Source organism: Exiguobacterium sp. PvP048 (assembly GCF_040549175.1).
GTDB lineage: Bacteria > Bacillota > Bacilli > Exiguobacteriales > Exiguobacteriaceae > Exiguobacterium_A > Exiguobacterium_A artemiae.
Genome location: NZ_JBEPSU010000001.1, coordinates 57,672 through 115,342 on the forward strand (window position 1 = coordinate 57,672; position 57,671 = coordinate 115,342).

The 57,671-nt window shown below is 47.2% G+C and carries 54 protein-coding genes (2 of these 54 cut by a window edge); 2 read left to right on the plus strand and 52 right to left on the minus strand.

The genetic code is table 11. From position 1 onward, the window contains the following. The 17 genes from aroB to prsW form a co-directional block, all read right to left on the minus strand. Nucleotides 1–613, minus strand: partial view of a 3-dehydroquinate synthase gene (gene aroB, locus ABIC15_RS00305; RefSeq protein WP_354019495.1) — the 5' portion only. 446 nt of this gene lie to the left of the window's left edge; only the first 613 of its 1,059 coding nucleotides appear in the window; its start codon is at nucleotides 611–613; the stop codon falls past the left edge of the window. Further along, the gene (gene aroC / locus ABIC15_RS00310; protein WP_012370665.1) at nucleotides 610–1,764 is read right to left on the minus strand and encodes a chorismate synthase; all 1,155 of its coding nucleotides are present in this window, start codon (nucleotides 1,762–1,764) and stop codon (nucleotides 610–612) included. The genes aroB and aroC overlap by 4 nt, the downstream gene beginning before the upstream one ends. 23 nt (nucleotides 1,765–1,787) lie before the next feature. After that, nucleotides 1,788–2,561 (minus strand): CheR family methyltransferase, encoded by a 774-nt coding sequence (locus ABIC15_RS00315; protein ID WP_012370666.1) that lies wholly within the window; start codon nucleotides 2,559–2,561, stop codon nucleotides 1,788–1,790. 139 nt (nucleotides 2,562–2,700) lie between these two features. Continuing rightward, nucleotides 2,701–3,117, minus strand: a complete 417-nt coding sequence (ndk, locus tag ABIC15_RS00320) for a nucleoside-diphosphate kinase (RefSeq protein ID WP_354019496.1) — start codon at nucleotides 3,115–3,117, stop codon at nucleotides 2,701–2,703. 94 nt (nucleotides 3,118–3,211) lie between these two features. Then, the gene (locus ABIC15_RS00325; RefSeq protein ID WP_214764266.1) at nucleotides 3,212–4,174 is read right to left on the minus strand and encodes a polyprenyl synthetase family protein; all 963 of its coding nucleotides are present in this window, start codon (nucleotides 4,172–4,174) and stop codon (nucleotides 3,212–3,214) included. Nucleotide 4,175: 1 nt separating this feature from the next. After that, nucleotides 4,176–4,883: a demethylmenaquinone methyltransferase gene (locus ABIC15_RS00330; RefSeq protein WP_012370669.1), complete on the minus strand. Its 708-nt coding sequence runs from the start codon at nucleotides 4,881–4,883 to the stop codon at nucleotides 4,176–4,178. 22 nt (nucleotides 4,884–4,905) lie between these two features. Further along, nucleotides 4,906–5,484 (minus strand): heptaprenyl diphosphate synthase component 1, encoded by a 579-nt coding sequence (locus tag ABIC15_RS00335; RefSeq protein ID WP_012370670.1) that lies wholly within the window; start codon nucleotides 5,482–5,484, stop codon nucleotides 4,906–4,908. 142 nt (nucleotides 5,485–5,626) lie between these two features. Then, a complete protein-coding gene (locus ABIC15_RS00340; RefSeq protein ID WP_012370671.1) occupies nucleotides 5,627–5,899 on the minus strand; it encodes an HU family DNA-binding protein in 273 nt (90 codons plus the stop codon). 85 nt (nucleotides 5,900–5,984) lie between these two features. After that, entirely contained in the window at nucleotides 5,985–6,719 is a 735-nt protein-coding gene (locus ABIC15_RS00345; protein WP_012370672.1) for a hypothetical protein, read from the minus strand. Beyond that, nucleotides 6,716–6,913 (minus strand): DUF2768 domain-containing protein, encoded by a 198-nt coding sequence (locus ABIC15_RS00350; RefSeq protein WP_251135900.1) that lies wholly within the window; start codon nucleotides 6,911–6,913, stop codon nucleotides 6,716–6,718. Before ABIC15_RS00350 ends, ABIC15_RS00345 begins: the two co-directional genes overlap by 4 nt. 18 nt (nucleotides 6,914–6,931) lie before the next feature. Then, nucleotides 6,932–7,957, minus strand: coding sequence for an NAD(P)H-dependent glycerol-3-phosphate dehydrogenase (locus tag ABIC15_RS00355; protein ID WP_041261645.1), 1,026 nt, complete (start codon nucleotides 7,955–7,957; stop codon nucleotides 6,932–6,934). Nucleotides 7,958–7,974: 17 nt separating this feature from the next. Further along, nucleotides 7,975–9,285, minus strand: a complete 1,311-nt coding sequence (der, locus tag ABIC15_RS00360) for a ribosome biogenesis GTPase Der (protein ID WP_012370675.1) — start codon at nucleotides 9,283–9,285, stop codon at nucleotides 7,975–7,977. Nucleotides 9,286–9,408: 123 nt separating this feature from the next. Further along, nucleotides 9,409–10,542 carry a 30S ribosomal protein S1 gene (gene rpsA / locus ABIC15_RS00365; RefSeq protein WP_354019497.1) on the minus strand — a complete coding sequence of 378 codons (1,134 nt, stop codon included), beginning with the start codon at nucleotides 10,540–10,542 and terminating at the stop codon, nucleotides 9,409–9,411. Between the two features lie 93 nt (nucleotides 10,543–10,635). Beyond that, nucleotides 10,636–11,235 (minus strand): lysophospholipid acyltransferase family protein, encoded by a 600-nt coding sequence (locus ABIC15_RS00370; protein WP_012370677.1) that lies wholly within the window; start codon nucleotides 11,233–11,235, stop codon nucleotides 10,636–10,638. Beyond that, the gene (cmk, locus tag ABIC15_RS00375) at nucleotides 11,232–11,903 is read right to left on the minus strand and encodes a (d)CMP kinase (protein WP_012370678.1); all 672 of its coding nucleotides are present in this window, start codon (nucleotides 11,901–11,903) and stop codon (nucleotides 11,232–11,234) included. Before cmk ends, ABIC15_RS00370 begins: the two co-directional genes overlap by 4 nt. 77 nt (nucleotides 11,904–11,980) lie before the next feature. After that, on the minus strand, nucleotides 11,981–12,637 hold the full coding sequence (locus tag ABIC15_RS00380; protein WP_214764230.1) for a flagellar brake protein: 657 nt from the start codon (nucleotides 12,635–12,637) through the stop codon (nucleotides 11,981–11,983). A 25-nt stretch (nucleotides 12,638–12,662) separates the two neighbouring features. Beyond that, nucleotides 12,663–13,322: a glutamic-type intramembrane protease PrsW gene (gene prsW, locus ABIC15_RS00385; RefSeq protein ID WP_012370680.1), complete on the minus strand. Its 660-nt coding sequence runs from the start codon at nucleotides 13,320–13,322 to the stop codon at nucleotides 12,663–12,665. Nucleotides 13,323–13,473: 151 nt separating this feature from the next. Between prsW and ABIC15_RS00390 the strand changes: the two genes are divergently transcribed. Beyond that, on the plus strand, nucleotides 13,474–14,442 hold the full coding sequence (locus ABIC15_RS00390; protein WP_041261650.1) for an asparaginase: 969 nt from the start codon (nucleotides 13,474–13,476) through the stop codon (nucleotides 14,440–14,442). A gap of 60 nt (nucleotides 14,443–14,502) precedes the next feature. On the opposite strand, the gene ABIC15_RS00395 is transcribed toward ABIC15_RS00390, so the two are convergent. The 8 genes from ABIC15_RS00395 to ABIC15_RS00430 all read right to left on the minus strand — a co-directional run bounded on the left by ABIC15_RS00395 (nucleotide 14,503) and on the right by ABIC15_RS00430 (nucleotide 22,414). Further along, entirely contained in the window at nucleotides 14,503–15,492 is a 990-nt protein-coding gene (locus tag ABIC15_RS00395) for a YpdA family putative bacillithiol disulfide reductase (protein WP_214764217.1), read from the minus strand. 113 nt (nucleotides 15,493–15,605) lie between these two features. Then, nucleotides 15,606–16,871: a Glu/Leu/Phe/Val family dehydrogenase gene (locus tag ABIC15_RS00400; RefSeq protein ID WP_012370683.1), complete on the minus strand. Its 1,266-nt coding sequence runs from the start codon at nucleotides 16,869–16,871 to the stop codon at nucleotides 15,606–15,608. Nucleotides 16,872–17,002: 131 nt separating this feature from the next. Beyond that, nucleotides 17,003–17,950 carry a D-alanine--D-alanine ligase gene (locus ABIC15_RS00405; RefSeq protein WP_012370684.1) on the minus strand — a complete coding sequence of 316 codons (948 nt, stop codon included), beginning with the start codon at nucleotides 17,948–17,950 and terminating at the stop codon, nucleotides 17,003–17,005. Between the two features lie 177 nt (nucleotides 17,951–18,127). Then, on the minus strand, nucleotides 18,128–18,718 hold the full coding sequence (locus ABIC15_RS00410) for an adaptor protein MecA (protein ID WP_012370685.1): 591 nt from the start codon (nucleotides 18,716–18,718) through the stop codon (nucleotides 18,128–18,130). Nucleotides 18,719–18,777: 59 nt separating this feature from the next. After that, the gene (locus tag ABIC15_RS00415; protein ID WP_012370686.1) at nucleotides 18,778–19,662 is read right to left on the minus strand and encodes a MerR family transcriptional regulator; all 885 of its coding nucleotides are present in this window, start codon (nucleotides 19,660–19,662) and stop codon (nucleotides 18,778–18,780) included. A gap of 71 nt (nucleotides 19,663–19,733) precedes the next feature. Further along, entirely contained in the window at nucleotides 19,734–19,931 is a 198-nt protein-coding gene (locus tag ABIC15_RS00420; protein ID WP_041261653.1) for a hypothetical protein, read from the minus strand. A gap of 39 nt (nucleotides 19,932–19,970) precedes the next feature. Next, nucleotides 19,971–21,404 (minus strand): RecQ family ATP-dependent DNA helicase, encoded by a 1,434-nt coding sequence (locus ABIC15_RS00425; RefSeq protein ID WP_012370687.1) that lies wholly within the window; start codon nucleotides 21,402–21,404, stop codon nucleotides 19,971–19,973. Next, nucleotides 21,401–22,414 carry a YpbB family protein gene (locus ABIC15_RS00430; RefSeq protein ID WP_012370688.1) on the minus strand — a complete coding sequence of 338 codons (1,014 nt, stop codon included), beginning with the start codon at nucleotides 22,412–22,414 and terminating at the stop codon, nucleotides 21,401–21,403. Before ABIC15_RS00430 ends, ABIC15_RS00425 begins: the two co-directional genes overlap by 4 nt. Nucleotides 22,415–22,699: 285 nt before the next feature. Between ABIC15_RS00430 and ABIC15_RS00435 the strand changes: the two genes are divergently transcribed. After that, the gene (locus tag ABIC15_RS00435) at nucleotides 22,700–22,948 is read left to right on the plus strand and encodes a ferredoxin (RefSeq protein WP_012370689.1); all 249 of its coding nucleotides are present in this window, start codon (nucleotides 22,700–22,702) and stop codon (nucleotides 22,946–22,948) included. 100 nt (nucleotides 22,949–23,048) lie between these two features. Here the strand turns inward: ABIC15_RS00435 and ABIC15_RS00440 are convergent, their stop codons facing one another. The 27 genes from ABIC15_RS00440 to ABIC15_RS00570 all read right to left on the minus strand — a co-directional run. Then, nucleotides 23,049–24,008, minus strand: a complete 960-nt coding sequence (locus ABIC15_RS00440) for an ABC transporter permease (RefSeq protein ID WP_012370690.1) — start codon at nucleotides 24,006–24,008, stop codon at nucleotides 23,049–23,051. After that, entirely contained in the window at nucleotides 24,008–25,081 is a 1,074-nt protein-coding gene (locus ABIC15_RS00445) for an ABC transporter permease (protein ID WP_012370691.1), read from the minus strand. Before ABIC15_RS00445 ends, ABIC15_RS00440 begins: the two co-directional genes overlap by 1 nt. Next, nucleotides 25,078–26,607, minus strand: a complete 1,530-nt coding sequence (locus ABIC15_RS00450) for an ABC transporter ATP-binding protein (protein ID WP_012370692.1) — start codon at nucleotides 26,605–26,607, stop codon at nucleotides 25,078–25,080. The genes ABIC15_RS00445 and ABIC15_RS00450 overlap by 4 nt, the downstream gene beginning before the upstream one ends. Nucleotides 26,608–26,672: 65 nt before the next feature. Continuing rightward, entirely contained in the window at nucleotides 26,673–27,746 is a 1,074-nt protein-coding gene (locus ABIC15_RS00455) for a BMP family lipoprotein (RefSeq protein WP_012370693.1), read from the minus strand. A 128-nt stretch (nucleotides 27,747–27,874) separates the two neighbouring features. Continuing rightward, complete coding sequence (locus ABIC15_RS00460) at nucleotides 27,875–28,594, minus strand: GntR family transcriptional regulator (protein WP_012370694.1); 720 nt, start codon at nucleotides 28,592–28,594, stop codon at nucleotides 27,875–27,877. A 222-nt stretch (nucleotides 28,595–28,816) separates the two neighbouring features. Beyond that, nucleotides 28,817–29,836, minus strand: coding sequence for a BMP family lipoprotein (locus ABIC15_RS00465; RefSeq protein WP_354019499.1), 1,020 nt, complete (start codon nucleotides 29,834–29,836; stop codon nucleotides 28,817–28,819). Nucleotides 29,837–30,067: 231 nt separating this feature from the next. Next, entirely contained in the window at nucleotides 30,068–32,233 is a 2,166-nt protein-coding gene (locus ABIC15_RS00470) for a DNA translocase FtsK (RefSeq protein WP_354019500.1), read from the minus strand. Between the two features lie 72 nt (nucleotides 32,234–32,305). Beyond that, nucleotides 32,306–33,970, minus strand: a complete 1,665-nt coding sequence (locus ABIC15_RS00475) for a ribonuclease J (RefSeq protein ID WP_026828051.1) — start codon at nucleotides 33,968–33,970, stop codon at nucleotides 32,306–32,308. Between the two features lie 153 nt (nucleotides 33,971–34,123). Then, a complete protein-coding gene (locus ABIC15_RS00480) occupies nucleotides 34,124–34,786 on the minus strand; it encodes a M15 family metallopeptidase (protein ID WP_354019501.1) in 663 nt (220 codons plus the stop codon). Then, the gene (locus ABIC15_RS00485) at nucleotides 34,786–36,045 is read right to left on the minus strand and encodes a lipid II:glycine glycyltransferase FemX (RefSeq protein ID WP_012370699.1); all 1,260 of its coding nucleotides are present in this window, start codon (nucleotides 36,043–36,045) and stop codon (nucleotides 34,786–34,788) included. The genes ABIC15_RS00480 and ABIC15_RS00485 overlap by 1 nt, the downstream gene beginning before the upstream one ends. Continuing rightward, the gene (locus tag ABIC15_RS00490; RefSeq protein ID WP_012370700.1) at nucleotides 36,042–37,505 is read right to left on the minus strand and encodes a UDP-N-acetylmuramoyl-L-alanyl-D-glutamate--2,6-diaminopimelate ligase; all 1,464 of its coding nucleotides are present in this window, start codon (nucleotides 37,503–37,505) and stop codon (nucleotides 36,042–36,044) included. The genes ABIC15_RS00485 and ABIC15_RS00490 overlap by 4 nt, the downstream gene beginning before the upstream one ends. 64 nt (nucleotides 37,506–37,569) lie before the next feature. Further along, on the minus strand, nucleotides 37,570–38,811 hold the full coding sequence (locus ABIC15_RS00495) for a M16 family metallopeptidase (protein WP_012370701.1): 1,242 nt from the start codon (nucleotides 38,809–38,811) through the stop codon (nucleotides 37,570–37,572). A 78-nt stretch (nucleotides 38,812–38,889) separates the two neighbouring features. After that, complete coding sequence (gene pnp, locus ABIC15_RS00500; RefSeq protein WP_214764152.1) at nucleotides 38,890–41,109, minus strand: polyribonucleotide nucleotidyltransferase; 2,220 nt, start codon at nucleotides 41,107–41,109, stop codon at nucleotides 38,890–38,892. A 135-nt stretch (nucleotides 41,110–41,244) separates the two neighbouring features. Beyond that, on the minus strand, nucleotides 41,245–41,514 hold the full coding sequence (rpsO, locus tag ABIC15_RS00505) for a 30S ribosomal protein S15 (RefSeq protein ID WP_012370703.1): 270 nt from the start codon (nucleotides 41,512–41,514) through the stop codon (nucleotides 41,245–41,247). A gap of 123 nt (nucleotides 41,515–41,637) precedes the next feature. Then, nucleotides 41,638–42,567: a bifunctional riboflavin kinase/FAD synthetase gene (locus ABIC15_RS00510; RefSeq protein WP_012370704.1), complete on the minus strand. Its 930-nt coding sequence runs from the start codon at nucleotides 42,565–42,567 to the stop codon at nucleotides 41,638–41,640. 17 nt (nucleotides 42,568–42,584) lie between these two features. Beyond that, nucleotides 42,585–43,493: a tRNA pseudouridine(55) synthase TruB gene (gene truB, locus ABIC15_RS00515; protein WP_012370705.1), complete on the minus strand. Its 909-nt coding sequence runs from the start codon at nucleotides 43,491–43,493 to the stop codon at nucleotides 42,585–42,587. Between the two features lie 51 nt (nucleotides 43,494–43,544). After that, complete coding sequence (gene rbfA, locus ABIC15_RS00520) at nucleotides 43,545–43,886, minus strand: 30S ribosome-binding factor RbfA (RefSeq protein ID WP_012370706.1); 342 nt, start codon at nucleotides 43,884–43,886, stop codon at nucleotides 43,545–43,547. 36 nt (nucleotides 43,887–43,922) lie between these two features. Continuing rightward, nucleotides 43,923–46,091 carry a translation initiation factor IF-2 gene (infB, locus tag ABIC15_RS00525; RefSeq protein ID WP_012370707.1) on the minus strand — a complete coding sequence of 723 codons (2,169 nt, stop codon included), beginning with the start codon at nucleotides 46,089–46,091 and terminating at the stop codon, nucleotides 43,923–43,925. A 15-nt stretch (nucleotides 46,092–46,106) separates the two neighbouring features. After that, on the minus strand, nucleotides 46,107–46,409 hold the full coding sequence (locus ABIC15_RS00530; protein ID WP_012370708.1) for a YlxQ family RNA-binding protein: 303 nt from the start codon (nucleotides 46,407–46,409) through the stop codon (nucleotides 46,107–46,109). Then, entirely contained in the window at nucleotides 46,402–46,671 is a 270-nt protein-coding gene (rnpM, locus tag ABIC15_RS00535) for an RNase P modulator RnpM (RefSeq protein ID WP_214764127.1), read from the minus strand. Before rnpM ends, ABIC15_RS00530 begins: the two co-directional genes overlap by 8 nt. Before the next feature lie 3 nt (nucleotides 46,672–46,674). Next, the gene (gene nusA / locus ABIC15_RS00540) at nucleotides 46,675–47,802 is read right to left on the minus strand and encodes a transcription termination factor NusA (RefSeq protein ID WP_354019502.1); all 1,128 of its coding nucleotides are present in this window, start codon (nucleotides 47,800–47,802) and stop codon (nucleotides 46,675–46,677) included. Nucleotides 47,803–47,818: 16 nt separating this feature from the next. Beyond that, complete coding sequence (gene rimP, locus ABIC15_RS00545) at nucleotides 47,819–48,286, minus strand: ribosome maturation factor RimP (protein WP_012370711.1); 468 nt, start codon at nucleotides 48,284–48,286, stop codon at nucleotides 47,819–47,821. A gap of 129 nt (nucleotides 48,287–48,415) precedes the next feature. Beyond that, nucleotides 48,416–52,711 carry a PolC-type DNA polymerase III gene (locus tag ABIC15_RS00550; protein ID WP_483298746.1) on the minus strand — a complete coding sequence of 1,432 codons (4,296 nt, stop codon included), beginning with the start codon at nucleotides 52,709–52,711 and terminating at the stop codon, nucleotides 48,416–48,418. A 124-nt stretch (nucleotides 52,712–52,835) separates the two neighbouring features. Next, nucleotides 52,836–54,536: a proline--tRNA ligase gene (locus ABIC15_RS00555; protein ID WP_012370713.1), complete on the minus strand. Its 1,701-nt coding sequence runs from the start codon at nucleotides 54,534–54,536 to the stop codon at nucleotides 52,836–52,838. 29 nt (nucleotides 54,537–54,565) lie between these two features. Continuing rightward, a complete protein-coding gene (rseP, locus tag ABIC15_RS00560) occupies nucleotides 54,566–55,807 on the minus strand; it encodes an RIP metalloprotease RseP (protein ID WP_214764098.1) in 1,242 nt (413 codons plus the stop codon). A gap of 13 nt (nucleotides 55,808–55,820) precedes the next feature. Continuing rightward, entirely contained in the window at nucleotides 55,821–56,975 is a 1,155-nt protein-coding gene (locus ABIC15_RS00565; RefSeq protein WP_354019503.1) for a 1-deoxy-D-xylulose-5-phosphate reductoisomerase, read from the minus strand. A 12-nt stretch (nucleotides 56,976–56,987) separates the two neighbouring features. Continuing rightward, on the minus strand, nucleotides 56,988–57,671 hold the 3' portion of the coding sequence (locus ABIC15_RS00570) for a phosphatidate cytidylyltransferase (RefSeq protein ID WP_012370716.1). The gene runs 117 nt beyond the window's last position; 684 of the gene's 801 nt are visible here — the last part of the coding sequence; its start codon lies off the right edge, out of view; it ends in the stop codon at nucleotides 56,988–56,990.

The following is a 57,671-nucleotide window of genomic DNA, read 5'->3' on the forward strand; positions in this document are numbered from 1 at the left end:
GTCCCAGTCCGATCAGCTCTTCCGCAAAAGTCGGACGCGCCAATAATCCATGCTTCAGTAATTCAAAAAAACCGCTTCTCCATTCGCGGTCGGACAACGTTTGTAAAAAGGCTGGATCGTATAAAACGGCAGACGGCTGATAAAAAGCACCTACTAAGTTCTTACCCCAACGTAAGTTTAATCCAACCTTTCCGCCGACACTCGAATCATGTGCGAGCAATGTCGTCGGGATTTGAAGGAAAGGAACACCACGTAGGAAAGTCGCTGCAACGAATCCCGCTAAATCACCGATCATACCGCCTCCGACGGCAAGAATCATCGTCTTTCGTGTTGCACCCTGCTCAATTCCTTCTTCCAGCAACCGTTGATAGACGGATAAGGATTTACTTCCTTCCCCCGGCTCGACGGTACTGACATGCTGAGCCGTCACCGGAAAAACATTCTCAAGTTGACGGCGGATTGACGCCATATGCAGATCCGCCACGGTCTGATCCGTAATGATCCAGAACCGATCCGCTTCCTGCGCTTGTTTCACTTCATGAATCCGTCGGATGGCATCCGGTTCAACATAGACGGAATAAGGACGGCTCGCCCGGATAGTCAGATGCGTCAAAAGAGACGCACCTCCTCCCGGTAAGCTGTGACAGCCTGTTTCAGGCGGTCAAGCGTCGATGTACCGAACATCTCAAGAACAGCTGCCGCAATCTCGACGGCTACGACGGCTTCCAGTACGACCGCTGCCGCCGGAACGGCACAGGCGTCACTGCGTTCGACCTGAGCGACGAATGGCTCCTTTGTTTCGATATCGACGGACTGGAGAGGACGATATAACGTCGGAATCGGCTTCATCGCCACTTGGACCCGAATAGGCATTCCGGTCGACATTCCGCCTTCAATCCCGCCCAGATGATTCGTCTTACGGAAATACCCGGTTTCGTCATGCAGGATTTCATCCTGGACCGTACTACCTTTTCTGCGCGCCAAATCAAATCCGTCGCCAAACCCGACTGCTTTCATCGCATTGACACTGATGACGGCACGGGCGATCCGGCTGTCAAGTTTCGTCTCATTTTGTGTAAAGGAGCCGATTCCCGGCATCATATCTGTCACGACGACTTCGACTTCTCCGCCTAATGTGTCCCCGTCTTTTTTAGCTTGGTCAATCGCTGCCATCATCCGCTCTGCTGCCGCTTCGTCGGCACAGCGAACAGGCGACGCCTCAATCACTTCCCGGTACTCCATCGGGTTGACGAAATCCGCATCGATGCCTCCGATGGAGCGGACATGAGAAAACACATCAATCCCCAGTTGACCGAGCAGTTGTTTGGCAATGGCACCGACCGCGACACGCGCTGCCGTTTCCCGGGCGGACGAACGCTCCAGGACATCGCGTAAATCCCGGTGTCCGTATTTTAATCCGCCGACCAAATCAGCATGACCCGGGCGTGGACGTGTCAGTGTCCGCGGACGTTCCAGTTCCTCCTGCAACGGTTCGGCCTGCATGACTTTCGTCCAGTGCGTATGGTCTTTATTCTCAATGAACAGACTGATCGGTGCGCCCGTCGTATAGCCGTGCCGGATCCCCCCGCGGACATCCACCGCGTCCTGTTCGATTTGCATTCTCCGTCCACGACCGTAACCACCTTGACGTCGTGTCATCTCACGTTGCACTTGATCAAAATCAATGATGAGACCAGAAGGGATTCCTTCGATGATGACCGATAATCCTTTACCGTGTGATTCACCTGCTGTCATGTAACGCATGTTGCCTCATCCCCTTCTATCCGTTAGATTTTTTCATAAAAAAAGCTTTGTTTCATTTTTAAGCCAAATCGTTCCGGTTGGAAAATCTGTTCTGTTCCGCCGACAAACAAAATGCCTCCCGGTTTTAAAGCGTCGACGAATGACCGATAGACATGTGCCTTGGCTTCCTCAGTAAAATAAATCAAGACATTCCGGCAGATGATCAAATCAAATCCTGTATCATACCGGTCACCGAGTAAATTATGTTTACTGAATCGAACGAGACGTCTGATTTCAGGAACGACTTCAAACTGTTGTTCTTGTTCGATGAAATAACGTTTTTTCCGTCCTGCTTCCACTTCATTCAGAGCGGACGCTCCGTAGCGGCCTTGTTTTGCCTTCTCAAGGACTAACTCATCTAAGTCCGTTGCTTGAATCGTAAATTGTGCCGGATCGAGCTTTTCGTTTAGGATCATCGCCAACGAATACGGCTCTTCACCTGTCGAACAGGCGGCACTCCACGTCCGAATCCGTCCGTGGGCACGGGCTTGCAACACCGGCAAGATATCTTGCTCCAGTTGCTGCCATCGAATCGGGTTCCGGAAAAACTCACTGACGTTAATCGTCATCCGATCCAAAAATTCTTCATACAAAGTTGAACTTTTTTCCATCGCCTGCATATAAGAAGCAAATGTACTGTATCCTTTTTTATCACGTAATGCTGTTAATCGCCGCTTCATCTGGGCTTCTTTATATTGTCCTAAATCAATTCCTGATTTTTTCAAGAAACGTTGGATGAAAAGCTCATAGTCCTGCATAGTCCACCTCACAAATCCTCTCTCTGGTGGGATTGCTTTTCAGGCACTCCCTGTCTTATTTTCTATCTTAGCATAAAGCCATTTCCTTTCCAAAAAACAAAAAAGACGATTGAGCAGTTGCCCAATCGTCTTGCTGACCTCAAACGTTTAACGGTTGTCCTTGAAACCAAAGACCGAGTTCACGCTCGGCACTTTCAACACTGTCTGAACCGTGAATGACATTCTCGCTCATCGTGTTTGCAAAATCGCCCCGAATCGTTCCCGGTAGTGCTTCCGTCGGTTTCGTTTTACCAATCATTATCCGCGAAACCGTGACTACACCTTCGCCTTCAACACGAAGTGCGACGACAGGACCAGATGTCAAGAAAGTGACCAACTCTCCGAAAAATGGTTTTTCTGCGTGTTCCGCGTAATGAGCCTGTGCTAATTCTTCAGTCACCTGCATCATTTTCATTTCACGAATTACGAATCCCTTACGTTCGATACGAGCGATGATTTCTCCAATCAAACCTCGTTCAACGCCATCCGGTTTTACCATTAAAAACGTTTGCTCCATTACTAGTTCCCCCTATGAAATACAGATAAAAAAGCGCTTACATAGTAAGTTTACTGCGTAAATGGACAAGCGGCAAGAAATTTTTTACATTTTTTCAACCTTTACGTTTCCCGACATACCGGGCGACTTCTTCCAAGGACCGTTTCGCTGATGATTTCGGGAGATGATTCAAGCGGAGAATCGCCCGCCGAATGTATAAATCAACGGTTTGTTGCGTTCGTTCCAACGCATCTGATCGTTGCAACCGGTCCAGTAAAGGAGCCACCTCTTCATGACTCGGCATTGAACGAATCTTTTGTAATTCCCGGAAAAATTCTCGATCTTCCGACGCATAAAATACAGGCAATGTTTTATGACCATGACGCAAATCTTCTGCGACAGGTTTTCCAAGTTCAGTCCGTTTCGCTGTAAAATCAAGCAAATCATCTGCAATTTGGAAAGCTAGACCAATGTCACGCCCAAATTGTCGTAACGCCTTCGTATCTTCCGGTGAACAGTTCGCGACAATCGCCCCGAGATGACAGCTGGCTTCAATCAGGATGGCCGTTTTCCGCTCGATCCGTTTAATATACCGTTTGATCGATTGTTCCCAGTCATACTGATCGTAAATCTGCTCGATTTCGCCTTCACAGATTTCACGCATCGCATGGACCATCACCTGAACCAGTTCCGGTTTGCCAACTTCCCCAATCAGTTTAACTGCCTCACCAAATAAAAAGTTACCGGAATAGAGTGCCACTTCTTCATCAAAGTGTTGCATGACGGTTGGTTTGCCGCGCCGCAGTTCAGCGTCATCAATCACATCATCATGGACAAGTGAAGCCATATGGACCAGTTCAAGACTGGCTGCAACACGCACAAGCTCGTCACGATCGGCCTGACCGAACTTTGATGCGAGCAACACAAAGGCCGGCCGAATGCGTTTACCGCCTGCTTGAAGCAATTGTTGTCCGGCAGCATCGATGGTCGGATCGCTCGATGCGATATGACGGATCAAAAATTGATCCACTAAATTTACTTCTTTGGTTACGTCTCGATAAATAGAATGCAGTGACATCTCACCACTTCTTTCCGAGGTGCATTGCAGCCGCCCCACCTGCAAATGCTTTGACTTCCACTTGCATGAATCCGGCTTGTTCAAACAGTTGTTTCAGTTCGACACGATCAAGGAAAACTTCAGTTGACTCTTGCAACCAGTTGTATTGATCGTAGGATTTGGCAAACAAACGACCAACCTGCGGCATGATTTTTCCGAAATACAGGGAGTAAGCTTCCTTAAACAGCGGTGCTGTCGGTTGACTTGTCTCAAGGCAGACGACCGTCCCGCCCGGTTTTAGGACACGGTGCATTTCTTTGATGACCTGCAAATAATCCGGTACATTCCGCAGTCCAAATCCGATTGTCACGAAATCAAACGAATGATCGCCAAACGGAAGCTCCATCGCGTTCCCGTGAATCAACTCGACATTTTTCATCTCAAGCGCTTCAACTTTTTCGACACCAACTTTCAGCATGTTCTCGGAAAAATCAAGTCCTTTGATGACACCGGTCGGACCGGCTGCTTTCGCAAGCTGAATCGTCCAATCAGCGGTTCCACAACATAAGTCGAGACACTTTGCACCTGGAAATACGTTCATCCGGCGCATCGTTTCTTTTCTCCACAATTTATGAAGGCGGAAGCTGATGATGGAGTTCATTTGATCATAATTGCTTGAAATCGATTGAAACACTTCATATACTTTTTTCTCTTTTTCTTGTGTCTGCACGCAGTTCACCCTTTCGAAGATATTACGCTACTGCCATCTGTTCCAGATGAGATAATAACAGTTGTTGAGCACTTGATTGTAAGCTTTGTGCCCGTTGACGAATCAAACGTTGTCCGTCCTCCGTCAACCAGTCTCTTCCGCTAATCGCTGCTAGTCCTTGAACCAATCCGAATTCTGCCTTTAACCATAATAAGACATACTCTTCAGTTGAATCGTAGTTTTCCTCATGAAGGGCACATTTCGCTTCGTTCACATGCTGAACGGTCCGCCCGAGTGTTACGAGTGCCGTTTGGGGAAGCGACGCCAATTCTTCAAAGAAGTAGCTCGAAAATAAATCTCCCGCCAGAACCAGCAGTTGTCGTTCTTTCGAACCTCTTTTGGTCTCTCCGACACGTTCATGTAACAGTAAGGCCACCTGTGCATAATGCACACCTTTGACAAGTGATTGCCAAGCCAACGTTTCATTTTGGGCGACATCGATCAACCAACTGATTTGTTCACGATTGATGGAAGGGAAATCCACATGCCGAGCCAATTGTGTCGTTTGTTTTGTAGTGAGTGCGGTGATCATTTCTTCCACGAGCAGCTCTTGATGATTCATGCTTTTACCCCCCGATCTCCAGTGCCATCTCGTTGATGGATTTTCTTCTTTTTTAATATACCATAATCAGTTCGTTTTCTCGTCTCTCAATGTCCACAAAAAAAGCCGTCCGAGGAATTCCTCGAACGACTATGTAGCCGAATTACTTAACAGCATCTTTCAATGCTTTACCTGGTTTGAAAGCCGGTACTTTGCTTGCTGGGATTTCGATATCTTCTTTTGTACGTGGGTTGCGACCTTTACGAGCTGCGCGTTCACGGACTTCGAAGTTACCAAAGCCAATCAATTGGACTTTCTCTCCAGACTGAAGTGTCTCAGTGATCGATTCGAATGTTGATTCGACAACTTTCGTCACGTCTTTTTTAGTCAGACCTGATTTTTCGACAACTGCTTGAATGAGTTCAGTTTTGTTCATTACGTTCACCCCCTCCCAATCACTTCTTCGAGGCTAATCATACCTTATAAACGTTGATATTACAACATTTTCGTTAGAATCCCCATTAATTTTCTGATTCTTCGATCGATTTCTCAGAAAACACAGGTTCGCCTTTTTTGTTGATTGTGTAACTTTGGGAGTATGCAGGAACAAATGGTTGCTCATCGTAGAGCAAATGCCGAATATCTTGGCCGACTTTCGGCTTTTTCTTCGCTGTTTCGACCGCTTTTTTAAGTTCAGGCAAATAGTTGATAAACAACTGCCCCTGACCGTCTACATAGATCGACAGTTTTTCATCGGAATACGGACTCGGTACTTTCGGTTCCTCTTTGATAAACAGCTTCTTATAATCAAGCGTAAATTGATTTTTCCCGATCGAACCTTTGAAAGGATATTTGTCATTTTTCTTACGGTACGTATCAATGCGGACTTGAAGCTTTTGAAGTTCTTCTGCTACAAGCAAGTCCATCAATTTAACCGTCGGCTTTTTCTCGACATCCACGAGTAAATAAATGAAGGTCCCGCCCCCTTCAAAACTGTTGGGAGGAGGGTCGCTCATATAGCGTGGAATCAGACGTCCGAGTTCGATTTGATACCGTTCCATTAATGGTGTATCCGCTTCTCTTGTTTTAATCGGCAAAACGCCGGTATCTTTTTGATAGGCGTCTACTGCATTTTGAACCGTTCGAATTTGTTCCGGATACGGAACCCGATTCGACGGTTTTTGACTGTCCGGAAATAAACAGCCCGACAACAACATGACCGGAATCAGCATAAAGACTATTAAAAGTTTTTTCATGCACTCGGACCTGCCATGACAATAAAGACCATGATGATCGATGCCACGATAAAACAAAGAAAAGCAATGGTCGACATCAAGAATTGCCAAGCACCGGATAATTTCGTCCGACTGATTGTGACCAATAAGACACTGATCGCAAACAAACCGATCCCGGCAAACGAAATCCACATTTTTAGTAATCCAGGACTCAAGGTTTCCACCCCACTCCGTTAATCTTTCATCGTAAACAGATGTTCAATCTCATTTTTCTGCGGACGGCGCATCAATTTCTGTACTTCTTCTGCCGGAGTATGTCCGTCGAATAAGACATGATAGAGCGCTGTCGTGATGGGTAACTCACATTGTTTCGTTTCTGCTAAATCGTAAGCGGCTTGTGTCGCCCGGACGCCCTCGACGACCATTCCCATGTTCTCAAGAACGGTTTCAAGTTTTTCGCCCCGGCCGATCGCATTTCCGGCGCGCCAGTTCCGACTGTGGACCGATGTACAGGTCACGATTAAGTCGCCCATTCCCGTTAAACCGGTGAACGTCATCGGATTTGCACCGAACAATGTGCCTAGTCGGGCAATTTCGACCATCCCGCGGGTGATCAAGGCTGCTTTGGCATTATCACCGTACCCTAATCCATCAGCCATTCCGGCTGCTAAGGCAATGATGTTTTTGAACGCTCCGCCCAGTTCTGCTCCGATAATATCGGCGTTTAAATAGACACGGAAGTTATCATTCGTAAACAATTCCTGTACTCGTCCTGCCTCTTCCATGTCAGTGGAAGCAACCGTTACGGTCGTCGGCTTACGTAATGCGACTTCTTCCGCATGGGATGGACCGGTCAACACACAAATCGCCGAACGTTTGGAGGCATCGATTTCCTGCTCCATCAATTCTGACAACCGTAAGTGTGTTTTCGGTTCAATCCCTTTTGAGGCATGAATCAGCACGACCGGTTCCGTCAACAATTCGTTTAATTGACGCGATACAGAACGAATCGCAGAAGAAGGCGTCACAATCAAGATATGGGATACCCCTTCGACAGCTTCGCTTAAAACAGTAGTTGCCCGAAGTGATTCCGGCAACGTCACACCTGGTAAGAACTGCGTATTTTCATGATTTTGATTAATGGCATCAACATTTTTTTGATCCCGACCATAAAGAATGACCTCATGACCGTTATCGGCTAAAACGAGCGAGAGTGCGGTTCCCCAACTCCCGGCTCCAATGACTGCAATTTTTTTCATCATGATTCACCTTGTCCTTATTGTTTTTGACGTGCCAGAATCCGAATCGGTGTTCCTGTAAAATCAAAGGCTTCACGAATCCGGTTATCCAGATAACGTTTGTATGAGAAGTGTAACAATTCCGGATCATTGACGAATAAAACGAATGTCGGCGGACGGGAAGCGACCTGTGTTGCATAGTTGATCCGCAGACGAACCCCTTTATCCGTTGGTGCAGGATTCATCGCTACAGCGTCTACGATGACATCATTCAAGACACTTGTCTGAATACGTTGGGCATGGCTCTTCGCTGCTTGTTTGATGACAGGAAGTAACGTTTGTAAACGACGTTTTGTTTTCGCAGAGACGAAAACGATTGGGGCATAATCAAGGAACCGGAATTCTTCGCGAATTTCCTCTTCCATTTTTTTCATTGTTTTATCGTCTTTTTCAACGGCATCCCATTTGTTGACGACGATGACGATGGCACGGCCTGCTTCATGGGCATAACCGGCGACTTTCTTATCTTGTTCGATGATTCCTTCTTCACCATCTAATACGACACAGACGACATCTGCCCGTTCGATGGCTTTTTGTGCACGCATAACACTGAATCGTTCTGTTGATTCATAGACTTTTCCGCGTTTACGCATACCGGCTGTATCGATGATGACATATTCCTGCTCATCCCGTGAGAACGGTGTATCAATCGCATCGCGTGTCGTACCAGCAATACTCGAAACGATGACACGTTCTTCACCGAGAATCGAATTCGTCATGCTTGATTTTCCGACGTTCGGACGTCCGACTAAAGCAAATTTAATCGTATCCTCATCGTACTCGATATCTTCTTTATCCGGTGCCAGTTCAAGCACGCGGTCGAGCATATCTCCGAGTCCTAAACCGTGTGTACCGGAAATCGGATATAAATCACCGAATCCGAGCGAATAAAATTCATACATTAAATCGCGCATTTCAAAATTGTCCACTTTGTTAACAGCGACGACAACCGGTTTATTTGAACGGAATAACATGTTCGCCACTTCTTCATCCGCTGCCGTAATCCCTTCACGGCCGTTGACCATAAAGATAATGACGTCCGCTTCATCAATGGCGAGCTCCGCCTGATGACGCATCATTTGAAGTAAGGGCTCATCCCCGACTTCGATTCCACCTGTATCAATCAAATGAAAATGACGATTCAGCCATTCTCCAGTTCCGTATATACGGTCGCGGGTAACACCTGGCTTGTCTTCTACGATCGAAACCCGATCTCCAATCACCCGGTTAAAAATCGTCGACTTTCCGATATTTGGGCGACCTACGATCGCCACTACTGGAATTGCCATCCCAACACCTTCTTTCTCTTCTCTCGCTTCATAGCCGTTCTATTGTACCAAATGAAGCGGTTTTATACCATATCTATCGGAACATAAAAAAAGTGAACACGTTTCGTGTTCACTTTTACTGCCTTATTCTTTTGTATCCGATTCCTTCTCAGAAAGATCGGCTACCGAAAATCCTTCGTTTTGATCCGTGTACTGAGAGTAGTCATCATTCGACGAATCTTCCTGTTCAAGCACACGTGTCGATAAGGAAATCTTATGTTCCGCGAGATGAACCTCGAGAACTTTTGCTTCAATTTCCTGACCTTCTTCAAGCACTTCGGACGGCGAGCCGATATGGCGGTTGGCAATTTGCGAAATATGAAGTAATCCTTCGACCTGAGGTGCCAGCTCAACGAAAGCACCAAATTGAACGATCCGGCGGACACGTCCTTTGACGATGTCTCCCGCTTCAATTTTGCCTTCCATCTGTTGCCATGGACCCGGTTGCGTTTCTTTGATCGAGAGTTTGACTTTTTCCGTGTCCCGATCAACACCAAGGACCTTCACTTCAACTTTTTGTCCTTCCGTCACGATATCCGACGGACGTTCCACGCGGTGATGTGCCATTTCTGAAATGTGAACCAACCCGTCAACACCGCCGATGTCAACGAATGCTCCGAAGTCCGTCAGACGTTGGACGGTTCCTTCTAGCACCTGTCCGACTTCAAGATGTTCCAGTGTCTCTTTTTTCTTTGCATTCAGTTCGCCTTCGACAACGGCTTTATGCGAAAGAATGACACGATTTTTTTCTCGATCCAGTTCGACGACTTTAACGGCAATCGTCCGACCGATATAATCCGAAAAGTCTTCCACGTAGTGGCGTTCGACAAGCGAAGCAGGAATGAATCCGCGGACACCAATATCGACGACCAGTCCGCCTTTGACAATATCTTTCACAACGACTTCAAAAATTTCACCCGATGCGTATTTCGCCTCAACTTTTTCCCATGCCTGTAAGGCATCGACTTCACGTTTGGAAACGACTACTTCTTCATCTGTAATTTTCTTGACCTTTACTTGTAGTTCATCACCGACTTTGAGTGCACCTTGAATGTCATCCAGATGGAGACTCGATACTTCGCTAATCGGCAGGATTGCTTCTGTCTTATATCCGATATCAATGAGTGCTTGCTTGTCTTCAATCTTCACGACCGTTCCGGTTACTACCTGGTCCCGATGAATTTCAAAATCAGGCATATCTTTCATTTCTTCGACCATTCCAACACAACCTCCTCACGATGAGTACAAGAAACGTATGAATACGTTTAACCTTCTTCTAACTTCTTACAATTCTGACTATTTGTCAAGGCATTACGCGTGATTGAAGTAGACGGTTTTAACTTCTTCCAAAATCCGTTCGGAAATTGCCTTTGCCGCTCCCCGTTGATCTCTTAAATCCGAAATATCAACCGGTTTTCCAATGGCAACACGCATCCGGCGGAACGGACGGTAATCGCCGATGATGGCGATCGGTAAGATTTGGGCCGGCGAACGTAAAGCAAAGAATCCGACGCCGGGTTGAGCAGATGTAAACTCGCCGGGAGCCGACCGCGTTCCTTCCGGGAAAATCCCGACCGTTTCATCCGAATTCAGCAATTCAATCGTCCGCTTCAACGCTTGGCGATCGCCTTGTCCGCGACCGACCGGATACGTTCCGGCTGAAATCATGATTTGTTTGAGAACCGGAATGTTGAACAATTCCTCTTTCGCCATGTAGCGGACAGAGCGACTTGTCGGAATGGCACTGACCAAGAACACCGGATCCCAGTTGGAACTGTGATTGGCACAGACTAAAAGCGATCCGTCCGACGGAATATTTTCCTTACCTGTCACCTTTAAACGAAACACCGTTTTGGCAATGATCAGAACGATGAATCGTGCAAGCCGATAGACAAATTCGTTTCGTTTCATTTTAAGGCACCCTCTGCCAGTTCAGTCAGTCGCGCAACGACTTGATCAATGTTCAGTTCTGTCGTATCGAGATAAATCGCATCATCTGCCTGTTTGAGCGGTGAGACCGTTCGTTCACTGTCCCGCTTGTCGCGCAACGCGATTTCATCCTGTAATCCCTTTAAATCGCTGTCCATTCCACGGGCAATGTTCTCCCGGTGACGGCGGCTGGCCCGTTCTTCGACCGATGCCGTCAAAAAGACCTTCAGCTCGGCTTCCGGCAAGACGACCGTCCCAATGTCACGTCCATCCATGACGATGCCTCCCCGTTCCGCCAGTTTACGTTGTGCGATGACCAGTGCTGACCGGACTTCTGCTTGGCGGGCGACAAATGAAACATTGTTCGTGACTTCATTTGTCCGAATCGCATCCGTCACTTCCCGTTCTCCGATGAACACACGTTGTCCCTGTTCGCCCGGCGTCAGTCGGATATCAAGTGATTTCATCAATTCTCCAAGAACCGGTCCGTTCTCTAAATCAAGTCCTTGTTCCAATGCAGCCAGTGTGACCGCACGATACATGGCTCCCGTATCGATATAAACATAATCAAGATGTGATGCTAACTGTTTGGCAATCGTACTTTTCCCGGCACCTGCAGGTCCGTCTAAGGCAATTTGAATCTTCTTCATGAGTGACTTCGTTCCTTCCATCTTCACCAACTTAAGTGGTGTATAGTATCGACCGTTATCATAGCAAAAAAATACGCTTACGTGAATGGGTTCGTTCCACGCCGTGAGTTTTTCATTTGCGCTTGGTAACAGTGCCGTAAGACTAGTTCCCGACTCCGGTCATTGATCCGGGTAAATTGAAAGGCCAGTTCATACCGCGTCTCTCGCGGGTCAACACGAACAAGTTCTGCCAATACATCAACCGTATGTGTCACACCGTCTCCCGTCGGCAGTATGAAGGTTAATTCGAGCTCATCCTTTACTTCGATCGGAATTTGATTTGCCAATACTAAAATACCGCCTGCCGATAAATCGAGCGTGACGGAAGTGAACGGTTCAAACGCTGTTTTGTGCGGGTGAACTGCTACATCCAACAATTGAGGCACCCGGACGAACTGCCGGCGCTGAACACGCTGGATCATTTCTTCCTTCGGCCGGCGTAACGCATACCGCTGACCTCTTAACGGATCATTTTGACGTTCGACGACTTCGGTCTCAAATCCATACAGCTTTCCTTTTTCCTTAAAAAAATAAAATCCAACTTGTTCCTGATCCGATAAAATAAAGGTTTTTAACGTCGAAACTTCACTCGGTGCCTCGATCCAGATTAACCGGTTGGTCACGGCCGTCACTTTCGTCCGTCCTTGACGGTCCTCTTGGTTAGTCAACATGACTAAATCTCCAGTTTCTATCATCTTACTCTCTCCCAGCCCATTCTATTCAGTTACTTTTTCTGTTGTGTCGTTGGTTCAAGCGATTGGCGCTTCGAATTTGATACAGGCCGACAATCCATAATCCGATCATAAATAAAATCGGCACAACCGATATACCACCATTTTCCAATATTAACAAATTAAAGATAGTGTGTACAATCATCGGAACGAAAATTGATAAGGCGAGCCAACGATACGGATGCGTCGAGAACTTGGCTTTCCCCATAAAAAATCCCATGATGACTGCAAATAAAGCATGCCCTGAGACCGGTAACAAGGCACGGAAAACCATATGTTCAACCGTCCCGTTGACCATTAAATATAAAATATTTTCCAGTGTCGCAAATCCTAAGGAACAAGCGACGGCATAAATGATTCCGTCATAATAATCATTAAACCGTTGGTGAATATACACGGTATAAAAGACAACAAACCATTTTGCAAACTCTTCCGTCACGGCCGAACGAACCAATTGAATCGATTCGAGTCCACCAAATTCACTTTGGATGATGTATTCAACGAACATTAAAGGAAAAACAAGAAGTATCCCGAAAATAAAACTACGTAGGATATAGCCTACGGGTTCTGACTCGTGTTCGTGGCGTAAATAAAAATATGTCAGCAATGCAATTCCTGGGGCAATTCCTGAGAAAACGATTGGTAACACGTCTCCTCCCCCTTCCTATTCTCTTAGAATAAAGGTTTCTCACGGAAAAGAAAACCGCACCCATTGTTTCTCTTGAAAAAAAGGGTACAATGTTAATGAAAATGACCGGAAAGAAGGTGAAGGTTGTTCGTTATCCGACGACAACTGTTTAATGAAAAAATTACTTTTGATTCATACGGGAGGCACCATCGCGATGGCGCAAAATCATTCCGGTCACGTTTTACCGAATGAGATCAATCCTCTGGACGCCTCGTTGCCACGTGCGACCGATATCGCCGACATTACGACGCGTCACTTCTCGAACCTGCCGTCTCCACACATCACACCGGAAATCATGTTGCGGCTGGCTCATTTCATTAAAGAGGAGTTACAGACCGGTGGATATGACGGAGTCGTCATCACGCACGGCACAGATACATTGGAAGAAACCGCTTATTTTCTCCAGCTCACAATCGGAGCTCCTATCCCAATCGTCTTGACCGGTGCCATGCGTTCGTCTAACGAAGTCGGATCAGACGGTGAATTTAATTTGATTACCGCCTTACGGGTTGCCGTCAGTGCGGCTGCTCAAGACAAAGGCGTCCTCGTCGTCTTTAACGGAGAAATCCACTCGGCGTTTAATGTCACGAAAACCCATACTTCTTCAGTCGATACGTTCAAATCCGTCCATTTTGGAAATTTAGGGATGGTCACAAAAGATCACGTGTACTTATTTAATACTCCGCTTCTTAAACCGACTCATATGGTGACACAATTGAGTAAACGTGTCGCTGTCTTGAAAGTCTATGCCGGGATGGAACCGGACTTACTGCTTGCGATCAGCGAACTCGGATACGACGGTCTAGTGCTCGAAGTTCTCGGTCAAGGAAACGTGCCGCCTAGCCTGGTCGATGCGATCCAGTCGTTAACTGAACAGATGCCTGTCGTCATCGTCAGCCGTTGTTTTAACGGGATTGTCCAGGACGTATACGGCTATACGGGAGGCGGTCAACAGTTAAAAGAACTGGGCGTGATCTTCTCGAATGGATTGAATTCTCAAAAAGCACGGTTGAAGTTAATGATTGAACTTGAAATCGGTGCCAATCATCATGCTTTGGAAGAATCTTTCCGCGTCGAATAAAATTATGCAGGCAAAAGGGAGAGGCTTCCGTAGAGGCCTCTCCCTTTTATTGCTTATGAATCACGGTCGAGCTGTTTCCGGTTTCAGGCGGTGTTTGAGACTGTCTGCAATCAACCCGCCGTGGAATCGTCCGTTTTCAATAAAGATTTTATTGGCATCATAACCAGCGGCCACGACACCGGCAATGTAGATTCCCGGAACGTTCGACTCCATCGTCGTTTCGTCAAATGCGGGAATCCCTGTTTCCGGATCGATTTCGATGCCCGCATCGGCGAAAAGACCGATGTCCGGTGTATATCCTGTCATCGCAAATACAAAATCTGCTTTTACAGCCGATTGTTCACTATGAACGGAATATCGCACTTCCGTATTTGTAATTTCATCAATCGTCGCGTCAAACACCATCGTTACTTTTTCTGCCCGTACCAACGATTCGAAATTCGGCAGGACCCACGGTTTGATGGACGGACTATAGGATTCCCCGCGATACAGCATCGTCACACGGGCGCCTGCCTTTTCGAGCTCGATGGCCGCATCGACACTCGAATTTTTTCCGCCGATGACGACGACATCCTGACCGTAAAACGGATGGCCTTCTTTAAAGTAATGGAAAACATGCGGTAAGTCTTCGCCCGGAATGTTCATCAGGTTCGGCAATCCGTAGTAACCGGTCGCCAGCACCACTGATTTGGCCGTCCGCGTCACAACTTGCCCGTTCCGGAGCGATGTCACGTTAAACCCACCTTCAATACGTGCGACGTCTTGAACCGTCTCAAACGGTCGCACAGTGACCTCTTTTCGCCGCACGACTTCCCGGTAATAGACAAGGGCATCTTGCCGTTTCGGTTTTAATTCTTTATTGATGAAAGGCACACCGCCGATTTCTAATTTTTCACTGCTTGAAAAAAATGTCTGGTGTGTCGGATACTGATAAATCGCTTCCACGATGTTTCCTTTTTCAATGACTTCGACAGTCAGTCCAAGGTCCTGCATTTCAATTGCCGCGGATAATCCGCAAGGTCCTGCGCCGATGACGATACAATCCAACATATCTCTTTCGCCTCTTCCACTTGCTTTTTTTTCATCTTAGCAAATCTTTCCCGTCGAAGAAAGAAATAACCATACAAAAAAGCCCACTTCTAGACGAAGTGAGCTGACTGAGATTAAACCCAACCGCGGAATCGTGATGCTTCCGCCATTTTCCGGACACCGACCATGTATGCCGCAAGTCGCATGTCGACATTTCTTGTCTGTGCCGTCTGATACACCTGGTTAAAGGAATTGACAAGCACTTTTTCAAGTTTTTCATGAACTTCTTCTTCCGTCCAGTAATATCCTTGGTTATTCTGCACCCATTCAAAGTAAGAGACGGTAACGCCACCACTCGAAGCAAGGACATCCGGAACAATCAAGATATCACGTTCCGCTAAAATTTTCGTCGCTTCGTTAGTCGTTGGACCGTTCGCTGCTTCGACGACGATACTTGCTTTAATGTCATGGGCGTTATCTTCTGTAATTTGATTTTCGATGGCTGCCGGTACTAAAATGTCACATTCCAGTTCAAGCAACTCTTTATTCGAAATGGTATTTTTGAAAAGTGTCGTGACGGTACCAAATGAGTCCCGGCGATCGAGCAGATACGGAATATCAAGACCGTTCGGATCATGTAACGCACCGTACGCATCACTAATGGCGATGACTTTTGCACCAAGATCATGCATGAACTTCGACAAGAAGCTTCCGGCATTACCGAATCCCTGAACGACAACACGTGCTCCTTCAAGTGTAATTCCTTTTTTAGCAGCCGCTTCACGAATCATGATGGCGACACCTTTTGCCGTCGCCGTCTCACGACCATGCGAACCACCAAGGACTAATGGTTTCCCTGTAATGAAGCCTGGTGAGTTGAATTCATCGATTCGACTGTACTCATCCATCATCCAAGCCATGATTTGTGAATTCGTAAAGACGTCCGGTGCTGGAATGTCTTTCGTCGGACCAACGATTTGACTGATGGCACGGACATAACCGCGGCTTAATCGTTCAATCTCACGGAAACTCATCTCACGCGGATCACAAATGATTCCGCCTTTACCACCACCATAAGGCAGATCGACGATTCCCGCTTTTAGACTCATCCAGACGGACAAGGCCTTGACTTCGACTTCCGTGACATTCGGGTGGAAACGAATTCCGCCTTTTGTCGGACCGACCGCATCATTGTGCTGGGCACGGTATCCGGTAAAGATTTTTGTCGATCCGTCATCCATCCGAACCGGAATCCGGACCGTCAGCATCCGAAGTGGTTCTTTCAACAATTCATACATTTCGTCTGGATAACCCAGCTTCTCAAGAGCTTCCTTGACGATTTCTTGTGTTGCTTCGAGTACATTCTTGCGATGATTTGCGTGTTGTTGGTCAGTGATCATTCCAACGTTCCTCCCCATAAGTGGCATCCCCTATGCCGTTTCCTTGTTCGGATAAAGTATACCTTTTTCCGAGCCGTAATGAAAGGGGTTCCCATCATATTTGTAAGCGCTTTCTACCATCTACTTCATTTTCAGTTTTTTCTACTGGCCGATTCGCTTTCATGACGTGTGATTGCCAGTTCAATAAACGTTTCCACAAGTTCCGGATAGTCGATTCCGACGGCCCGAGCACCATCCGGGAACAGACTCGTAGATGTCATTCCCGGCAACGTATTCGTTTCTAAAATAACCGGTGCCCCTTCATCGGGAACGAGGAAATCGGTCCGGGAATAGCCGGCGCATCCTAATACTTGATGGGCCAAAACAGCCCATTCCTGTAATGTTTGCGTCGTCTTCTCATCGAACTGTGCCGGACAGATGTGCTCCGATCCGCCGATGGCATATTTCGACTCATAGTCATAGAATTCATTTTTCGGGATAATCTCGATGACCGGCAATGCTTTTTCTTGTCCTTTTGCCCCGAGAACCGGTACCGTCACTTCACGTCCTTTGATGAATTGTTCAATCAAGACGGCATCATCCGCCTGGAAAGCCAGTTCAATACCTTGACGTAACATCTGCTCATCCATCGCAATCGTCAACCCATTCGAAGAACCTTCTTGGGCCGGTTTGACGACACAAGGAAACTGGGCGTCCCACTGTTTAATTTTTTGTTCGATGTCATCTCCACGCTCAACCAAGACATCACGTGCAATCCGGATTCCCGCCTTTTCAAAATGTACCTTAGAGCGCGCTTTATCCATCGCTAACGCGGATGCCAACACTCCTGAACCGGTATATGGAATACCCGCCATCTCGAGCAGCGCCTGGACACGGCCATCCTCACCATATTTGCCGTGAAGGGCAATGACAGCGGCCTCTACTTGTAGATTTAAAATTTCTTCTGCACGCTCTGGATGAAAGTCGACGGCAACGACTTCATGCCCTTTACTTTCCAGCGCATTAATTACCGATTTCCCACTATTTAATGAAACTTCCCGTTCACCGGAAATTCCGCCAAACAATACTGCCACTTTCATCTTGTTCACTCCTTCATCTTACGTTCAATGCTTATCATACCATCACTTTTTGTATGAAAAAACACAAATTGGTCGCAACCACCGTCCGGACATATAAAAAGTCACTTCCCGATTGCGTTCGGTGAAGTGACTTTTTAGTTACATCTTGAAAATTCCCGTTAACGACAGTCATCGAAATCAAGGTGTAAAGCTTGCGATCATTGTTGGAACGGCTTGTTCCAACAGGATGGTTTTTCCGTATTCGGACATCACGAGCGGACTTTTCGGACTGGGTACACCGTATTCCGACAAAATCGTCGTTACAGTCTGCTCGACATGTTGCTTCATTTGTTCTTGGAAGTATAAATAATAGCGGTCTTCGAAGAAATACAGTGTGCCACCCGTTTCCGTTTGATCGATGTGACGTGCCAAACCATGACTCGCCTGAATGACATCTTCCAATTGGTCGAGTTGATAGAGGACATGATGGACGATATCGACCGTCATCCGAATCTCAACTTGATCAAATTCCTCAAACGTTTCTTCCGGCAGGGCACCTTCACGCCGAACGTCGACCAACATACCGTCGTTCGGGAAAAATGTTACAAAAAAGTCGAGTGTCCCGACTGCATGAAATCCATAATTCGATTCAGCTTCTTCCAGTAAATTACGTAATAAAGCCTGGCCTTTGCCGACAGCCAATGTCTCCGGTCGAACGTCATGGACCGACAGTTCTTGTTTTGATACGAAGACCCGTAAATGACCTTGCTTAAATTGCTCAAACCTCATGTTAGACTCCTCCAGTTACTCGGCAGAGTACAAATGCTCTCCGTTCGATATGACTCACACTATACACCAGTTGTCGGAGTGAGTCGACTTAACCAACTTTTCCAAGCGTTGTCATCGGATCCAAGTAACATATCTCCGTACTTTTCCGGATGTTGCTCAACGGCATAGCCGCCTAAACCAATTTCCGTTTGTGGTGCCTGCTTTTGAATCTGGTCAATTGCTTCATCTAAGTCCTTCAAATGATCCGAGATTGTACATGATAGCACGACTGCTCGAGGCGTCAGCTGTTTCGTCACTGTTACAAGATCCGGTACAGGAATACCCGCTCCAAGGAAGATGACATCGAATCCGCTCTGACGGAGGTACAGCGTAAAAAACAGCAATCCGAGTTCATGTTCTTCTTCCGGCGCGCAGACACACAAGATGCGTGGTAAAAATGGATTGATCGGCATTTGAAGAGACAATGTCGAGAGACGTGCCCGTAAAAAAGCGGTCGCGAAATGTTCATGGGCAATCGTAATCGTTCCCTTTTCCCATCGCATCCCGATTTCATGTAACAACGGACCGACGATGTCTTGGATGACCTTATCAAAGCTGAACATCGAAAATGCTTTGTTCATAATGTCATGGGCATGTCGTTCTTCGAAATTCGTCAGTGCTTCGAACAATTGATCCCGCAGCTCGATTCCATAATCAATCGGAACCTCCGTTCGATTCACGGGCATTTCATATAATTGAATGGCTTTTGAAACCGACAGCCCTTCTTTTTGTTTATCAACGATCCAACGCAGCTTGGCAACATCGTTATCACTGTAAATACGATGGCCTGATTCGCTCCGATCCGGATCCAATACTTGATACCGCCGTTCCCAAGCACGAATGGTCGTCGGATTGAGTCCCACCAATGCAGCAACTGCTTTGATATTATATTTCCCACGATCCATGCACCGTGCCTCCTTTCTTCTTCCCTTTAGTATACCCGTAAAGGAAAAAAAACTCCGTTCATAATGTGCGCTTACATCATGAAACCGATGGAGACAAAGGCAATGATAATTGTAATCATCAAAACTGTGAGTGTAATCGCGAGTGGATTTTTAGCAAATGGTTGTTTTAATCGTTCATTGCGAACGTGTTCGATTCTTGAGGATCGAGGAGGTAATGACGTGCGTTGTTGTTCATCTTGCCGATTTTTTCGTTGATCCTGTTTACTCAATTTCATCACCTTTTCTAAAAAATAAGGACTACTATTAGTTTACACTGAAGGACGGGATGAAAAAAAGACTTCTTCTAGCCGGTTCTTCCAGTCCAGTTGGGCAAAACCGGTCCGGACGACAGGTTCATCCATCGTAATCGTGCCGCAATTGTCACAACACCGGTCTTGTACAACGGGACGTTCGTCAAAATGTTCCAATATGAATGCTCGGCGGCAAAACATATTTTGAATATAATTTATCATTTGCATGAGTTCACGTAAACGTATTTTTTTCCGTTCCTCCTGCCACTCGATGATTTGGGATTTTGTTTTCCCTTCCGTAAGCTGACCTTTTAGCAGACGATAAGCCGGATCGTCCGGATCGAGATGCAGGCGTTGCTCAATCGCCTCAAACGACTCCCCTCGTCCGCGGTATTGCGTCACTTGATCAATCCAAAGCAGAGACGCATATTGTTTATCCACTAAAAATTGTTGAAGTTGCTGATCTCCCGGTGCATAAAGCAATACTGCGGTCGACGGTTGCCCGTCCCGTCCCGCTCGACCGATTTCCTGCATATAGGCTTCAATCGTCGCCGGCATCGTGTAATGAATAACCGTCCGGACGTTCCCTTTGTCGACCCCCATACCAAAAGCACTGGTACAGACGAGACAGTCGATTTCGTCGTGCAGAAACTGTTGTTGGATCAGTTGGCGATCTTCCGGTTCAAGACCGGCATGATAATAAGCGGCCTGAGGAACAATCGATGCAATCCGTTCTGCTTCTTTGCGTGTCGTCGTATAAATGACACATGGACGATTGACGGTTTCCAATCGTCGGCTCAAGACCTCATCTTTTTTACTCGGCTCGGTTTGCTCGACGATGAGTTGAATTTCCGGCCGGTTGACGGAATGGCGAATCCGCTTCGCTTGCGTCAGCGCCAGTCCCCGAATGATGTCTTGTTCGACTTGTGCCGTTGCCGTTGCCGTCAAGGCTAAGCAAGTTGGATTGCTGAGTCGTTGGCGAATCTCACCCAGTTTAGCGTAGTCCGTCCGGAACTCATGTCCCCACTGCGAGATACAATGAGCTTCATCAACGACAAACAGATTAATTTTAATTTCCGCTAATCGCTGTTGAATTTGCGGGGCGGCCAATTGTTCGGGTGACAGATACAAATAACGCAATTGATTCAGATGACGTAAAATTTCTTCCTTTTGATCGCGGGATTCAAGAGACGTCAACTTAGCGACGGCTCGTTCCCCGCGGCGTTTAATCTGCATGATTTGGTCTTCGATCAGCGATAATAACGGGGATACAATCACCGTCAATCCGGCCGGTTGCAGATAAGACGGCAGTTGGTAACAAATTGATTTCCCGCCTCCTGTCGGCAGAATGGCGACTGTATCGTGACCGGCGAGGACCGACTCGACGATTTGCCGCTGTCCGTCTCGAAACGCACCATACCGAAAGACTCGTTTTAATACTTCCTCCATCATGAATGCACCACCTTTCTTGCTAAAACGATACGAATTTGAAAATAGTCCATTTCCTGTGTCAACTCTTGCTTGATCCGTTTCAGCGAAAACGTTTGGAGCCGGTCGGTGATTTGAATGACCTCTTCATACTGTGCAGCAGCAACAAACTGCTCGATCGGGAAAACGGGAGCATACATCGCAATTTCCACCAGATGATCCTCCATTGTACTTTTTTTCAAACGCCGTCGTTCAGCAATTTGCGGAACCGTGTAGCCCTGTTTCAGCAGATCCCAGGTTTTTTGCGCAGACTGTGTCATTTTGAAATGATTGATGTCGTTTCCTAAAGATAAAATCAGACTGTCTTCAGGCAAGACACGTAAACATCTTCGCCATGCAATCACGAATTCCAACTGGAGTGAAAGTAAATCCGTTCCCAGCCGTTCACTCAATTGAGGAAACGATAATCCTGTCTTTAATCCCGACAACCGGTAAGTGATCAGAATCGCTTCTCGTTCTGTCAATTGATGTAACGCCTGATTCAGTTCCTGATAGACGGCCGCTTTCCAGACGGACCGTTCAGCTACCTGACGGATTTGTTGTTTGACCCATTCCTTTACGCCGCTGTCTTGTTGCACCGGAATAAAAAAGGTTTTTTCATCCAGACAAACGATTGATTGGATCATCAGACTGACCCGTTTCCACAACTGCATCGGATAGCCGCGCAGTTCTCCACCTAAGTCATCCAGTAGAAAAGGAGAACCAAGTTGTGCTTTTCCGGCATCTGTCATCAGCAGATTCTGTTCCCGCTTAATCCATCCGGCATGCTCCAGTTCGTGTAAGACTTGCTCAAACCGGTCTTTTTTTAATGGAAGCATTCCAAAAACTGCTTCCAGTCCATAAAAGTGTGCATCTTGTAAGGAAGTAGCGGACCGCTTTCCTTGCAGCAGATGGAACAAGCTTCGATCCGTCCGTTCATTTTGTAATCGACTAATGGCTTCCAGTACTACCTGTCTCACAATCGTTTTTTCCATGTCAGCCCTCCCCTCCGTTACATCACCCGTTTTAACTTTAGTTTATCATCAGGATACATCTAGCTCCTGTTTCGTACACTTGTTCTTATTTTACATTTCCAATCAGATTTATGCCATGTTGAATCGATTAAAGAAACAGAAAAGGTGATTTCGCTCCGACAATCGGTTTATTCACATACTTCTGCCTCTTCCTCATTGAAATGCGCGCATGAGTCCGATACAATGACTTATAGATGAGAACAGTACTTAGTTTCCAATGTTTTCGAATCGAGAGGAGAATGACCGATGGCTAAATTTACAATTGTTGACAAAGACACATGTATCGCATGTGGTGCTTGTGGCGCAGCTGCCCCAGATATTTATGATTACGATGATGAGGGCTTGGCTTACGTCATTTTAGATGATAACAAGGGAACAGCTGAAATTCCAGAAGCATTATTCGATGATATGATCGATGCATTCGAAGGATGCCCGACGGATTCAATCAAAGTCGCAGATGAATCATTCGAAGGCGACGCACTTAAATACGAATAATATTCGCTTCACCGGTCTGCTCTTACACGAGCAGATCTTTTTTTGTCGTAAAAAAATCACTTTCCCGCGACAAGCGCAGAAAAGTGATTCTCAGAAAACGTCAGCGTTTTCCTTTAATATACGGTACACCAACAGCTTTCGGTGCATCCGCCCGTCCAACGACACCGGCAAGGGCAAGAATCGTCAACAAATATGGTGCAATCAACAAGTAAACTTGTGGAATTTGATCAAGAAGCGGTAACTGTTGCCCGATGATCGAAATCGCTTGAGCGAATCCGAAGAACAGGGCCGCTCCCATCGCTCCGAGTGGATTCCATTTCCCAAAAATCATCGCTGCAATAGCGAGGAAACCTTGTCCAAGAATCGTCGTCACGCTGAAGTTCAGTGAAATCGACGTCGCGTAAACAGCGCCGGCAAGACCACCGAAACCACCTGAAATCATGACACCGATGAAACGCATTTTTGTAACGTTGATTCCCATCGTGTCCGCTGCCATCGGGTGTTCCCCGACTGAACGAAGACGAAGACCAAACGGTGTTTTAAAGATGACGTACCATGCAACGAATGCTAAAGCAATCGCAATGTACGATGTGTAATAGACGTTGGCAAAAAACATCTTCAATACCGGAATATCCGATAAAAATGGAACGTTTTCTTTCGAAATCCGGTTCGGAATCGAATCGGTCTGCCCTTTTCCGTAGAATGCCCGGACAAGGAAAATCGCGAGACCGACTGCTAACATATTAATCGCTACTCCAAGAACCGTTTGATCGGCCCGGAACAAAATGGCCGGAATCGCGAGGAACAAGGAGAACACTGCTCCAACGATGATTGCAATCAGCATGGCAATCCAAGGACTGGCAGCACCTAAGCCCATTTTCGATAACGTCAAGGCTGAGACGATACCCGAGAACGCCCCCATGACCATGAGTCCTTCAAGTGCGATATTGACGACACCGGAGCGCTCACTGAAAATTCCGCCGAGTGCCGCAATGATCAACGGAGCCGAATAGGCAAGTGCGATCGGTACGATAATATACAGTACTTCTAAAAAGCCCATTATTTATCGGCTCCTTTCACTTTTTTATCTTCGGATTTCTTGACCGTGAATTTCTCGATCAAGAGACGGATCGCATATCCAGAAGCGACGAAGATAATGATAAACGCGATGATGATTTTAATTAACTCCGGCGGGATTCCGATTTGTTGCATCGAAAGACCACCGATATTCAGACCGGCAAACAGCAAGGCGGCGAGTACGACACCAATCGGATTGTTGGCACCAAGTAAGGCAACGGCAATCCCGTCAAATCCGACACCCGTGAATGAAGCGTTTAACGTCATATTCTGGAATGTCCCCAAACCTTCCATTGCTCCTGCGAGTCCGGCAAATACACCTGAGATGACGAACGAAAGAACAATGTTCTTATTGACGCCCATACCGGCATATTCTGCGGCACTCTTGTTGAATCCAACGGCCCGTAATTCGTAACCAAGCGTCGTTTTCCAAAGGATGAACCAGAAGACGAGTGCTGCGATCACGGCAATGAAAATCCCATTATGCAGACGTGAGAAATCTGTCAACTCTTGCAGGAAAGGTGACGCAAGCGAAGCGGATTCTTTTACTGATTCCGTCCGTTCGTTTTCAATCCCGATGACATTCCGAAGAATATCGTTTGTCACGTACAGTGCGATATAGTTCATCATGATGGATGTGATAACTTCGTGGACATGGAATTTCGCTTTTAGGATACCCGGAATCGATGCCCACAGTGCTCCTGCGAGTCCTGCTCCGATTAAAGCAAGCGGCAGGTGAATCGCTGTCGGAAGATCAAACTCAATTCCGATCCAGACTGCAACCATCCAGCCGACCAATACTTGTCCCTCGACTCCGATGTTAAACAACCCAGTCCGGAAAGCGAAGGCAACAGCAAGACCTGCAAAAATCAACGGGGCAGCAGCTCGTAATGTTTCACCGATGCTGTACGGTTCCCCGAATATGCCGTAAAACAATTGATCAAATCCGTCAACCGGATTGTAACCGCCGGCGAGCATAACAATCGCACCGACAACCATTCCCAAGATGATGGAAAGAATCGGAATCAATATTCCGTAAAAACGTTCTAGTTTCATGAACGACCGACCTCCTCTTTCTTACCGCCGGCCATCAAGAAGCCAAGTTCGATTTCGTTTGTTTCTTTTGGATCAAGGAAGGCGACTGTCCGTCCTTCGTAAAGAACCGCAATCCGGTCCGATACTTGCAGGATTTCTTCTAGTTCAAATGAAATCAGAAGAACGGCGCGGCCTTTTTCACGTTCGAGTACCAATTGTTCGTGAATGAATTCAATGGCACCGACGTCCAATCCACGGGTCGGCTGTGCTGCAATCAATAAGTCAGGTGAACGGTCCACTTCCCGGGCGATGATCGCCTTTTGCTGGTTTCCGCCTGACAGAGCGCGGGCAAATGTTTCCGGACTTGGAGTTCGGACGTCGAACTTCTCGATTAAGGTTTTTGCTTTATCCATGACCTGACCGTAGTTCATGATACCTGCTTTTGAATACGGTTTTTGATAATACGTTTGCAATACCATATTGTGACCGATTGAGTAATCGAGGACCAGTCCATGCTTATGACGGTCTTGCGGGATGTGTCCGACTCCGGCTTCCGTCACTTTTCGTGGTTTTAAGTTTTTAATGGATTTGTTATTGAGGAAAATCTCTCCGCTGTCCGCTTTACGCAAACCGGTAATGGCTTCGATCAATTCCGTTTGTCCGTTTCCGTCGATTCCAGCGATCCCGACAATTTCACCGGCTCGGATATCGAGGTTTAATCCGTCTACTGCCTTGATGCCGCGACTGTCTTTGACAACCAAGTCTTTGATGTCGAGCACCAGTTCTTGTGGAGTTGCCTTGGAATACTCCGCATTAAAGTTTACTTCCCGCCCTACCATCATCTCGGCTAATCTTGATTGGGTCATTGTTTCATCGATATCAACTGTTCCGATGTATTTACCACGACGAATCGTTGTACAACGATCGGCGACTTCCATGATTTCCTTCAATTTGTGGGTAATCAAGATAATCGATTTCCCTTCAGCAATCAAGCGATTCATGATCTGAATCAATTCTTTGATTTCTTGTGGGGTTAAAACAGCAGATGGTTCATCGAAGATTAGAATATCAGCACCGCGGTATAGTGTTTTTAAAATTTCAACACGTTGTTGCATCCCGACCGAAATATCTTCGATTTTTGCATCTGGATCAACGGCAAGACCATACTGTTCCGAAATTTGACGGACTTTTTCCCGTGCTGCTGCTCGGTCAATTTTCAGACCGGCTTTCGGCTCTGCACCCAAGATGATGTTTTCTGTTACCGTGAAATTTTGAACGAGCATGAAATGTTGGTGTACCATTCCGATTCCCAGATCATTCGCAACGTTCGGACTCGTAATATTCACTTTTTCACCACGTACACGAATCTCTCCAGCCTCAGGCTGATACAAACCAAATAAGACGTTCATCAGCGTCGATTTTCCGGCACCGTTTTCACCAAGTAAAGCGTGAATCTCACCTTTCCGAAGCTGGAGCGTGATGTTATCATTTGCGACGAAACTGCCAAACTCTTTTCGTATGTTTAGCATCTCAATGACGTATTCCAAGAAAATCCACTCCCATGTTTAGTTTAAAAGGGGAGGCCGCAGTACTAGCGACCCCCGCTTCCATTTTATTTCAGTGACGCCTCGTATTCTTTGTACTCGTCGTCAGTAGACGGAACTTTGATGTCACCAGCGATGATTTGTTTTTTGTAGTCTTCCACTTTCGTCAAGACGTCTTTCGCAATATTGTCTTGTGATGGCGCGATATCAACTCCGCCGTCTTTAAGACCGAACTCAACAACTTTACCAGCCGGGAAGTTACCGTCTTTTGTATCTTTTGCTACTTGTTCAACTGCTGTATCAACACGTTTGACCATCGAAGTCAATGTAACGTTTTCCGGCATACCTTCTTCTACTTGGTCACGGTCAACACCGATTACCCAAACATCTTCGCCGTTTTTCTTACGGTTTTTCGCTTCCGTGAAGACACCTTGTCCTGTTCCACCGGCAGCGTGATAGATGACGTCAACTTTTTTACCGTACATACCTGAAGCAATTGCTTGTCCTTTTTCAGCAGCGTTGAAATCTTCTGCGTATTGAACTTGGATATCCGCTTTTGGATTGACGGCTTTAACGCCGGCTTTAAATCCACTTTCGAACTTTTTGATCAAGTCTGAGTTAACACCACCGACGAAACCAACTTTGTCTGATTTCGTTGTCAAACCGGCAACAACACCAACGAGGAATGATCCTTCGTTTTCTTTGAAGACGATTGACGCAACGTTTGGTTTGTCAACGACCATATCAACGAGTGCAAAGTTGTTGTCTTTGAATTGATCCGCAACTTTACCGATATCTTCTGCCATCAAGAATCCGATACCTAGAATCAAGTCATATTTCGCACGCGCCAATTGCTGAAGGTTCGGTTGGTAATCCGATTGTTTTGCCGACTGAAGATACTTGTAGCCCGTACCTTCTTTTAAGTCGTTGTCTTTACCGAATTTTTGAATTCCTTCCCACGCTGATTGGTTGAACGATTTATCGTCAACACCGCCTGTATCTGTAACCATACCTACTTTGAAGCCTTCTTTTTTGTCTCCGCCGCTTGAATCTTTCGAATCATCGTTACCACCACATGCTGCGAGTACCGAACTCATTGCTAAACCTGTTGCTGCTAATGCGAGAAGTGACTTCTTTTTCATCTGAAATAATCCCCTTTCGAATATGGTCATACAAAGTTCCTGACTACGTCAAGCACCTGAGGCTGGTGATGAGGAGCGTTACGTAGGTAGGCGGAAAGCGCTTTCAGTAAAACCCCTAAAACGAGTGGTTAAACACGCTTACGGATGACATGGAAATCAAACTTGTCCGCACGGAAATAGTTCGCTGAATAAAGAACGGATCGGTCAAGCTCATCATAGTGCGTCTGGCGCAGTACGAGTAACGGTTGGTCCGTATGTAATTGTTCAGCGATCTTTGGATCAATCCGCGGCTCGATATGCGTAACCGCATGAGTGACACGGCGTCCTAATTCTTTTTCTAGTGCGTCAAACAGTGACGTCGAAGACGTAAACTGTTCTTCGTTTTTAATATAATGGCTCGGAATCTTATCGACACAATAGACGACAGGAACATCTCCCGCAAGTCGGATTCGTTCGATTCGATAAACCAGTTCATCCGGTCCTAACTGAAAACGTTCTCGATCACGCTCAGTTGGTTGCACCATTTCTGATGACAATACTTCTGAGGTCGGAATCATACCTGCACGTGCAATCATCTCTGTAACACTGTAAAGCTCCTCAATCCCTGAAGTAAACGGTGGTCTTGCATTGATAAACGTACCGACACCGTGTTTACGGATGACGATGTTCTCATCTTCAAGAATTCGTAAAGCCTCTCGAAGAGTCGCTCGACTAACGCCAAGTTGCTTTGAAAGTTCAAACTCTGAAGGTAGCTTTTCGCCTTCCTTGTAAACGCCGTCATCGATGTCAGACTTGATTTTTTCAATCACACGTAAATAAAGCAAACGATGATCTAATTTAATCGACATGACGCATCTCCATCCTCTATCTAGTTGTAACCAGTGCTCAGACTTCTGACGTATGAGAACTCCAGCCAAGATAAGTATATGATGCGGGACTCAATCCTGCAATCATTTTGTAACAGGTTAGAAGTCTGACTTCTGGCGCTTTTGTAACCCTTTTCATAACGTAAATAAGTTTGGAAGAAAATAGGACATTCTACCTAAGAACACCCTCTTTTCTCTTACCGCTTATTGTTCAGGGACAACTGCTTTCCCTTTAATGACAGCTTTTTTCGCTTGTTCAACTTTTTTCAACGTCTCTTTTGACAACTTGTCTGACTCCACTAAATCGACACCTTGTTCTTTTAAACCGTAACGGATTGTTTTTCCACCCGTTAATTTTCCGTTTTTGGCTGCATCCGCTGTGTCTTCCACTGCGCGGTCCACCCGTTTGATAACCGATGTCAACGTTACGTCTTCCGGCATACCTTCTTCTTTTTGGTCCCGGTCAACTCCGATGACTGAAACGTCTTCCCCGTTTTTCTTACGGTTTTTCGCTTCCGTGAAGACACCGTTCCCTGTTCCGCCGGCTGCCGGGAAAATAATGTCTGCGCCTTTTCCGTACATTCCGGCTGCGATCGCCTGTCCTTTTTCCGGAGCTGCAAAGTCTTCCGCGTATTGTACATCGACTTTAATTTTCGGATTCACGGATTTTGCACCTGCTTCAAATCCAGCACGGAACCGTTCAATGACATCCATCTTCATGCCGCCGACAAAACCGATATGATCCGTTTTCGTCTGCATTGCCGCGACGATTCCCGCAAGATACGCGCCTTCATTCTCTTTGAATGTAATCGATGTGACGTTTTTACCCGGAACGACATTATCCACGATGGCAAACTGTGTGTCTTTGAATTGTTTTGATACCGTTTCGATGTCTTCGTTAAAGGTATTCCCGATCCCGAACACTAAGTCTTCCCCGCTTCGTGCAAGTCGAGACAAGTTTGGTTGGTAGTCTTGTTGGGATTTCGATTGAAGATAAGAGTAGCCTTCATTTTTCTTGAGCTGATTTTCTTTTCCATATGCCTGTAGACCTTCCCATGCTGATTGGTTAAACGACTTGTCGTCGATTCCGCCTTTATCGGCAACCATTGCTACAGAAAATTCATCCTTTTTACTCGAATCTTTGTCTGCTGAACCTCCACATGCTGCTAATCCGACTGTCGCAACAGTCATCATTGATACGAATGCATACTGTTTTTTCATCATCGCCAACTCCTCTTCCTATTATGTGAGCGCTTTCATTATCTATTTGTGAAAAAGTCGCTCACGTACCTTTTATCGGGTACGCCAACTCATATGACTGAGTATGACAAATATTTCGCGCAAAATCAACAGACGTCTGACAACTATTTTCATGAAAACGGTTTAAGTTTTCTTTTTTTGGTTTTCACCGTTAAAAAGAGGATAAAGCACCCGGCTTTATCCTCTTTCCGATTATTAGTGACCCATGACGCGACGTGGTTTTGAGCCTTCCGACGGACCGATTAAACCATTTTCTTCTAGTGCATCAATCAGACGGGCGGCCCGGTTGTAACCAATCCGGTATTTCCGTTGGATCATCGAAGTTGATGCTGTTTCTTGCGTCAAAATGAACTGGACGACTTCATCATATAGCGGATCGTCGACTTCCGTCTCCCCTTCCGGAAGATCCTTTGGAATCATCGCTTCAACATATTGGGCTTTTTGCTGGGAGATGACATGGTTGACGATTGTTTCGACTTCTTCATCCGACAAGAAAGCTCCTTGGACACGGACCGGTTTATTCATGCCGTTTCCAAGCAACAGCATATCTCCTCGTCCAAGTAGTTTGTCTGCCCCGCTCGTATCAAGAATCGTCCGGGAATCCGTCCCGCTCGAGACACTGAAGGCAATCCTCGATGGGATGTTTGCCTTGATGACACCGGTAATGATGTCAACGCTCGGTCGTTGCGTCGCAATGACCATATGAATTCCGGCTGCCCGTGCCATCTGGGCAAGACGCATGATGGCATCTTCGACTTCGTTTGAGGCGACCATCATCAAATCGGCTAACTCATCGACGATGACGACGATGTACGGCAGACGTTGATGGACTTTTTCTTCGGCGTTCATCTTATCAATCAGGGCATTGTATCCTTCGATATTCCGTGCCCCGTTCTGACTGAAGATTTCATAACGCCGTTCCATCTCCGATACGACCTGTTTTAACGCTTGAGCCGCTTTCTTCGGATCGGTCACGACCGGTGCCAGCAGATGGGGAATACCGTTGTAGACATTCAATTCAACCATCTTCGGATCGATCATCATCAACCGGACTTCATCCGGGCGGGCCCGCATTAAAATTGAGACGATCATCCCGTTGATGCAGACGGATTTTCCCGATCCGGTTGAGCCGGCGACTAAGACGTGCGGCATCTTATTCAGTTTCGCCGTGACCGTCTCACCGGAAATACTTCGACCAAGTGCCACGAGCAAGCGGTCCGGATCGGCCTGGACACTCTCTGCTCCTAAGACCTCCCGTAGGGAAACCATGGCGACCTCCCGGTTCGGAACTTCGATTCCGACGGCAGCCTTACCGGGAATCGGTGCTTCGATCCGGATATCTTTTGCGGCGAGCGCAAGCGCCAAATCATCGGCCAGTCCGGTAATTCGACTCAGTTTGATGCCTTGATCCGGTTCAATCTCATATTTCGTCACACTGGGACCGAGATGAATTTTCAAGACTTTTGCTCCGATTCCGAAAGATTTTAACGTCGCAATCAATTTTGTCGCATTGTCTTTTAATCGTTTATTTTCTCCTGATAAATCTTTTGTGACAGGTTCTGCCAGTAAATCAAGCGACGGCAACTGATAGCCGTCCGGCGTCTCCGTCATCGTCAATGGTCCTTGTGTCTCTTTTGCCTGTGGTTCGACATGATCTGCAAAGCCGATAATCGGGACGTCCTGAAGATTGACAGGAGCTTCTTCCGCCACAATTTCTTCAATGGCCTGTCTTTTCAGTGTCTTCTTATCATTGACCGGTTGCACCACCGCTTCTGACCGGTCTGGTTTCTTTTTCTCAGGACGTTCTTTGACGACAGTCTGCCGTTCACGTTGCTGGAATTCTTGAATCCGTTCTCTGATTCCTAAAGCCAGTTCACTGAAAAACGTCGGTTGCAGCAAATGAATCCCTGCCACAATCAGAAATAAACCGATCATGAATGCGCCAAAACTCGAAATATAATAGGACGAACCTTGATACAACCACGCATTCATGGCTCCGCGCGGTTGACCAAGCAGCAAGTCAATCCAGATTAATCCGCCGAGAATCAAAAACGACCAGGCCCATTTGTTTAACCGTGGTTGATTCGACAAAATCAGCAACAGCAGTCCGCCAATCAATCCGTACAGGAGTGAACCAAACTGTCCGACCTGATCTTTCGCAAACTCGGCCAGTACTTCTCCGACACGTCCAAACTGTCCAAGTGCCAATACATACGAAAGCAGCGATAAGACCGCAATGACGGCTGCATATGTACGGTATTGAATCGGCTGACGTTGCTTTTTCGCTGGTGGCCGTTTTTTAGCCGGTGTACGTTTTCGCGGCGGGGTTTTCCGGACCGGTCCTTTTTTTGTCGTTGCCATCTTTTTCTGACCTCCTGATAAAAAAACGACTCAGCTGACCATCCATCGGCCTCCCTGAGTCGCTCCTTTTTGTTAGATTTCCATGATGATCGGTAAAATCATCGGACGACGTTTCGTTTGTTCATAAAGATACGAACTTAACTTGTCACGAATCAATGACTTCATTTCCGTCCAGTCAAGCTCACCTGTTAATTTACCTTGCAGTTGCTTGGCAACAATCCGGTTCGCTTCGTTGATCATATCTTCTGATTCACGCATGTAGACGAATCCACGTGAAATGATTTCTGGTCCGGAGACGATCGTTTTGTTTTTACGGCTGATCGTGATGACACAAAGGACGACACCGTCTTGCGACAGAAGACGACGATCGCGTAACACGATGTTTCCGACATCACCGACACCGATTCCGTCAATCAAGACGTTTCCGGCATTCACTTTACGTGACATCCGGGCTTTACGTTTCTCGAACTCGACGACATCCCCATTTTCAATGATGAAGATGTTATTTGCATTGACACCAACTGTTTGTGCTAAACGGCTGTGTGCCTTCTGCATCCGGAATTCTCCGTGGATCGGGACGAAGAATTTTGGTTTGATCAAGTTCAGCATCAACTTCAAGTCTTCGGCATGTCCGTGACCGGATACATGCACTTTCCGCTGGTTATAGATGACGTTTGCACCGGCGCGGAACAACAAATCAATCGTTTTCGAAACGGATTTTTCGTTTCCGGGAATCGGAGACGCCGCGACGACGACTGTATCATTTAAACGGATGTTGACCTGCTTGTGTGCATTCCGTGCCATGCGTGTGAGTGCTGCCATCGGTTCACCTTGCGAGCCCGTTGTTAAAATCACGACTTGATTGTCATCGAGTCGATTGATATCCGACAGTTCGACCAACGTCTTTTGTTTGAAACGCAAGTAGTTCAGGCGTTGTGCCACTTCGACGATATTGACCATACTGCGACCGACAACGGCCACTTTACGGTTGTTAGCTTCTGCCGCTGCAAAGACTTGTTGCAGACGATGGACGTTTGATGCGAATGACGCAACAATCACGCGACCCGGTGCCTCGTAGATGACGTCGTTGAGTTCCGACCCGACCGTTGATTCCGATCCGGACATTCCGGGACGTTCAGCGTTAGTTGAGTCTGATAAGAGACAAAGGACTCCCCGCTGACCAATTGCGGCAATTTTTCCGAAATCAGCTTGTTTTCCATCAACCGGTGTGTAATCAAATTTAAAATCTCCCGTGTGTACGATTGCCCCTTGCGATGTTTGGATACATACCCCGACTGCATCCGGAATCGAGTGATTGACACGGAAAAATGTAATGAAATGACCTGCTACGGTTAATTTCGTCTTGGCATCAATTGGACGAAGATCTGCCTTTTTCAATAAACCGGCTTCTTTTAATTTAATTTCAATTAAACCCAGTGTTAAGCGTGTTCCATACACCGGCACTTTTAAGTCCCGTAAGACATAACTGAGGGCACCAATATGGTCCTCGTGTCCATGCGTGATGAAAATCCCTTGAATCCGCTCTTTGTTTTCTTTTAAATAACTAATGTCTGGAATGACTTTATCAATTCCAAGCATCTCATCTCCTGGGAACATTAATCCGGCATCGATTACGAAGATGTCCTCGTCGAGTTCGACGACGTACATGTTCTTACCGATTTCACCGGCGCCACCAAGAGCAAAGACGCTTACCTTTTCCGTCTTTTTCTTTGACACGATATGACCTCCTATTTGTATTCACTTTTCGTGAGCCGTCCACTTATCACTATCACTATTCTAGCCGAACTTTGCCATTCTGCCAACAACAGGGATGGTGAAAACGAAAAAAAACATCGCGCAGACCTTCTTTCGGTCCACACGATGTTCGTTTTACGGATTCAATAGCTTCTCGATTTCTTCTGTTCGGTTCGCTTTTTCCTGCCTGCCCGGTTTTTCACCTGCTTGAAGTTCATTCAAGGAATAGCCGAATGTCATCTCGAAGTGCGGATAGTCAACAAAACGTTTCCAATCCCCTCCCCATTTAAAGCCAAGCGCCTTTCCGACAGCAGCGACCTCACGCCAGTCACTTTTACCGGATTGATTTCCGTCATACTCTAAATCGTAAGAAATGTCCCCGTCTATCATTTGAACGAAGTCAATCGCTAAACCATAGTTATGCATCGATTCCCCGCCCCGGGCGTTCGTCACGACTTCTCCGGCTTGCGAGCGTCCTTGTTCATACAATGCGTCCTGCTGTTTTTTCGTCCGGTATCCTTGGGTGATCCGGATGTCGATGTTGTAGCAGGAATGACTGAGACGAATCAAATCCTTGGCACCTGCACGGACTGCCGGATGAAGTTGCTTTAACTGATCCGAACTGTCGTTGATGAGACGGTTCTCACCGGCGCGGTCGCGGGGACAACTCTCCAGTCCCAGCTCCGGCTGATCGATTAAAATGCTTGGCATGCGATTAGTCGACGCTGCCAGAAAGGAGCCGATGGCAAACATGACCAGCAGGAACAAAATCCAAATGAAGATTGTTCCCCGCTTCATTAGCGGCGTAACTTCTTCCGGATTTTTTGAAGAATCGGTAATCCTGTTTCAAGCAACAGATACAACGGCTTGTTCAGGACATAGTCAAACTCTCCGATTTTTTCAATCATTTCACTGCCCCAACCGGACTTAAAGGCATACAATCCGGCATAGTGGTCATCCGGATCCGTTGACCCGCTGACACCACCAAAGTCGTATGAGAGGGCGCCGTGCGCTTTTGCATGACGCATCATGGTCCACTGCATTAAATGGTTCGGCATGAACTCACGGTATTCGTTTGACGACGCACCATACAGGTAATACGACCGTCGACCGGCTAACGTCAACAAACCGCCCGACAGAATCACTCCGTTCGGGTGTTTTGCCGCAATCGCCATCAATTCAGTTTTCGACTTCTCTGCTTTTTCAATCTGAGCAGTCGTTTGTTCCAGTCGATTATTCAAACTGTTGATTTTTTTCTCGACCGTTTCTTTTTCAAGTTGACGATGAATCTTCACCAATTCCTTCTCTGCTTGTAATAAGGCCGCTTCCGTATTTTCAAGCGCCCGGACGACATCCAATTTCGTCAAAAACAATGCCGCGTCTCCGGTTGGACGAAGATGGTCGTATAGATTTTCAAAGTAATCAAGACCGCGGATGGAGAACCCGTCGCGTTCACCCGTTTCGACCATCAGGTTGGCGAATATTTTCAACTCTTCCCGTGATGCTTCGTAACACACGATTCCTTTTCGTTCGGCCAAACGGACATTGTAACGGAACTTCGAATGGAAGCGGTCAAAGATTTCTTTTTCCGACCCTTCAAGACTTGTCTCCATCGTAAAACGCGGTTGCGCATAATCAAATCCGCCTCCGAATCCGTTGTGCTTAAACCCTAACGCCTTCATTTCTTGAAGTAAATTCGGATATTCCGTCCGATCAACGTTTGGATCGAGTTTAATTGTGATTGCTTTTCGCTTTTTCGCGACTTGGATCGCTGCATCCCGTAATGCGGCAACAGCTGCCTGATCTGTATAATCGACGACAAATCCGCGCGGAGCATAACATAACGTAAACGGTAATTTCGGAACTTTTTTAAACAATAACAGTGCGACCCCGACCAGTTGACCACTCGCTGTCCCGACCGCAATCCGTTCATGTGTCCAGCCGGTCGCTGCCTTGACGGATCCCCAAGCCGGTAACTGCAAGAGGTCTCCTTTAGGATGGGTTTTTACAAACTGTTCAAACTGAGCCTGTTCAATTTCAAGTTGTTGATAAGTCACTTCTTTTCCTCCAATTGGCGTATCATCTCTTTGACGAGTGCTTCTTCGTCGAGGGGTGTTTTCTCATCCCCAATGATTTGATATTTTTCATGCCCTTTTCCTGCCAGGATGACGATGTTATCCGGACGGGCGAGGCTCGCTGCATAGCGGACCGCTTCTTCCCGGTCTCCGATTTCAACGAATTGATCGTGAAGCATTCCGGAGGCGATACCGGATGTAATCGACTCATACGATTCAAAACGGGGATCGTCCGTCGTGATGACGACAGTTCCCGCATACGTCGATGCAAGTTGACCCATCATCGGCCGTTTCGTCACATCGCGATTACCGCCTGTTCCAATCAAGAAGATAATGTTTTCTTTCGGAACATCGACCAGTGCTTTCAGACATTGTTCAATGCCGTCCGGCGTATGGGCATAATCCACATAAATGTTGTACCCGTCAATCGGCAATCGTTGCATCCGGCCTTTTGCCGGCTGTATCTGAGTGATCGCATTCGAAATCTCAGTTAAACTGTAGCCGATTGACAGCAGGATACCCGTTGCAAGCAGTAAATTATAGACATTGAATCGACCGATGAACTGAACGGTCAATTCGACTGCCTGCTCTTGATAGACCATCGTAAAGGTCGTTTCCTGAAGGGTTTGTGTAATATTTTTAGCCTGTAAGTCGGCCGGCTGCTCAATGCCATATGTCAGTACGCGGGCACCCGTCATCATCTCAAATAAATGGCTGATCTCATCATCTGCATTCAAGACTGCTACTTTCTTATCCGACAGCCGTTGTCCGAGTTGCGCAAAGAGCAGACCTTTTGCTCGTGCATAGTTCTCGAACGTCTTATGGAAATCCAGGTGGTCGTGCGTCAAATTCGTAAACCCAGCAACATCAAAATCCGTTCCGGTCACACGACCGAGCTCTAATCCATGCGAAGAAACTTCCATGATGACGTCTTCGACACCCTCTTGATGCATCTGATGGAAAAAGGCCTGTAATTCCGAACTTTGAGGTGTCGTGTTGCGACTCGGGACGACCCGGTCCCCAATTTTGACTTCAACGGTACCAATGATTCCCGTTTTCCGCCCCAGCTGAGCCAAGACGTCACGTACGATGGTCGTCGTCGTTGTTTTTCCGTTCGTTCCAGTGATTCCGATCATCCGCATCTTTTCAGAAGGATAATCATAAAACTTCCCGGCAAGTTCTGCCATCGCTCGGGTTGTACTCCGGACAAGAATGACAGGAATCGTCACATCGAGCAACCGTTCTGACACGATGGCGACAGCCCCCTGTGCTTCGGCCTGTTTGGCATAATCGTGTCCATCCACTGTATAACCTTTAATGGCGACAAATAACGTTCCCGGCTTCACATCACGTGAATCGGTTGTTAAGGAGGTCACGACTGCCTCTACCATACGTTCCGTTTTTTGAGTCTGAATGACTTCGATTAGTTCAGCTAAATTCAAGGGTATTCCTTCTTTCTCAACAACTTGTTTTTCAATTACATGCTATTTCAGTGTAGGGTAAGCCTCACTCGGTTTCAAGGTCTGCCTCATCGATTTCCGGCAAGATGTATGCTTTCGCCGGCGGTTCACTAAAGATATACGCAATCATTTCCTGAACGTCAGCAGGCGTAATCTGCTCCACTTCCGTAAGAACATCTTCTAATGTCGGATGCATGCCAAGATGGAGTTCATTCCGGGCATTACGGTTCATGTGACTCGATATACTCTCATTTCCTAAAATCAATGATCCTTTTAACTGCTCGATGCCGTCTTCCAGCTCTTTCGTTGTCAGACCATGTTCGAGCAACTGTTTGATTTCCGCCGAAAGAACCGTCTCGACTTCTTCCAACGTTTCTTTTGATGTCCCGACATAAATCGTAAACGTTCCATGATCATCAAACGTCGTATAGTACGAAAAAACAGAATAGGCCAATCCGCGGTCTTCACGAATCGATTGGAACAGACGGCTCGACATCGTCGCCCCAAATGCATTATTGAGTAAGGCAAGCGTCGGTAAACGGTCGTCAGCAGACGGAATCGCCCGGAAATTATAACAGACATGCACTTGTTCCGTGTCTTTTTCTTTTCGTAACGCGTCACTTTTTAAGACAGGTTCAGTAATTTGTCGGATCTTGCCACTTGACTGCAACGAACCGAATCGATTTTTAATTTGTGTAATCAGTTCATCTGTCACATGTCCTGCAACGGAAATAACGATTTGTTCCGGTGCATAGGCTTCTTGCAGGTATTCGACAATCATTTGCCGGCTGAGTTGTTTGACGCTCTCCTCTGTACCGAGAATCGGGCGTGCCATCACGTCTTCTCCGTAAGCCGCAACGGCTAACAGTTCATGTACAAGGTCGTCCGGTGTATCTTCATACATTTTAATTTCTTCAATCACGACCCGTTTTTCTTTTTCGAGTTCCTCTTCATCAAAGGTTGACTCCAAAAACATGTCTGCCAAAACATCAAACGCCGTAATGGCATGTTCGTCCAATGTCTTCACATAATAGCAGGTCTGATCTTTACTCGTGAATGCATTAATATTACCACCCAAGCGGTCAAAATAAACGGCAATTTCTTTTGCCGATTGTTTTTTTGTTCCTTTAAACATCATATGTTCAATCAAATGGCTGATTCCATGCTCTTCTTTTGTTTCCGTCCGTGAACCAGCTTTAATGAAAATTCCGGTTGCCACACTTCGGGCGTTCTCAATCCGTTCACTGACAATTCGAACGCCGTTCTCTAATACGAGTCTTTCGACCATCGTTCATTCCTCCTTGAAATATGAAACAAGGTGGCCCGCGGTGCACGTATTCGCACCGTTGAGCCACCTTTGTTTTCATTAGTTACGACGTGGTGGACGTTGTCCGTCACGTGGTGGGCGAGATCCAGTATCCCGACGCGGCGGGCGGCTGTCACGCTCTGTTTTTTTCTTTTCATCATATGCGGCACGATCTTCTGGACTCATACCTTCCACGAGAAGGACTTTATGCGACGCATTGACACGTCCTTTATCATCGACTTCCGTGACACGTACTTTCAATTTATCGCCTAATTTGACGACATCTTCGGTTTGACCAACACGTTCAAGCGCCAGTTCCGAGATATGCACGAGGGCATCTTTCCCTTTGAACAATTCGACGAAAGCTCCGAATTTTTCGACGCGGCGAACCGTACCGTCAAATTCTTCTCCGATGACGACTTCACGAACGATATCTTCAATCAACTGACGCGCACGGTTGATACCGTCTTGATCCGTTGACGCGATAAAGACTGTACCGTCTTGATCGATATCGATTTTGACACCTGTCTCATCGATGATACCGTTGATGACTTTACCGCCAGGCCCAATCACATCACGGATTTTATCAGGATTGATTTTCAATGTGACGATTTTTGGTGCATATTTAGACAACTCGACACGTGGTTCAGCAATGACTGAATTCATGTGTTCCAGGATGTGTAAACGACCAAGACGTGCTTGTTCAAGCGCCTCTTCTAAAATCTGACGCGTGATTCCGCCAATCTTCATATCCATTTGCAAAGCCGTCACACCATCTTTTGTTCCAGCAACTTTAAAGTCCATATCGCCGAGGTGATCTTCCATTCCTTGGATATCTGTCAAGATTGAGTAATTTTCGCCTTCTTTGATCAAGCCCATTGCAATTCCGGCAACCGGTGCTTTCAACGGCACACCCGCATCCATCATCGCAAGAATTGATCCACAAATTGACGCCTGTGAAGACGAACCGTTTGATTCGAGGACTTCCGAAACGAGACGAATCGTGTACGGGAAATCTGTTTCTGACGGAAGAACCGGTAACAAGGCACGTTCACCGAGTGCTCCGTGACCAATTTCACGACGACCTGGTGCGCGCATCGGACGAGCTTCCCCGACAGAGAACGGCGGGAAGTTATAATGGTGCATAAAACGTTTCTCTGCTTTAAGTCCAAGACCGTCAATGATTTGTGCATCTCCAGCAACACCAAGCGTTGCGACGGACAAGACTTGTGTTTGACCGCGTGTGAACAGACCTGAACCGTGTGCCCGTGGCAACAGTCCAATTTCCGAATCAAGCGGACGGATTTCAGCAAGACCACGACCATCTGGACGGACTTTATCTTCTGTGATCAAGCGGCGGACTTCTGTCTTAACGAATTTATTTAAGACACCGGATACTTCAGCTAATTGAGCTTCCGTAATTGAGTCATCCGCTGCGTACTGATCGATGTATTTCGAAATGACTTCATTGATAGCAAGATCACGTGCTTGTTTTTCTTCGACTTGAACGGCTGTCGTGACTTCTGCAAGCGCCTCTGCTTTCAAGCGGTTGACGAGTGTTTCGTCAAACGAAGCAACCGTGTAAGCGAACTTTTCTTGTCCGACTGCTGCGACGATTTCTTCTTGGAACGCAATCAATTCCTTAATGACGTCATGTCCGAGGAGAATCGCTTCAAGCATTGCTTGTTCCGAAACTTCTTTTGCTCCGGCTTCTACCATGTTGACCGCATGTTTCGTTCCGGCAACTTGAAGGTCGATATCACTTTCAGATGCTTGACTCATCGTCGGATTGATGATGAACTCACCGTTCACACGACCAATCGTCACGCCGGCAATCGGACCGTCAAATGGAATGTCTGAAATCGACAAAGCAATCGATGCCCCAATCATTGCTGCCACTTCCGGTGAATTATCTTCGTCAGAAGACAAAACTGTCGTTGCGACTTGGATATCATGACGGAAACCGTCTGGGAACAACGGACGGATCGGACGGTCAATCAAACGTGATGTCAAAATCGCATTTTCACCCGGACGTCCTTCACGTTTTAGGAAACCACCTGGAATCTTGCCTGCTGCATATAGTTTTTCTTCATAGTTCACAGTTAATGGGAAGAAATCTAAGTCTTTTGGTTGTTTGGATGCGACGACCGTCGCAAGGACTGCTGTCTCACCGTAACGGATCAATGCTGCTCCGTTTGCTTGTTTGGCCAGTTGACCGATTTCAATTGTTAATGGACGTCCACCGAGTTCGGTCGAAAACGTCTGCTTTGTTTGTGACATGCACAAATCCCCTCTCACTTCTATCCGTTTTTTCATTCAAATCTAATTATGGATGTTCTTGCGCCAAATGTCCATGAATCGGCAAAAAAAAGAAGCAGGAGACGATGCTCCTGCTTCCTTGTTGATCTGTTCGGATTAGCGACGAAGACCAAGACGCTCGATCAATGAACGGTAACGTGAAACATCCTTGTTACGAAGGTATGTGAGCAAGTTACGGCGACGACCAACCATTTTCAAGAGACCACGACGTGAGTGGTGATCCTTTTTGTGTGTACGTAAGTGATCGTTTAAAGTTGTGATCTGTTCAGTTAAAACAGCAACTTGTACTTCCGGCGAACCAGTATCGCCTTGTTTCGTAGCATAAGCTTCGATAATTTCGTTTTTACGTTCTTTAGTGAGTGCCATTGTCACTCCACCTCCATCTTTTGAATGACCGTATTGCCGAGCATCGGATGGTGAGACCTGATGCCAAGCCAACCGGCTGTACGTATTCGTACTGACTCATCATAACGAACCCGTCATCGTCTGTCAAACCGTTAATGCTTGCATCGCATGAATTTTATCTTGGGCAAGCTGTGTTTTTAAGCTTTCAATCCCGTCAAACGCACGTTCATCGCGTAAGTATGCCATCCACTCGAGTTTCAGTTCTTGTCCATATAAATCCTCGTCAAAGGCAAGCAAGTGGGTTTCGATGCTGACTTCTCCCGTCTCATAAAACGTCGGTCTCCGTCCGATATTCGTCATCGCCGGAAACTTGCGCCCGTCTTCAAGATGGACGAACGTCGCATAGACCCCAAGTTTCGGAATGACATAGGCAAATTCCGGACGGATGTTGGCCGTCGGAAAACCAATCTGCCGACCTCGGGCGTCACCGTGAATGACAATCCCTTTCGTTTGATACGGTTCCCCTAATAACAGAGCTGCTTCCGCGACCGCTCCATCCGCAAGCAAACGACGAATCCGTGTCGAACTGACCTTTTCATCGTCTGCCTGATGTTCGGAAACCGTCGTATGATCAAATCGTCCACGGCTGTGGAAATCAAGCGTCGCCATCTTGCCTGCCCCGAACCGTCCATACGAATAATCAAATCCGGCCACAATGTGGCGTGCTCCGGCAGCAATTAAATAATGATCGACGAAATCTTGCGGAGACAGTTCGGAAAAAGCGACTGTAAATTCGATGACATATACCCGGTCAATGCCGAGTTGTGCCATTTTTTCGAGTTTTCGGTCAAGCGGCGTAATGTAGAGAATCTGTTCCGTTCCGTTGCCAAGAACTTGTTTCGGATGAGGATCAAACGTCATCACTGCTACTGGCAGATTGAGCTCACGGCTTTTTTCAATTGCGGTTTGTAAAACACGTTGGTGTCCAAGATGAACACCGTCAAAAAATCCGAGTGCGATGACCGCCGGATCTTCTGTTGGTTGTTCTGGGTATGTTAAGTGAATGATGTCCATTCCTGATCGCTCCGATCCTAATCGATTTGTAACATGACTTCAACGCGTCCCATATTGATCTCGGAATCAAGCCGGTAGATCGCTAAAGGGATGCCCTCTTCATTATAGACAGTAAATCGTTCAAATTCGACCGGAATGCCTGGTAATTTTGCCCCATTCAATACACGAGCCGCCGTCTCGGCATTTACAGTCAACCGCGGCCACTTTTGAATGACTTGTTCAATCGGTAAGACGTATTGCATCCGCTCTTCGACAGTCTCACAGGCTTCAAGCGTAGCCAGCGTCACTGCTTCTGTTTCAGACATCATTCCTGAACTCGTTCGGCGCAATTCACTCATGTGGGCCGCATAACCCAACTGTTCACCGATTTCAACGGCAAGCGTCCGGATATAAGTTCCTTTTCCGCAAGCAATCTCGATTTGAAACCGGCAGAGTCCGTCTGCAAAAGTCAGCCCGGATGTCCGTTCCAACGTATCAATTTGAACCGTTCGGGTCGGACGTTCCACTTCAATGCCTTTACGGGCATATTCATACAATTTTTTCCCGTTCACTTTGACCGCCGAATAATACGGTGGAGTCTGTTCAATCTGTCCGGTCAGTTGCTGTAGAATTTCATCTACTTGTTGCTCCGTAATTGACGCGGGCGTGACCGGTGTTTCGCGGACGGTTTCACCGTGGGCGTCTTCGGTCGTCGTCGCATATCCGATCGTCACTTCTGCCACATATCTCTTTCCTTCGTCTGTAATGAAACGTGCAAGTTTTGTAGCACGTCCGAGACAGATCGGTAAGACACCTGTCACTTCCGGGTCAAGTGTTCCGGTATGCCCGACTTTTTTTGTCTGAAAGAGCCGGCGCAGTCGAAAGACACAGTCGTGACTCGTCATGCCTGCCGGTTTGTCCAGCGGTAATACTCCTATGGGTTCCATCTTTTTCCCTCCTAAAAAAGGGCAACCACACCTGTGGTTGCCCTCGTCTTGTTAATCCTTGTTCAAGTTCCGGAGCAACTCATCAATCCGTGATCCATACTCGACAGATGTATCGATCTCAAACAGCAATTCAGGTGTCTTGCGTAAACGGATGCGTGATCCGATTTCTTTGCGCATGAACCCTTTTGACTTTTCAAGACCAACGCGCGCTTCTTCGCGCACTGTTTCATCACCGAGCACCGAATAAAAGATCGTTGCTTGTTGTAAGTCGCCTGTGACTTCAACACCAGTTACCGTAACCGCCTTGACACGCGGATCGTTCACATCTTTGATCAACATTTGCGTAATTTCTTTACGCACCTGTTCTGCTACACGATTGGAACGTACGCTCATTCTATATCCCTCCAGTTCGGATTCTGATCCGTTCTGTTACTTACGTTTTACTTCTTCCATGATGAACGCTTCGATGACATCGTCGACTTTGATGTCGTCGTACCGTTCAATCTTAATTCCACACTCGTAACCGGCTGCGACTTCTTTAACGTCGTCTTTGAAGCGGCGCAACGTATCGAGTTTTCCTTCGTAAATAACGATGCTGTCACGGACGACACGAACACCTGCAGCACGTGTTAACTTACCTTCTGTGACATAACCACCTGCGATCGTTCCGACTTTCGAGACTTTGATGACGTCACGAACTTCAGCTTGACCGATAATTTTCTCAACGAATTCAGGATCAAGAAGACCTTTCATCGCTTGTTCGATTTCTTCGATGGCATTGTAGATGATTTTGTGAAGGCGAATCTCAACCTTCTCTTGGTCTGCCATCGATTTAGCGTTACCATCCGGACGGACGTTAAAGCCGATGATGATCGCGTTGGCTGCTGAAGCCAAGATGACGTCACCTTCTGTAATCGCACCAACACCTGAGTGGACGATGTTGATTTTCGCGCCTTCGACATCGATTTTCTTGAGTGAACCGGCAAGTGCTTCGACAGAACCTTGAACGTCACCTTTGATGATGATGTTAAGATCTTTGACTTCGCCTTCTTTGATCCGGTCGAAGAGATCTTCTAAGCTGACTTTCGCTGAATCGCGGCGTTGTGCCTCGATTTCGCGTTGGTAACGTGCTTCCCCGATTTGACGGGCTTTTTTCTCATCTTCAAACGCAAAGAATTGATCGCCGGCTTTTGGCACGTCGTTTAATCCTGTGATTTCGATTGGTGTCGATGGACCGACTTCTTTGACACGACGACCGATATCGTTGACCATGGCCCGGATACGACCGAACGTATGACCGACAACGATTGGATCGCCGACACGAAGTGTTCCGTGTTGGACAAGCAATGTCGCGACTGGTCCGCGTCCTTTGTCGAGTTTCGCTTCGATGACTGTTCCGCGTCCGTGCATATCCGGTGTTGATTTGTATTCTTGGACTTCCGAAACAAGCAGAATCATTTCGAGTAACTCGTCGATTCCGTCTCCCTTAAGTGCTGAAACCGGTACGAAGATCGTGTCGCCGCCCCAGTCCTCGGCAACGAGTTCGAATTCCGTCAATTCTTGTTTGACACGGTCCGGGTTAGCGCCTTCTTTATCCATCTTGTTGACTGCAACGATGATTGGAACACCGGCTGCCTTCGCATGGCTGATGGCTTCTTCCGTTTGCGGCATGACACCGTCATCCGCTGCGACGACGATGATTGCGATGTCTGTGACATCTGCTCCACGTGCCCGCATCGTTGTAAACGCGGCGTGACCTGGTGTATCGAGGAATGTGATTTTCTTTCCTTCGATTTCAACTTGGTAAGCCCCGATGTGCTGTGTGATTCCGCCGGCTTCGCCTGCTGTGACTTTTGTGTTTCGGATCGAGTCCAGCAATGTCGTTTTACCGTGGTCGACGTGTCCCATGATCGTAACGACCGGTGGACGTTCTGACAATTCGTAGTTATCGAGATTCAATTCGTATGCATCGAAGTCTGTTTCATCGACTTGAACCGTTTTCTCGACTTCAAATCCGAAGTCAGAAGCAAGCAATTCAACTGTCTCATCATCGAGATCTTGGTTAATGGTCGCCATAACGCCCATTCCCATCAATTTCATGATGAGTTCGTTTGGTTTTTTATCCATTTTTTCAGCCAATTCGCCGACTGTTAAGTTGTCTGCATATTGAACGACGTTCGCCATTGCTTCTTCTTGCGCCCGACGTGCTGCTTTTCGTTGGCTTGATTTTGAATTTGGATCTGCTACTTCCAATTTACGTGGTTCTACTTTCTTCTGGGGACGACGTTTTCCACCGCGGTTATTACGGTTCCCGAATTCTGGACGTCCGCCTTTTGAATTGCGTGATTGGTTCCCTGCTGGCTTGTTAGTTGTTCCTGGTCTGTTCGGTTTATTGTCTGATTTCACTTGTTTTGGAGCCTCCGTTTTTTGGACCCGATGTTTCTCGGGATTAAATACTTTGTCGAGTTGCTGTACTGTCTGTTCATCTAAAACCGCCATGTGATTCTTGACCGGTTTTTCCAGTTTTTCGAGCTGGGCGATGACCTGCTTACTCGTTACATTCTGTTCTTTCGCGAATTCGTATACACGTTTACCCAAAAGATCCACCTCCAGTTAATCGTTCGAGAGGAGTTCCGTTAGCTTTTTCGCAAATCCGGCTTCGTTGACTGATACGACTACACGCGCATCTTTCCCAAGTGCATGTCCAAGAATGTTTCGATCTCCGACTTCGATGTACGGAACACGATAACTTGTACATTTATCCGTCACTTTCTTACGCGTGGCAGCCCCCGCATCTGCTGCTAAGAGGACGAGTTTGGCTTGTCCTCCCCGTACTTCTTTCAGTACGAGTTCTTCTCCAGTCGTCACTTTCCGCGCTCGGTTCGCGAGACCAAGGAGCGATTCCCATTTACTCATGTGTACCTCCCGCGATCGCAAGCAATTGATCATATAACTCATCTGTTGTCTTGACTTTCAGATGATGATCGAGTGTGCGCTTCTTTTTGGCTGTCGCAATGACAGTTGCATCTTTCGTCAAATAGGCGCCTCGCCCATTCATTTTACCATTAAGATCGACGACAACCTCACTGTCAGGTGTCCGGACGACCCGAATTAACTCTTTTTTAGGACGCATTTCTTGTGTGATGACACATTTGCGTAATGGTACCTTTTTTTGCACGAATTATTCCTCGCCTTCGACTTGGAGCGTTTCCACGTCAACTGCTTCTGCTGTTGCAGGTTCGACTTTCATGAAGACATCCTTCAATTCCATCGATTCTGCTTCTGATTCGCTCTTGATGTCGATTTTCCATCCTGTCAACTTGGCAGCCAGACGGGCATTTTGACCGCGTTTTCCGATTGCGAGTGACAATTGGAAGTCAGGGACGACGACGATTGTTGCTTTAGCCGGTTCGTTGACGTATACAGCAACAACTTGTGCCGGGCTTAAAGCATTGGCAACGTATTCTTTCGGATCATCTGAATAACGGACGATATCAATCTTTTCACCGTTCAATTCGTTGACGATGCGTTGAACACGTGCGCCTTTTTGACCTACACATGCGCCGACAGGATCGATTTCGTCAGAAGCAACGGCAATTTTCGAACGGTCGCCGGCTTCACGTGCCACCGACTTCACTTCGACTTCGCCGCTCGCGATTTCCGGTACTTCGATTTCAAACAGTCGTTTTAATAAGCCCGGGTGCGTCCGCGATACGAGAATCGATGCGCCTGATCCTTTGACCATCGGATCGACTTTCGTCACGTATACTTTGATGTATTCCCGAATTCCAAAACGTTCATTCGGCATCTGTTCGTGTGTCGTCAAGACCGCTTCAATACCTTCGAGGTTAACGTATAGATTACGCGCATCTTGACGTTCGACCATCCCCGTCATGATTTCATCTTCCCGGTCGGCGAAATGATTGTAAATGCGTTCCCGTTCTGCTTCGCGCATCTTTTGTGTGACGATTTGTTTGGCCGTTTGTGCTGCAACACGTCCAAAATCACCTGGTGTCACTTCAACTTTGTGGAAATCACCGAGTTCATACGTCGGATCGATTTCGTGTGCTTCCTCGAGTGAAAGCTGTTCTTCCGGCTGCGTCAAGCGTTCAACGACCTCTTTCAAGGCGAAGACACGGATATCTCCTGTCTGTTGATCAAACTCGACTTTTACTGCCTCCGACTCTTTTCCAAAGTTGCGACGGTAAGCGGAAATCAATGCCTGTTCGAGCGCATCGATGATGATATTCTTATCAATCTCTTTTTCTTTAGCGATTTGTTCGATTGCTTCAAGTAACTGTGGTCCCATCGTTCTCTTCCTTTCCTTAGAACACTACCGCAAGCCGCGCCATCGCGATCTTGTTCACCGGTATTTCAATTTTCAATTTACGTGTCTTCACACGGACTTCGAGTTCCAGCATTTCTTCAGAATAAGTCAGTAATGTGCCTTCGAATTCTGTTGCGTCTTTAACCGGGTCATGGGTTTTGATATAGACATGTTTCCCGATTGCCTTCTCGAAATCCTCAGTTTTTTTGAGTGGTCGTTCGGCACCTGGACTCGCAACATCTAAATAGTAGGGTTCGTCGATCGGATCATCCTGGTTCAATGCTTCCGACAACTTTTCATTGATGTTGACACAGTCTTCCAGGTCAACGCCACCGTCTTTATCGATGGAGACACGTAGGAACCAATCCGCCCCCTCTTTGACGAATTCGACGTCGACAAGCTCCATCCCCTCACGTTCTACGATCGGTTTTGCGAGTTGTTCGACCTTCTCAGTTACGTTCGTCATCTTCATCCTCCTTCAAAAAACCAACAAGAAAGGAGCAGGTCCCCCTACTCCTTCCAAGTCGTAGTATAAAAAACATTTCCTTACTCAATATAGCATAATGCCCCGTCTTAAGCAAGCATTCGCAAGGCTTTAGAGGTCAAATAACGAGAGCTGGTTCTCATCCGGAAGACCTTCGAGGCACCCGAGATTATCGAGTGTTTCGATGATCGATTTGGATAACTTCGCCCGTTTTTGAAGATCCTCTTTTGATAAGAACTCGCCACCTTTTCGGGCTTCGACAATCTGTTTCGCTGCATTCGTCCCGAGTCCGGTGACGGCATCAAATGGCGGTAGCAACGCGTCTCCGTCAATCAGAAATTCGGATGCGCTCGATTTATACAAATCAACTTTGCTGAAGGTGAAACCACGTTCGATCATTTCAAGCGCAATTTCAAGGACGGTGTAGAGTCCTTTGTCTTTCGCTGTCGCTTCAAATCCTTTGTCCTTGATGTCCTGCAACACTTTCCGGACCGCGGCCGACCCTTTATTCATCGCACCGATATCAAAATCACCGGCCCGGACCGTGAAGTAAGAAGCATAGTAGTACATCGGATGATGGACTTTATAATAGGCAATCCGGACAGCCATCAATACATAGGCTGCGGCGTGGGCTTTCGGGAACATGTACTTGATTTTTTTACACGAATCGATGTACCAGAGCGGGACATGGTTCTCAATCATCGCTTCTTCCATCTCAATCGACAGACCCTTCCCTTTACGGACCGACTCCATGATTTTAAAGGCCAGCGACGGTTCAAGACCGGCGTAAATCAAGTAGACCATGATATCATCCCGGCACCCGATGACGTCTTTTAGTTCACATGTTCCGTTATAAATCAGTTCACTGGCATTACCGAGCCAGACATCCGTTCCGTGGGACAGACCGGAAATCTGGACGAGCTCTGAAAACGTCGTCGGTTTTGTTTCTTCGAGCATCTGCCGGACGAATTTAGTTCCGAACTCGGGAATTCCGAGCGTTCCGGTTTTCGAATCGATCTGTTCCGGCGTCACGCCGATTGATTCTGTCGAACTGAAGATCTTCATGACTTCGGCATCGTCGACCGGAATCGTTTTCGGATCACGTCCCGATAAATCCTGTAGCATCCGGATCATCGTCGGATCATCATGTCCGAGAATATCGAGTTTCAACAGGTTATCGTGAATCGAATGGAAGTCAAAGTGAGTTGTCTTCCACTCGGATCCCATATCATCCGCCGGGAACTGGATCGGACTGATATCATAAATGTCCATATAGTCCGGAACAACGATGATTCCCCCTGGGTGCTGTCCGGTCGTCCGTTTGACACCGGTCACTCCGCTGACGAGCCGGTCGACTTCGGCATTCCGGTAATTGAGGTCATTTTCCGACTGATAACCTTTGACATACCCATATGCCGTTTTCTCAGCAATTGTACCAATCGTTCCGGCACGGTAAACATAATCATCCCCGAACAAAACTTTTGTATAGGCGTGGGCTTTCGGCTGGTATTCTCCGCTGAAGTTCAAATCGATATCCGGGACTTTATCCCCTTTGAATCCGAGGAAGGTCTCAAACGGAATGTCATGCCCGTCTTTAATTAACGGCACATCACACGTCTTACACGTTTTATCCGGTAAGTCGAATCCGGAACCAACCGATCCGTCATCAAAGAATTCCGATTCCTTACAATTCGGACAGACATAATGCGGCGGCAACGGGTTGACTTCCGTAATCTCCGTCATCGTCGCGACAAGACTTGACCCGACTGACCCCCGCGAACCGACAAGGTATCCGTCATCAAGTGATTTCTTGACAAGTTTGTGCGAAATCAGATAGATGACGGCAAATCCGTGTCCGATAATCGACTTGAGTTCTTTTTCCAATCGGGCCTCGACGATTTCCGGCAACACATCACCGTAAATCTGATGCGCCATATCATACGACAGTGAGCGGACTTCTTCATCAGCACCTTCGATTTTCGGAGTGAACAGATCTTTCGGAATGATATCGATATTTTCGAACCATCCGGCCACTTGCTGGCTGTTCGTAATGACGAGTCGTTCCGATACATCCGGTCCTAAAAACTTAAAGTCACTCATCATTTCCTGCGTCGTCCGGAAATGAGCCGGCGGCAGTTGTTTTCGCATATTAAGCATATTAGCGCCGCCTTGGGTCCGAATCAAGACTTCCCGGTATGTTGCATCATGTTGATCAAGATAATGAACGTTTCCTGTCGCAACCGGCAAGATATCATTTTCTTCCGCCACGCGGATAACTTTTTTGATCAGTTCCCGCAGCTCCAGTTCATTTTGAACGATTTCCCGTTCAATCAAATGACCATACATCGCCGGAGGCTGAATTTCAATAAAATCATAAAAACGCATGACCTTCGCTAAATCCTCGTCCGACTTGTTAAGGGCAGCATCAAACACTTCCCCGTTGTCACAAGCGGAACCGATAATTAATCCGTCCCGGTGTGCGACCAGTTGCGAACGCGGCGTCCGGACGACCCGGTGAACGTGCTTCGTATGCGCAAGCGAAATCAATTGATACAGATTTTTGAGCCCGGTCCGGTTTTTCGCATAGACCGTCGCATGATACGGACGAGCCCGCGAGATGTCTTTCCCCATTTCCCGGTTCAGCGAAAGGTGCGTTTTCATATTAAACATCTCATCTGCCATCTGTAGCAGTTTGAGCATCAAGTAGCCGGTTGCTTCCGCATCGTAAATCGCCCGGTGATGCTGGGTCAATTCGATATCAAAGCGTTTCGCGAGCGTATTCAGCCGGTGATTCTTGAGGCTCGGCATCAGGACACGTGCCAGTTCCAGCGTATCGATGACCGGTAACGTTGATTCTTCATGGTTACCGGACCGCAGTGTCGCATTCAGGAACCCAATGTCAAATGACGCATTATGGGCAACGAGGATCGAATCTCCCGCCCAGTCCATGAACTCTTTGACGACTTGTTCCGGATCCGGTTTTCCGCGAACCATTTCATCGGTAATTCCCGTTAAGTCAATCGTCGTCGCCGACAACAAATGTTTCGGATCGGCAAAAGCTTCAAACTTGTCAATGACGTCACCATCATAAATCTTGACGGCAGCGAGCTCGATGATTTTGTTGTACATGGCAGACAACCCGGTCGTCTCGACGTCAAAGACGACGAATGTTGCTTTTTCTAATTCTTGATCCACCGGATGATAGGCGACTTGCACGCCGTCGTTGACGACGTTCGCTTCAATCCCGTATAAAATCTTGATATCATTTTTCTTTCCGGCATAATACGCGTCCGGAAAACTCTGAGCACCGGCATGATCCGTGATCGCAACTGCCGGATGTCCCCAGGCGGCCGCCCGTTCGACGTACTTCGTCACGTTCATGACGGCATCCATCTGACTCATTTGGGAGTGGGCATGCAACTCGACCCGTTTTTCACCGGCCCACGGATCAGCCGGCAATTCCATTTTGACTTCGGACAATTGAGCAATCATCATACATAAGTCACGTAAGAACGTATCAAATTCAACACGACCCGCCACTTGAATCCACATGCCTTTTTTGATCGCCGACAAGATTTTGACATCGGTCTCGTCCCGGGCAAACATTTTGACGACAAGTGAATCCGTATAGTCGGTCAGTTTAAAGGTAAAAATTGTTTTCCCGCTGCGGAGTTCACGGCTTTCCGCCGCAAAAACAAGTCCGCGGATGGCAATCCGGCGCTCTTCATCTTGAATCGTCTTGATCGGTACGACTTCGTCCTGAATCGGTTTTCCGATCCGGATATCAATCGGACCTTCATCATCGTCACGGGATTGTTCCCGTTTGAATTGCAGTTCAAGCATCCGTTTTGCTTCATCAATATCTTCCTGCTTCACCTGGTTCCGTAACTCTTCCTGCTCGGTCTGATCCATCTGGACGACCGGTTCACACACGAATTTCGGGAAACCATATGCCCCGTATAACAATTGCATTTCACTGCACAGATCGTTTTTCAAAAATCCGGCTTCCGGTTCACTGCGGACTGGAATAAACAATTTATTGTCCCGGTATTCTGGTAGAACCCGACTCAGGTGACTCCGCATCGCTGACGAAGCATCGGCCAGGTCTTCGACGATATACGGCCAATAATCAATAAACAGTTTGGCATCGGGACGTTGCTCGGATTCAAGCAGCAGTTTGACCTCTGCAAACTGTTGATAACGGCTCTTCAACCGACTGTTAAACATTTGATAGACGTTCTGAGGTAAAATTTGTGTCAACCGAATATGGAAAGTCCATGTTGCAGTTGCTTTTTGGACCCGTAATTTTTCAAGGGAAGCATCTGTAAAAAACTCTTCGACGATGCCGGTCGGTAATTCTAAATCGCTCATCAAGAGCGCCATGCGTTGTTGTGTATCCACTCGCATTTGTGCTGTCGTTGTTGCTTCACACCATGACAGCCACTCCTCCTCCTCTTGCAGATTGCCCAAGGGGCGAATGGGTGTGAGACAAGAAAACAGTCACTTTACGAAAAGTGACCGTTCCCATTACTTATTGTAAACCTTCATAAAGCGAACGAACAGCTTCAAGAAGATCTGCTTGTTGAATTTCCTCTGCTTCACCACCGCGTCGTGCTTTCAGTTCCACGATACCGTCCGGTGCTTTTTTACCAACATTGATTCGGACAGGCAGTCCGATCAAGTCTGCGTCGGCAAATTTGACACCGGCGCGTTCTTTACGATCATCAAAGAGGACCGAGAATCCGGCAGCCGTCAGTTCACGGTAAACCGTTTCTGCCACTTCCAACTGTTCTGCATTTTTACCGTTAACGGCAATCAAATGAACATCAAATGGTGCGATCGCTTTCGGCCAGATGATTCCCCGCTCGTCGTAATGTTGTTCGACGACGGCAGACATCGTTCGCGAAACGCCGATTCCGTAGCAACCCATGATCAACGGTTGGGCTTTTCCGCCTTCATCGAGGAAGGTCGCATTCATGCCTTCTGAATAACGAGTTCCGAGTTTAAAGACTTGTCCGACTTCGATTCCGCGGGCGAACTTTACGTGCCCTTGTCCGTCTGGCGACACGTCCCCTTCTTCGACGAATCGTAAATCCGTATACTCCGCTTCAAAATCACGGCTTGGATCGACATGCACGTAATGTGTTTCCGACTTGTTTGCGCCGCAAACCGAATTCGTCAATGCCCGAACTGCATAATCCGCTACAATCTTCATGTCGGCTCCAATCGGTCCGAGCGTGCCCGGCGTCGAATGGAGGGCCTGTTCGATTTCTTCATCCGTCGCCATCATGATATCGAGTGCTCCGAGATAGTTTTTCAGCTTAATGTCGTTGACTTCATGATCACCGCGAACAAGTGCCATCACGAGACCCTGTTCTGTCTTGAAGACAACGGTCTTAATGGACTCCTGTTCCGGTAATCCAAGCACTGAACTGACTGCTTCAATCGTTTTGGCGTCTCCAGTGTGGACTTCTTCGAGCGCTTCCGGTGCTTTATCCTGCTTCGTATACTGATCGACGGATTCTGCCATCTCCAAGTTTGCGGCATAATCCGACTGATCGGAGTAGACGATCGTATCTTCTCCGATGGCAGCTAACGCATGGAACTCATGTGTTCCGCTTCCACCGATTGCACCGGAATCTGCGACGACCGGACGGAATTCAAGTCCGACACGCGTGAAGATTTTTGTATAGGCATCAAACATGTTTTGATACTCCTCTTCCAGACTCTCTTGCGTCGAATGGAACGAATACGCATCTTTCATGATAAACTCACGGCCGCGGAGCAATCCGAAGCGTGGACGACGCTCATCCCGGTACTTCATTTGAATCTGGAACAAGTTGACCGGTAATTTTTTATAGGAGTTCAGTTCATCACGGACGATGGACGTAATCAACTCTTCATGTGTCGCACCCAGCGCAAACCGACGATCGTGACGGTCGGTCAGACGCATCAGTTCCGGACCGTAAATATCCCAGCGTCCGGTTTCTTCCCATAGTTCTGCCGGCTGAATGGCTGGCATCAACAATTCCTGCGCACCAGCGCCCTCCATTTCTTGACGAATGATCGTCTCGATTTTTGACAGAACACGTTTTGCCAGTGGAAGGTAAGAATAGATTCCAGCTGCATTTTGACGCATGAACCCCGCCCGTAACAAAAGTTGATGACTGATGGCTTCTGCATCGGATGGTACTTCACGCAAAGTTGGCATAAATAGTTTGGATTGTTTCATGTGAGTCGTGAACCCCTTTGACTAATAATTTAAAAGAACTTCTGGATATCGTTCCATGTGACGACTAACATCAAAAGCATCAACAGTGCAAATCCGACAAAATGGACGAGTCCTTCTTTTTGTGGATCGACAGGTTTCCCGCGCAACGCTTCTAAAAATAGGAATAATAATCGACCGCCGTCTAAAGCAGGTAGTGGTAACAAGTTGAATACTGCTAAGTTGACTGAAAGTAATGCAGTCCACGTCAGCAACATAGAAAATCCGCTGTCTGCGACTTGATCCGTCATTTTGACAATCCCGACCGGACCGGATAATTGATCCACGCCGACGACACCTGTTACGAGATCTCCGACCGCTCCGACGATTAAGGTCGACATCCGCCATGTTTCAGAAACCCCTGTCTGTAAAGCAGTTCCGAATGATTTTTCTGTTTCATTCGTCACACCGATGATTCCGACTTTTTGATCACCTTGCTGTTGGACTTTCGGTGTGATGGACGTCGTTTGTTCCTGACCGTCTCGTTCATAGACGACCGTCGTCTTTTTTCCGGCCTGATCTTGGAAACCTGCCCGTAAATCCGTCCATTTATCCGTTTCTGTCCCATTGACGGAAACGATCCGGTCTCCTTCGACAAGACCTGCCTTGTCGGCCGGAGAACCTTTTTGAACCGTTCCGATGACACTGTCCCCAGTCGGTGAACCGTTATACAATGCCAAGCCGAACAGAATGACAAACGCGAGGACGAAGTTCATGGCCGGACCCGCAGCAATGGCTAAGACACGCTTGAACACGGATTTTGATCCAAACGTCCGATCGTAAGGCGCAATCTGTGTTTTCGTTTGTCCCTCGACAAGAAAAGCAGTCTTCGAGACAGGATAACGTGTCGACACTTCATCTTGTAACGCAATGACTTCTAACTTGTGCAGCAAGTCAATTTTTTCAACGGTGACGACTTGATCTGCTTCCGGACGCGAAGCATCCAGATACATCGTTTCGACGACACCGTCACGAAGTCCCAATCCGATTGTCTGACCGGGCTTGACTTCGACGAATTCCGGTTCTTCCCCGGCCATTTTGACATATCCGCCGATTGGTAACAGGCGGACCGTATACAGTGTCTCATTTTTGAAAAAAGAAAAAATTTTCGGACCAAATCCGATGGCAAATTCACGGCAGAGAATTCCTGCCCGTTTGGCCATAACGAGATGACCCCATTCATGTACGGCAACAAGTACACCGAACATCAATACGATTGATATAAAGGTCGTCATTGTTATCCCATCCTTAGTTAGCGAGTGAGTGAGAAGCAACAAACGCACGGGCCCAACGATCCGACTCCAAAATCTGGTCCAAAGACGGATCTTCGATGTTTTCATGTGCTTGAAGAGCCGCCTCAACGCTCGCTTCAATTTCTAAAAAGCTGATTTCCCCTTTTAAAAAACGGTCGACAGCTTGTTCGTTCGCAGCATTGAGCACGGAAGGCATCGATCCGCCGGCACGTCCTGCCTCAAACGCAAGACGAAGCAGTGGATACCGTTCAAATGAAGCTTCCGCAAAATTCAGGCGTCCGATTTGTTTTAAGTTTAACCGTTCTCCCCCTTTGATTTCAAGGCGGGACGGATATGTAAGGGCATATTGAATCGGTTCACGCATGTCCGGCATTCCGAGTTGAGCCATCACTGCACCGTCATTGAATTCGACCATCGAGTGGATGATGGATTCTCGGTGGAGGACCACATCAATTTCGTCATACGTCACATCAAATAACCAGTGCGCTTCGATGACTTCAAACCCTTTGTTCATCATCGTCGCCGAGTCAATCGTGATTTTTGCACCCATCGACCAGTTCGGATGATTCAGCGCTTGTTCCACCGTCACGTTTGCCAACTGTTCCCGTGTTTGGTCACGGAAACTGCCGCCGGATGCAGTTAAAATGATTTGTCGAACATCCTGACGCCGTTCACCATTCAAGCACTGGAAGATGGCAGCATGTTCACTGTCGACCGGAAGAATCGCGACACCTTTTTCGCGTGCTTTTTTCATGACGAGGTGTCCGGCAGTCACCAATGTCTCTTTGTTTGCCAATCCAATTGATTTTCCCGCTTCGATTGCGGCCAATGTCGGTCGAAGACCTATTGCACCGACGACGGCTGTAATGACGATATCCGCTTGTTCAGCTGTCGCAACAGCAATCAATCCGTCCTCCCCGACAAGTACTGTCGGCGAATAGTCAAGTACTGCTTCCAATTGCTCTTTTACAGTCTCGTCTAAGACCGCTACCAGCTCCGGACGTAAACGATTCAGCCAGGGTAAAGCAACCTCGATGTTTTTCCCGAACGCAAAGCTGACCAGTTGGAAACGGTCCGGATTTGCTGCGATGACATCTAACGTCTGGGTGCCGATCGATCCGGTTCCCCCAATGATACTAACCTGTTTCATCATTTTTCCTCCTTATCCGAATATACCGAGTACGATCAGAACGGTAAACACAATGATCATACTGTCGAACCGGTCAAGAATCCCACCGTGTCCGGGTAATAATGCTCCGGAATCTTTTACGCCGTAATGACGTTTGTACGCGGACTGAACTAAATCCCCAAGTTGGCCGACTACGGCAACGATCAGTGCCAATAATACAACTGTTCCCATGCCAACTGTCGGATGAATCAGCTCAAAGACTACTCCGAGCAGAATGGCAAGAACAACACCGCCAAGTGCCCCTTCAACCGTCTTATTGGGGCTGATTGCCGGCCACAGTTTTGTTTTCCCGAGACTTTTTCCGACGAAGTAAGCACCCGAATCCGTAAACCAGATCAGCAGAATAATCAGTAAAGAAAAGATTAATCCGTTCTCAAGCAGACGAATGTACGTAAACGATGCAAATCCTACACCGACATACACAGCAGTCAGCAACAGGAAGGCGACATCGTCAAAAGTGAACATGTTCTTTGAGAATACTGTCCAAAATAACCCGATCAAGACAATCAACATTCCCCAAGCAATCGGTGTCAGTCCCAGTGACAGCAACTGGTCGCTTGCCTGTTCGTACAAACTGATAAACGGAAGTAATGTACCTGCTCCAAACAACAGCACCGGAATCGACTTGAACGACAATTGCCGCATTTTAACCATTTC

Bases quoted from the DNA above. Each gene is read 5' to 3' on its own strand.
- aroC (WP_012370665.1), bottom strand. From the start codon at position 1,764: ATGCGTTACATGACAGCAGGTGAATCACACGGTAAAGGATTATCGGTC.
- ABIC15_RS00315 (WP_012370666.1), bottom strand. From the start codon at position 2,561: ATGCAGGACTATGAGCTTTTCATCCAACGTTTCTTGAAAAAATCAGGA.
- ndk (WP_354019496.1), bottom strand. From the start codon at position 3,117: ATGGAGCAAACGTTTTTAATGGTAAAACCGGATGGCGTTGAACGAGGT.
- ABIC15_RS00325 (WP_214764266.1), bottom strand. From the start codon at position 4,174: ATGTCACTGCATTCTATTTATCGAGACGTAACCAAAGAAGTAAATTTA.
- ABIC15_RS00335 (WP_012370670.1), bottom strand. From the start codon at position 5,484: ATGAATCATCAAGAGCTGCTCGTGGAAGAAATGATCACCGCACTCACT.
- ABIC15_RS00340 (WP_012370671.1), bottom strand. From the start codon at position 5,899: ATGAACAAAACTGAACTCATTCAAGCAGTTGTCGAAAAATCAGGTCTG.
- ABIC15_RS00345 (WP_012370672.1), bottom strand. From the start codon at position 6,719: ATGAAAAAACTTTTAATAGTCTTTATGCTGATTCCGGTCATGTTGTTG.
- ABIC15_RS00355 (WP_041261645.1), bottom strand. From the start codon at position 7,957: ATGAAAAAAATTGCAGTCATTGGAGCCGGGAGTTGGGGAACCGCACTC.
- der (WP_012370675.1), bottom strand. From the start codon at position 9,285: ATGGCAATTCCAGTAGTGGCGATCGTAGGTCGCCCAAATATCGGAAAG.
- rpsA (WP_354019497.1), bottom strand. From the start codon at position 10,542: ATGGTCGAAGAAATGAAAGATATGCCTGATTTTGAAATTCATCGGGAC.
- ABIC15_RS00370 (WP_012370677.1), bottom strand. From the start codon at position 11,235: ATGAAACGAAACGAATTTGTCTATCGGCTTGCACGATTCATCGTTCTG.
- cmk (WP_012370678.1), bottom strand. From the start codon at position 11,903: ATGAAGAAGATTCAAATTGCCTTAGACGGACCTGCAGGTGCCGGGAAA.
- ABIC15_RS00380 (WP_214764230.1), bottom strand. From the start codon at position 12,637: ATGATAGAAACTGGAGATTTAGTCATGTTGACTAACCAAGAGGACCGT.
- ABIC15_RS00390 (WP_041261650.1), top strand. From the start codon at position 13,474: ATGAAAAAATTACTTTTGATTCATACGGGAGGCACCATCGCGATGGCG.
- ABIC15_RS00395 (WP_214764217.1), bottom strand. From the start codon at position 15,492: ATGTTGGATTGTATCGTCATCGGCGCAGGACCTTGCGGATTATCCGCG.
- ABIC15_RS00400 (WP_012370683.1), bottom strand. From the start codon at position 16,871: ATGATCACTGACCAACAACACGCAAATCATCGCAAGAATGTACTCGAA.
- ABIC15_RS00405 (WP_012370684.1), bottom strand. From the start codon at position 17,950: ATGAAAGTGGCAGTATTGTTTGGCGGAATTTCCGGTGAACGGGAAGTT.
- ABIC15_RS00410 (WP_012370685.1), bottom strand. From the start codon at position 18,718: ATGAGGTTTGAGCAATTTAAGCAAGGTCATTTACGGGTCTTCGTATCA.
- ABIC15_RS00415 (WP_012370686.1), bottom strand. From the start codon at position 19,662: ATGGATCGTGGGAAATATAATATCAAAGCAGTTGCTGCATTGGTGGGA.
- ABIC15_RS00425 (WP_012370687.1), bottom strand. From the start codon at position 21,404: ATGATGGAGGAAGTATTAAAACGAGTCTTTCGGTATGGTGCGTTTCGA.
- ABIC15_RS00430 (WP_012370688.1), bottom strand. From the start codon at position 22,414: ATGGAAAAAACGATTGTGAGACAGGTAGTACTGGAAGCCATTAGTCGA.
- ABIC15_RS00435 (WP_012370689.1), top strand. From the start codon at position 22,700: ATGGCTAAATTTACAATTGTTGACAAAGACACATGTATCGCATGTGGT.
- ABIC15_RS00440 (WP_012370690.1), bottom strand. From the start codon at position 24,008: ATGGGCTTTTTAGAAGTACTGTATATTATCGTACCGATCGCACTTGCC.
- ABIC15_RS00445 (WP_012370691.1), bottom strand. From the start codon at position 25,081: ATGAAACTAGAACGTTTTTACGGAATATTGATTCCGATTCTTTCCATC.
- ABIC15_RS00455 (WP_012370693.1), bottom strand. From the start codon at position 27,746: ATGAAAAAGAAGTCACTTCTCGCATTAGCAGCAACAGGTTTAGCAATG.
- ABIC15_RS00460 (WP_012370694.1), bottom strand. From the start codon at position 28,594: ATGTCGATTAAATTAGATCATCGTTTGCTTTATTTACGTGTGATTGAA.
- ABIC15_RS00465 (WP_354019499.1), bottom strand. From the start codon at position 29,836: ATGATGAAAAAACAGTATGCATTCGTATCAATGATGACTGTTGCGACA.
- ABIC15_RS00470 (WP_354019500.1), bottom strand. From the start codon at position 32,233: ATGGCAACGACAAAAAAAGGACCGGTCCGGAAAACCCCGCCGCGAAAA.
- ABIC15_RS00480 (WP_354019501.1), bottom strand. From the start codon at position 34,786: ATGAAGCGGGGAACAATCTTCATTTGGATTTTGTTCCTGCTGGTCATG.
- ABIC15_RS00495 (WP_012370701.1), bottom strand. From the start codon at position 38,811: ATGGTCGAAAGACTCGTATTAGAGAACGGCGTTCGAATTGTCAGTGAA.
- pnp (WP_214764152.1), bottom strand. From the start codon at position 41,109: ATGTCACAAACAAAGCAGACGTTTTCGACCGAACTCGGTGGACGTCCA.
- rpsO (WP_012370703.1), bottom strand. From the start codon at position 41,514: ATGGCACTCACTAAAGAACGTAAAAACGAAATTATCGAAGCTTATGCT.
- ABIC15_RS00510 (WP_012370704.1), bottom strand. From the start codon at position 42,567: ATGGACATCATTCACTTAACATACCCAGAACAACCAACAGAAGATCCG.
- truB (WP_012370705.1), bottom strand. From the start codon at position 43,493: ATGGAACCCATAGGAGTATTACCGCTGGACAAACCGGCAGGCATGACG.
- rbfA (WP_012370706.1), bottom strand. From the start codon at position 43,886: ATGAGCGTACGTTCCAATCGTGTAGCAGAACAGGTGCGTAAAGAAATT.
- ABIC15_RS00530 (WP_012370708.1), bottom strand. From the start codon at position 46,409: ATGAGTAAATGGGAATCGCTCCTTGGTCTCGCGAACCGAGCGCGGAAA.
- nusA (WP_354019502.1), bottom strand. From the start codon at position 47,802: ATGGGACCACAGTTACTTGAAGCAATCGAACAAATCGCTAAAGAAAAA.
- rimP (WP_012370711.1), bottom strand. From the start codon at position 48,286: ATGACGAACGTAACTGAGAAGGTCGAACAACTCGCAAAACCGATCGTA.
- ABIC15_RS00550 (WP_483298746.1), bottom strand. From the start codon at position 52,711: ATGCGAGTGGATACACAACAACGCATGGCGCTCTTGATGAGCGATTTA.
- ABIC15_RS00555 (WP_012370713.1), bottom strand. From the start codon at position 54,536: ATGAAACAATCCAAACTATTTATGCCAACTTTGCGTGAAGTACCATCC.
- rseP (WP_214764098.1), bottom strand. From the start codon at position 55,807: ATGACGACCTTTATATCAATCGTATTGATGTTCGGTGTACTTGTTGCC.
- ABIC15_RS00565 (WP_354019503.1), bottom strand. From the start codon at position 56,975: ATGAAACAGGTTAGTATCATTGGGGGAACCGGATCGATCGGCACCCAG.